Below are 57,671 nucleotides of genomic sequence, written 5' to 3'. Positions count from 1 at the left end.
CAGCTCAGTGAAGATTCCGATGGGGTCGTCCCAACCACTGTCCACCCAATCGCCGTTGACGTTGGCGGTGACCATGTGTACGCCGTCGCGGTCGCCGTAGGTATAGGACCAGGAACCGAAGAGCGCGCCCCCCATGCCCCAGACCGTTTCCTGGCAGGGGAGCGTCACTGAGGAGACGCCGAGGCCGTAGGCGGCGTTGGAAATCCAGCCGTGGGTCGGCACCGTGGTGAACATGTCGCGCTGCTGACTCGGTGGCAGTATCCGGCCACCCAGCAGAGCGCCGAAGAAGTGGTTGAGGTCGTCTGCGGTGGAAATCATGCCGCCGGCCGCCCAGAACATGGCGGAGTCGAACTCGGTGGCGTCATGGATCGGGGCGCCGGGGTCGGTCCGGAACAGCTTCGTATAGTGCCGGGAGTGCGGCCCGTGGATCGTCGGGTCGCTGCCGTGCGGCAGGTACGTCCCGGTCAGGCCGAGCGGGCGGGTGATCCGCTCGGCGATCTCGTCGGCAAGCGCCCGGCCGGTGACCCGTTCGACGATCATGCCTGCGACGACGTAGTTGGTGTTGGAGTAGGCCCAGCCCGAACCTGGCGCGAAGGTGGCCGGATGGGCCGTGGCGATCTGCACCAGCAACTCGGGGGCGTGGGTCGCGTGACGGTTCAGTGCTTCCTGGTCGTCGGTGTAGTTGAAGATGCCGCTGGTGTGGTTGAGCAGCATCCGGATGGACACGCTCGTGGCATCGTGGTCGTGGTCGTGGTCGTGGCCGTGGAGTACGCCGGGCAACCACTGTTCCACTGCGTTGTCCAGACCCAGCCGGCCTTCGGCCGCCAGTTGCAGCACCACAGTGGCCACGAATGTCTTGCTGATGCTGCCGATGCGGAACCGGTGATCAGGTGAGCGCTTGCGGCCGGTTGCTGTATCGGCCACCCCTGCCGTGCCGAAGCACCGCCGATCACCGTCGCAGATCCCGGCAAGGATGCCGGGAAGGCCACCTTGGGTGACGGCCTCGTCGAGTACGCGCTGCATCTCCGGGTGGCCGTCGGCCAGTGCGATCGGCGCTGATGCAGACATGGCACCCGCCGCCCTGGCCTGCGCGGCGCCCTGCCGGACGGCGTCTGTGTGAGCTGCGCGTGGGTGCATGTGGATCTCTCCTTGTCGGTGGGGAGCCGCACTCGGCCTCGCGACGCTGATCTTGTCGGCCATATCCGGTGGACAGTCGTCTCCGATGGTCAGTCGTCTGGTCCGTCGTCCTCGTCGCTGAGTGTCTGCCGCACGCGGTCCACCAGTTCGGCCCGATCCACGTCAGCCAGGGCCAGAGCGCGTGGCACGGCGCCGACCTGAGCCTGCAGAATGCCGAGCAGCACGTGCGCGGGCCGCAGCTCCTTCTTGCGGACGGAGGCGAAGCTCCGTTCCAGCGCGAGCTTGGCGGACGCGCCCATCTTGGGCTGCTCGGAAACATAGCTCGGCGGGGGGAGGTCATAGGTCGCCGGAGACACTCCGACCAGGCGCAGGTTGCGCTCGAACTCCCGGTCCAGCGCGGCACGGGCAGCGTTGCGATCGAGCCCGGCCGAGGTCAGGATCCGATACGGGACAGCCCCCCGCTCGGCGGCGACCGACAACAGGAGATGGTGGGCTTCGATCGTCGCCGATCCATCATCGCGGGCTTCGTGTGCCGCCCGCACGATGACCGCGTGCAGGTACTTGTCAAACGCGTTCATCGCCGCGCCTCCTCAGCTTGACTCCGGAGGCGATGAGCCTCTTGGCATGCTTCTTGTGGACGGCTTGGCGCGTGACACCGAGCGCCTCGGCTACCTGCGGCCAGCTCCAGCCCACCCGCATGGCCTGCTCGACTGCGGCGTCCTCCAGTTGATCAGCAAGGCGCCGCAACGCCACGACGGCCGCCAGGGCGTCGGCGGACTCTTGGGGAACCGAGCTCTCAGGAACAGGCATGCAAGCAACCATAGTTGACTAATGGAGATAGTCAACCATGGTTGCTAATCATTACGGCAGGGCTGACGTTGCCGGGTGTGCGTGATCGTGGGCCGGAGGAGCGGCCAGGGCAGTCGCTCACGAGAGGTGGGACGCAAGGTGTACAGCAGCGGGAGCGGAAGCCGGTCAGTCCTTGCCCGCCGACTGCCAGGTCAGCCCCCAGCCGTATTCGATATCCACAGCCTGCTGCTTGAAGACGCCCGGCGGCAGCAACAGGTACTTCGCCTCGCGCCTGACGATCAGTTCCCCACCCACGTTCTCGATCAGTGCGATCGCAGCGACCGGCGACGGAACAGTGCACTCGTCCAGGCGCATCTCGATCGGCGGTCCGGTGGGCGGATACAGCGTGGCGACCCCGTGCAGACCGGCGAAGCTGGACGCCCCGGCGTAGATGACCACGAACACCAGGATGCGCTTGATCTCGGCCGAGTGATCAAGATTGATCATGAGGTTCTCACCGGCCTCGCTCGCGCCGGTCCTGTCGTCCTGGTCCAGCTGGACGTACGGCGCCTGATCGAACGAGCCGAACTGGTTGTTGATGGGGTGAACGATCCCCGTCGCTCCGTTCTGCAACTCCCACAGACACGAGAGGTCGAGGTCGACATCCTCCAGCCGGACGGCTTCCTTCCCCTTCTTCATCCAACCGCGCGGCGGCTTGGGGGCGCTCCACGAGAGATTGACTCGCATGCCTCCTGAGGTGGCCCCCTGCTTGGTCAGCGACACCGCAGGCGCCGCCTTCGTCAGCGTGATCTTCGACAGCTGCACCGGTTGGACATGTGCGGGCCGCGGGGACTGCGGCGCAGGGGCAGGTGGCGGGGACTGCGGTGCAGGTGCTGCCTGTTGAACCGGTGAAGGCGCGGCGGGCTCGTCGACTGTGATGCCGAAATCCGTGGCGAGCCCGGCCAGGCCGGAGGCGTATCCCTGGCCGACCGCCCGAAACTTCCAAGCACCGTTGCGCCGATACAGCTCCCCGAGCACGAACGCCGTCTCCGAGGTGGCACCCGTGGCGTCGAATCGCGCCGTCTCGGCGCCGCTCTCCGCGTCCAGCACACGCACGAAGAGGCCGGGGACCTGGCCGAACGTACCGTCGGTGGAAGCCGCAACCACCACGGTCCCGATCTCCTGCTCCACCGCGGGCAGCGCCACCGTGATCGTCTCAAGGACGCCCGTACCGTCCTGGCGCCTGCCCTCGTGGCGCACAGCACCACTGCCGTGCACAGGCTGGTTGTAGAACACGAAGTCGTCGTCCGACCGCACCTTGCCCGCCGCCGTCAGCAGCAGTGCCGATACGTCGACATCAGGTGCTCCGGAACCTCCCTGCCAACCCAGCTCCACCCGCACCCTGGCACTGACCACCGGTACGTTGGCACCCTTTTGCAGCGACATGTGGATCCCCCTTCCGCAGCCATCCCTTCCCCCGCAGCGTACGAGGTTTTGGCATGTCCCCTCCCCGAAAGCAGGGAATAGGAGAGACGTCCCTGAGCACGGCCGGCTCGGCCAGAATTCGGCGCTCGAAGGCCCGTTGGCGGGGCCCACCGGAGCAGCGCGAGGCTGTCAGTGCTCATCCATAGGATCAGCGGCATGCCTGATGCCTTCACCGTCTTGTGGACCCATGACACGTGCCGCGCCCTGCGCAAGGCAGGTCGCGTGGGCGAACAACCGCCCGTTGCCTTCAGCGGGATCCATTCCTCCCTGCCCACCTGGTCGGGTGCCCGTGTTGGGGACGAGGTGTACGCCCTTCACGTCAACCAGCGCGCGGTGTTCGTCGTGAGCCGGATGCGGGTGACCGGCATGGAGCGGCGTGACTGCTGCGGCGCAGCCCCCGCAACGTGGCAGGAACCAGCGTTTCCGGGGCACGGCGACTGGTCGATGCTCGGTGCCGACGGCTGCGGGGCCACGGCCGTACACGTGGACGCGACGCCCGTACGCTTCGACATGCCGATACCCGGCGAGCTTCTGGAGCGGCTTACCTGGCGTAACCGCCGAGACCGGACCCGCGGCCTGAAGTACGTGGTGGATGGGCGTCTGGAGCGCTCGGTCAGCCTCCAGGGGTTCTACCGCCTGACCTCCGAGTCGGCAGCCGAGTTGGCGGAAGTCGCCTGCGGAACCGTCGGTTCAGTCGCTTCCGCGCCCCTTCCCACCCCGAGTTCCCAGCCTGCGCATCAGCAGGGAGCGGGATCGTGACGTCGATCAGGGCCGGTGAGCCCGGTGCAGCACGATTGACCCTATGGTTCATATCGCGTTGTTCCACTCCGTTCTCGGCCTGCGCCCCGTCGAACTCCTCGCCGCCGAGCGCCTGCGTGGCGCCGGGCATGAGGTCGTCACCCCTGACCTCTTCCGCGGCGAGACCGCCTCCACTCTCGACGAGGGGTTCCGGCTGGTCGACCGGATCGGCTGGGCGGCGGTGGTCGAGCACGCTCGCCAGGCCCTCCGGGGTATGCCGGACGAGACCGTGCTCGTCGGTGTGTCCATGGGGACGGGCGTCGTCGCCGATCTCTGGCCCGAACGTCCTGCTACACGGGGCGTACTTCTCCTGCACGCCGTTGCCGAGCTTCCCGCATCCGCTCGCCCCGGTCTCAGGGTGCAGTTGCACGCCGCGGAGCCGGATGCCTTCGCGCCGCCCGAGCGCGTTCTCGCCCTCTGCCGGGCTGCACGGGAGTCCGGTGTCGATCTGGAGGTCTTCCGCTACCCGGGCGCCGGGCACTTCTACATCGACCACGACCTGCCCGACCACGACCCTGCCGCGGCCGAACTGACCTGGCGCCGGGTGCTGGACTTCCTCCGCCAGGCCGAGCTCAGCTGCTGACGTCGCTGGTACGTCCGGACGGGCGGCCCTCCGCGTGGTCGATCAGTCCCAGTCGGACGGGGGCTGGTCGACTCTGCCTCCCCTGTGCGGCCATCGCACGTATTTCTCGGCGCCAGGGGGAAGCGCGGCCGTACAGCACGAAGCGCTTGACCGCCGTCAGCTTGGCAATGCTCGTCGGCAAGGTGATGACCTGCCGACGTTCCTGGGCGCTGAGTGCAACCAGTGGTCGGAACTCCTCCCGTCCGTCGTCCGCGGCCTCGTCGATCAGCTCCAGCAGACGCTGCCATCCGGCGGCCGAGGTGTCCTGACGTTCGCTGTGGAAGCCGACACGGGCTCGCGGATGCGACTTGGCCTGGTCAAAGCACGTGCACACCTCGCGGTGGGAGTCGCGTCCCCCGGGTGCCGTGTTCGATGCGTCGCCCCACCGGTTCACGAATAGTCTTGGTTCTCCCTCGTCCACCATGGCGCAAAGATACGAATCTTGATCTGTTCCGGCCCAGCGGTTAATTGGGTGGGGCGGGTCATCGGCGGATCAGCCGGGCGTGAGTGGCGGCTGCGGAGCTGATCCGCTCCGCGACCTGGTAGCCGTCGATCCCGTCGCCGAGGCTGTCCAGCAGGCGTTCCCCGCTGCCGGCGAGGACCGGGACGATGGCCAGGTGCAGCTCGCCGACCAGCCCGGCGCGCACGTACTGCTGGATGGTGGCCGGGCCACCGGCGAAACGCACGTCCTTCACGTCGTGGTGGTACGGCGGGTTGTCGCCCCACCAGCCGGATCACGAGCGTTCCCAACGCCCCGGAGTCATTCGGGCTTCCGCGCCAGAAGGGTGGCGACCGTCCTCGTCGCTCCTTCGGCAGGCTCCTCCACCAGTTGTGCAGTGGTGACGAGTCCGGCCCGGTCCAAAAGACGGGCCAGCCGATCAGTTGGTACCAGGTGGGACTCGTAGGACACCGCATGGCCGCCGTACGCCTGCGTCGGACGCAGATGCTCATCGTTTCCCACGTGGCCTGCCAGCATCAGATGGCCGCCCGGCGCCAGCGTGCGATGGAATTCGGCGAACACGACCGGCAGCAATTCCGGCGGTGTGTGGTGGGCGGAGTAGTAGGCCAGGATCCCGCCGAGCTCGTTGTCCCCTATCGCCAGCTCGGTCATCGACCCCACCGTGAAGTTGAGGCTCGGATACGCCTGCCGAGCCAACTCGATCATCTTCGGGGACAGGTCGATGCCGAATGCCGGCACCCCTAGCTCTGCCAGATGTGCCGTGATCTTGCCGGGGCCGCAGCCCAGATCCGCGACCGGACCTCGCCCCGTCGCCTGCACGACTTCGGCGAACGCGGCCAGCATCGCGCGTGACAACGGATCCAGCTCCGCCGGCTTCTTGACGAGTTGCGCATAATCGGCGGCGACCGTGTCGTACGACTCCCGGACCGCGGCCAGGTAGGAGGGCTCAGTCACACGGGCGACTCTAGATGAGGGCGCTGACAGCCAGTTGTCGGTCTTGGCACAGTGCGGGGTCAGTAGCGGCGTCGGCGAGCGCGGTCGAACGGAATCGTCCCAGTCGGGACAGCCGACCGTCGTCGGGCATCCGGCGTCCGGCATCCGCTCACTGCTCGTGAGGTGAGCCGAGGCAGGGGCGGTGAGCTGCCTTGTGACAGTTCCCGAGGCGAGGCGAATCCCCGGGTCACGCCAGGGTGACGTGCATCCCGCACGCGGCCCAGGAACATCGGGCCCGTCGGCGAACAGTCGTACGGTCCGCCGAGGTAGCCGCCCGGCCCCTTCACCGCTCCCGGACGCGGTCCGCTAGGCCCCGTGCTGTCTGGTGCCAAAGGCTGCCCAGTCGTTGGAAGTCCCCGGCGGTCCGGCTAGCCATCGCTCCCGTAGAGGCCGTGCGTAGTCGGGGCCGTCATGAAGGTCGAGTCGTCCAGCTCCAGGTCGATCAGATCCCCGCCGAGCGCGCACGGACGCCGACCGCTGACAGCGGCCCACAGCTGACACTCGGCCAGCGGACTACGCAATGGCGTCCCGTATCGCGCAGGACGGCGTTGCTCGGGATCCAGCGCCCGCCGGGGGACCCGTCGCCAGTCGCCTCCGCTGCGGAGTCCTCGTCCCGCGCAGATCGGATTCCCTTACGTGCCACGGCTTGCCGGCGACCACGCCCCGCGGTCCTCAACCAAGCTTGATGCCGGCGGCCACCGGAAGGTGGTCGCTGCCGGTGGCGGGCAAGGTCCGGATGTCGGTGACGATCGCCGAGCGGGTCATGATGTGGTCGATCCTGGAAACGGGGAAGGCCGTCGGCCAGCTGAACTCGAAGTCCTCTGCCTGCACGTTCATTTGCGAGGTGACCGGGGTCAGTCCGCGATCGTCCGCCGTGCTGTTGAAGTCGCCGAGCAGGATCACCTTGTCCAGCTTCTCGGCAGAGATGGCCGTGCCGAGCAGACCGGCGCTCTCGTCGCGCCAACCGGAGTCGAAGCCGCTCAGCCGGAGACGTACCGAGGGCAGGTGGGCGACGTAGACGGCGATCTCGCCCCACGGCGTATGCGCCCTGGATCGCAGCCCACGGCTCCAGCCCTCCTCGATCCCCTTGGGCTTGATGTCCAGCAACCGCACGTCCGTCAACGGGTACTGCGACCAGAGGCCGACGGTGCCTTCGACTGCGTGGTACGGATAGTCGGCTGCCAGGGCCTTCTCGTACAGCGGCAGGGCGGAAGGCGTCAGCTCCTCCAGGGCGATGAGTTCCGGCGCGGCCTTGATCAGCGCTTCCGCAGTACCGACGGGAGCGGTGTTCTCGTCACTGACGTTGTGCTGGATCGCTGTGATGTCGTGTGCATCGCGGTCTCCCGGGAGGAGCGACCCGCCGAAGAGGCTCGCCCAGACGACTGCGGGGAGCAGCAGGGCCACGAGCGCGGTGGCCGAGTGGCGCAGCAGGGCCAGGACGAGCAGCGCCGGGACGGCCAGGCCGAGCCAGGGCAGAAACGCCTCAAGCAAGCTGCCCAGGTGGCCTACGGTGTTGGGCACGGCGGAGTGGAAGGCCGTCAGGGCTGCGCTCGACACGGCCAGCGATGCGAGGACGCGGCCGCGCGCCCAGGACGACCGGCCCCTGGCATCGTCGCCCCACCGCGAGCGCCACCGCCGCAGGCCCTTGGCGCTCTTGTCCCACCCCGCGAGCCACCGCCACGGCCGTCGGCCTACGTGACTCAGCCACCGTCGCGGCGCGGCAGTCTTCGATGCCGACACCACCCTGCTGTTCGCCCGCTTCACCATGTGCCTCCCACCCGCCTGCCTCGGACGTGTCCTCGGCCTGCGGCCATGAGTACGACGTGCCTCGTACGACGCACCGCTCACTGATCAGGTTCCGGCCCGGGAGCCTGGTGTTACCGCAGGTGGAAATACGGAGAGCTGTCCGGGAGCAGTGGTCCCCCGCCAGTTGATCACACCGGGGGTTAGCCCTACCTGGAGTGGGCGGGCAGCACGATCGCCCCCGGCACCGCACCCAGACAGGCTGGTGGTGCCCAGCACAAACCGCTGGTTTCCCAACGATTCCCCAGGAGTTGGCTCGTGCGTGAGCAGGCATTGCAGAGGTTCCGTTCTCCTCGGCGACAAGGCAGCAGTCGAAGCAGAGCTGTGTCGGTCGCGGCCGCCTTGGCCGTCGGCGTGATGACGACGGGTGCCCTGGCGCCGCCCGCGGCCCTTGCCGCCGCCAAGCCGGATACCGTCCAGCAGGGCCTGAACACGCTGGTGCACGCCGATGGCCTGCCGGCCGCGCTGGCCGGCATCAAGGGCCGCGACGGCCGCGCCCGTACCTACACCGCAGGGGTCGGCGACCTGGCCACCGGCTCCATGGTGCCCAAGGACGGTCAGATTCGGATCGGCAGCAACACCAAGACATTCACCGCGGTGGTCGTGCTGCAACTGGTCGGGGAGGGGAAGGTCGAACTCGACGCCGCCGTCGACACCTATCTGCCGGGCCTCGTACATGGAGAGGGGATCGACGGACGCCGCATCACCGTCCGTCAGCTCCTGCAGCACACCAGCGGACTTCCCAACTACACCAACTACCTCGGCGACAATGTCCGTTACTTCGACCCCCGCGAACTTCTCGGCCTCGCGCTCCAGCACAAGGCCGACTTCGCTCCCGGGACGAACTGGGCGTACAGCAACACGAACTACGTGCTGGCCGGTCTGATCGTTCAGAAGGTCACCGGCCGTCCCCTCGCCGAGGAGATGGACCAGCGCATCATCAGACGCATCGGGCTGCGCCACACCTATTTCCCCGCGCCCGCGGACGTAACCATCCGAGAGCCCCATCCCAAGGGCTACTACCAGGATTCGGCAGGCGCGCCGCTACGCGACGTCACGGAGATGGATCCCTCCTGGGCGTGGGCGGCAGGTCAGATGGTCTCCACCAACTCCGACCTCAACCGCTTCTTCACCGCGCTCCTCGCGGGCCGCCTCCTCCCGGCGGCGCAGCTCGCCCAGATGCGCACCACCGTCTCCGCCGGATATCCCTTCGGCTCCGGCGCCCGCTACGGCCTGGGGCTCGTGAGCACACCACTGTCGTGCGGCGGTGTCTACTGGGGCCACGGCGGCAGCTTCCCTGGTTACGAGACCCGGGGCGGCGTCACCGGCGACGGCCGGGCCGCCAACGTCGCGGTGACCATCCAGCCGACCGATCCAGCAGCCATGAAACATGTCGAGAGTGTCGTGGACACGGCCCTGTGCCGCTGATCCGCACCTCGACTTCGTCGGGGTCCGCGATGAACGCGTCGCGACCGATGGGTCCGCCTGGCGCGACCGCGCCGATCTTGCGGGGCGGGATTCGTGACTCGGAGCGACGCGGCACCGCGTGCTGCCGCATGCGAAGAGGAAGAGGTTGTCCGTCAACAGCGGACGACTCGTGGAAAGAGGAGTACCCACTCCTTTCCACTCTCAACATATAGCGCATGGGGGGCCTTGCGGCAAGGCCCCCGTGATGCCGCAGAATCGTCGGCCCAGGCCGGAACCGACGGAAACGGGAGTGCGAAGAAGTGCGTGTGTTGTTGTCGACGTATGGGTCGCGCGGAGACGTCGAACCGCTGGTGGGGCTCGCGTTGCGGTTGCGGGAACTCGGCGTGGAGGTGCGGGTGTGCGCGCCGCCGGACGAGGACTTCGCGCAGCGGTTGGCCGGTGCCGGCGTGCCGATGGTGCCGGTCGGCCGGTCGGCGCGCGCGCTGACGACCGGGGTGCAGCGGCCGTCATCCCTGCCCCAGCGCGCGGCCGAGTTGATCGCCGACCAGTTCGGCACGGTCACCGCGGCGGCCGAGGGATGCGATGCGCTGGTGGCTACCGGCGTGATCCCGGCCGCGGCAGGCGCGCGGTCGGTGGCCGAGAAGCTGGGCATCCCCTCCGTGTCCGTGACCTTCCAGCAGCTCACTTTGCCGTCGCCGCACCATCCGCCGCTGGCGTATCCGGGCCGGCCGTTCCCTCCGGGGGTGACCGACAACCAGGTGCTGTGGGACCTGGACGCCGAGAGCATCGATGCGCTGTTCGGTGAGGCGCTCAATACGAACCGGGCGTCGGTGGGTCTGCCCCCGGTGGACCACGTTCGCGACTACGTCATCGGCGACCGGCCATGGCTGGCCACGGACCCGGTCCTGGACCCCTGGCAGCGGACGGCGGACCTCGACGTCGTACAGACCGGGGCGTGGATCCTGCCCGACGTCAACCCGCTCCCGGCCGACCTGATGGCGTTCCTGGACGCCGGTGCACCGCCGGTGTACGTGGGCTTCGGCAGCATGCCCATGCACGCGTCGACGGACGTGGCCCAGGTGCCGATCGAGGCGGTGCGCGCGCAGGGCCGCCGCACGGTCGTCGCCCGCGGCTGGGCGGAACTGGCTCCGATCGACGACCAGGACGACTGCTTCGTCGTCGGCGAGGTCAACCAGCAGGCACTGTTCGGCCGGGTGGCCGCCGTCGTGCACCACGGCGGCGCGGGCACCACGACGACGGCCACCCGGGCCGGTGCACCCCAGGTGGTCGTACCTCAGAGTGTGGACCAGCCGTACTGGGCCCGCCGGGTGGCCGATCTTGGCATCGGTGCGGCGCACGACGGCCCGACTCCGACCGTCGAGTCCCTCTCGTCCGCGCTCAGGACGGCCCTGGCCCCCGAGACCCGCGCACGAGCGACCGCCGTGGCGGGGACGGTCCGCGCCGACGGGGCGATGGTGGCCGCGAAGCTGCTGTTCGACATGATCAGCAGAACAACGGCCACCGTGTCCGCATCCGGGACCGGGACACGGACCGGGACCGCTTCGGACGAGCGTTGGCCTTCGTAGCAACGACGTTCGTGTCCCTCGTCGTCCAAACGCTTTGTGCACGTCACCAAATAATTTTGCAAGCGACCTCAAATCGGAGCTGATGAGTGACCCCCCTGACCACCGACGCGTTCGACCTTCCCGAGCGTCTCTCCCCCAAGGCCGCCCCGATGCTGATCGCCGGTGACGAGCAGCACTTCGCGGCCATCGCGGAGTGCCTCGAGCAGTCGATCGCCGAACTGTCCGACCGCCTCGATGCCGAGCTCAAGTCGCCCGGCGGCCTCGGCCAACAGGCGATGGACCGGGACATGGAGGTCCACCGGCTGACCGCTCGCCTGCGCGCGCTGCGTCGGTTCGGTCTGGATCTGTGCCTCGGGCACATGGTCGGCGAGGACACCCCCGAGCCCGTGTACGTCGGGCGGCTGGGCCTGACGGACAGCTCGGGTCGTCGGCTGCTGCTCGACTGGCGCTCCCCCGCGGCCGAGCCGTTCTTCGGGGCCACTCACGGCAACCCGATGGGTCTGGCAAGCCGCCGCAGGTACCGGTGGACCCGCGGCCGGATCAGCGACTACTGGGACGAGGTGTTCACCTCGGACGGGTTTGCCGGGCACGCCGCGCTCGATGACCAGTCCGCCTTCATCGCCAGCCTGGGCAGCAACCGGTCGCCACGGATGCGAGACGTGCTCGGCACCATCCAGGCCGACCAGGACGCCATCATCCGCGCGGGATCACGCGGCGCTCTCGTCGTCGACGGCGGTCCGGGCACGGGGAAGACCGTCGTCGCTCTGCACCGCTCCGCGTACCTCCTCTACTCCGACCCCCGCCTCGGTCAGCGCCGCGGCGGCGTGTTGTTCGTCGGTCCGCACCAGCCCTACCTGGGTTACGTCGCCGATGTCCTCCCCAGCCTCGGAGAGGACAGCGTGCAGACCTGCACGCTGCGGGACCTCGTACCCGAGGGAGCCGCAGCAGTGGTCGAGGCCGACCCTGCCGTGGCCCGCCTGAAGTCGTCGGCGAACCTGGTGCAGGCCGTCGAGACGGCCGTCACGTTCTACGAGGAGCCGCCCACCAAGGGGATGACGATCACGACCCAGTGGTCCGACATCTGGCTGAGCGCCGACGACTGGGCCGTGGCGTTCGAATCAGCGGGACCCGGTGCGCCGCACAACGAGGCGCGCGACCAGGTCTGGGAGGAACTGCTCACGATCCTCGTGGACAAGTACGACGGCGACGGCTCGGTCGACCTGCTCCGCAAGTCGCTGCTCCAGGACAGGGAGCTGCTCGCGGCCTTCGACCGCGCGTGGCCGCTGCTCGAAGCGGCCGACGTCGTCGGAGACCTGTGGTCGGTACCCGCCTACCTGCGGAAGTGCGCTCCGTGGCTCAGCCGCGACGAGGTCAAGCAGTTGCAGCGCGGGGACGCCCATGCCTGGACGGTGTCCGACCTGCCGGTCCTGGACGCGGCACGGCAGCGGGTCGGCGACCCGGAGGCGTCGCTGCGCAGGCGTCGGCACAACGCCTCCGTCGCCGCAGAACGCGAGCACATGGCGCACGTCATCGACTCCCTGCTCGAAGCCGATGCCGACGGTGAGGGTGCGGTGACGATGCTGCACGGAAAGGATCTGCGGGACACCCTGGCCGACGGGACGGCACCGCCCGGCGCCGAACCTGACGTGCTCGCCGGCCCGTTCGCGCACGTCGTCGTGGACGAGGCTCAGGAACTGACGGACGCGGAATGGCAGATGCTGCTGCTCCGATGCCCGTCCCGGAGCTTCACCATCGTCGGGGACCGCGCCCAGGCCCGGCACGGGTTCACGGAGTCGTGGCAGGAACGGCTCGAACGGGTCGGGCTCGACCGGATCAGCCTGGCCTCCCTGAGCATCAACTACCGGACGCCGGAAGAGATCATGACGGAAGCCGAGCCGGTCATCCGGGCCGTGCTCCCGGACGCCAACGTGCCGACGTCCATCCGCAGCAGCGGTGTCCCCGTCGTACACGGATCCGCTTCGGATCTGAACTCGGTCCTCGACACCTGGCTCGCCTCGCATGCCGACGGGATCGCCTGCGTCATCGGCGACCCCACGTTCCGGACGACGTCCCGCGTGCGGTCGCTGACCCCGGAGCTGTCGAAGGGGCTGGAATTCGACCTGGTCGTCCTCATCGACCCGGAGTCGTTCGGCAAGGGCATCGAAGGAGCGGTCGACCACTACGTCGCGATGACCCGAGCGACCCAGCAACTCGTCATCCTCACGAGCTCCTGACACCTGCCTGACGAGCCCGGGCCCTCGGCATTCCTGGACGCAGGCGCGCCGAGGGCCGAGGGCTGAGGAGCGCCTACTCGGGCAGCGGGCGGTCGTCGATGACGTTCTTCATCACGAGGGTGGAGGTCGGTGGTGGCGACGCGCAGGAGGTAGTCGGGTTCACCGAAGTGGCGCTGGGCCTGGATGACGTTCGGAATGGCGGTCACGGCCTCTTCGAAGGCCGTGAAGGTGTCGCGGTCCTCCCAGCGCAGGGTGGCGAAGACCAGGGCCTCGAAGTTCAGCCCGACGGCGGCCGGGTCGACGACGGCGCGATAGCCGCGGATCGCGCCCGCGCGTTCGAGATCGCGCAGGCGTCGGTGGCAGAGCGTGACGCTCAGCTTCACACGAGCCGCCAGGTCGGTGACGGTCAGACGGCCGTCCAACTGCAGCTCGCGCGCGGACTGGGCGTACGCGATCTCGGCAGGGCTGCGGGACCGGCCGGTCGTCCCGGCGGTCGCCGGGCTGATAGCCGGGTACGCGGGATACACACTGCTCGCCGTCGCCGACCTGGTGGTGATCGTCGCGAGCTCGCCGACCGTACTCACCGCTCTGACCGTCGCCGGCGCCGCCTACCTGATGTGGCTCGGCCTGGGTGTGCTGTCGCGGCCGGTGATCCTGGGCGCGTCGACGGAGGCGATGCCCTCCTCCCGGTCCGCCACTCGCGGGCAGATCATGCTCAAAGGCGCCGGAATCAGCTGCCGCAACCCCAAGGCACTGCTGCTGCACTTCTCGCTGTTCCCGCAGTTCATCGACTCTGCGGGCGGCCGGCCGGTCTCCGCGCAGACGGGGCTGCTCGGCATGCTTCACATGACGGCCTGCACCATGGTCTGCCTCTCCGTCGGCGTGCTCGCCCGCACCCTGCTCAGGACCCGGCCTTCGGCGGCCCTGGCGGTCACGCGTACCTCCGGTGCCATGATGATCGTCAACGGCGGCTTCCTGCTGGCGGAACGCCTGACCGGCTGACGAACCCGCCCCCACCCTGTCCACCGACCGCGATGTCCGTAGAGGGAGAGCACGTGGAAGACCAGACGCACCACGAACAGGCCACCCCCGAGGTGCGAAAGCGCATCCAGGACAGCTTCGACCGGCAAGGGCTGATGAGCCACCTCGGTGCACGGATCACCCACATCGGACCCGGACGTGTGCACATCGAGCTCCCGAGCCGCCCCGAAGTCACCCAGCAGCACGGCTACTTCCACGCCGGCGCGACAAGCGCCGTCGCGGACAGCGCCGGCGGGTACGCGGCGTACACGCTGTTCCCCGAGAACGCCGAGGTACTCACCGTCGAGTACAAGATCAACCTGCTGGCTCCTGCCGTCGGCGACCACATCGAGGCGGTCGGCACCGTCCTGAAGTCCGGACGCACCCTGACCGTGTGCCGGCTGGAGGTGTTCGGCGTCCAGGACGGCCGACGGGAGCTCGTCGCCAATGGCCAGCAGACGCTGATCCGCATGACTCGGCCGGAGCAGTAACCCCGCAGCCGACGTCTCGGTTGCTGTCGCACTCCTGGTTGACCGGGTGGCAATCTCCTTGACCTCGACTTCGGTTGAGGTCGTAGCGTCAGATCAGTTGATCGCTGCGGGATGACAGGAGACGACCTCATGATCCTCGTGACCGGGGCCACCGGAAATATAGGCAGTGCCCTTGTGAGAGAGCTCCAGGCGGTGGGGGCGGGACCGTTGAGGGGGCTGACTCGGGACACCGCGCAGGCCGTGTTCCCGGAGGGCGTCGAAGCCGTACAGGGCGACCTCACTCGGCCGGAATCGCTGAAGCCCGCGCTGGACGGGGTGCGTTCGCTGTTCCTCGTGTCACGCATGGGACCGGACGCCGACATCCTGGAGGCCGCCGGGCGGGCCGGGGTGGAACATGTGGTGCTGGTGTCGTCCATCACCGTCCAGACCCATCCGCACCTGAGTCCTGCGGGCGAGAACCTGGCCGTCGAGCGCCTGGTCAAGGACAGCGGCATGGCATGGACGATCCTGCGGCCGACGCAGTTCGCCTCGAACGCGTTGTGGTGGGCGGGCGCGATCCACGAGCACGAAGCGGTCCGGTTGCCGTACGCGGACATCGGCCTTCCTACGATCCACCCTGCGGACATCGCATCGGTTGCCCGGGCGGCGCTGACCGAGCCCGGACACCGCGGCCGGACGTACGCGTTGACCGGTCCGGAGAGGGTCACCGCCCGGCAGCAGGTCGAGGCCATCGGGGCAGCACTGGGACGGAGTCTGCCGGTCGCGGATATCAGCCGGCAGGAGGCCCACCGTCAGCTGATCGACGTCCTGGGCGCCGAAGCCGCCGACGCGGTGCTGGACCTCACGGGCGGCGACATCAACGACGAACTGCTCATGGTGCGGGACACCGTTTCGCAGATCACCGGCGCCTCGGGCAGGACGTTCCACCAGTGGGCCGAGGAGAACGCCGCCGCCTTCCGCTGAGACGTCACTTCGGCGTGGAGGTGGGCCGTGCATGCGCTTCAGCGACGGTGACAGGGGGCCTGCTCGCTGACCGCTGAACGACAAAATCGGTTCCGTTCTGTCGCGTCCGCGGCAATGATCCTCGGGGGTTTCTCGACAGCGAAGGCAGGCGAGCGTGGACGGTCTGTACCCGAGGTTGATTCTTCTGTGTGGTCTGCCAGGGGCGGGAAAGACCACATTGGCGAAGAGGCTCGCCAGGACACTGCCGGCCGTGCGCCTCTGCCCCGACGAATGGCTCTCCGACCTGGGATTCGATCTGTTCGATGGCCCGGCCCGCGACCGAGTCGAGCGCCGGCTCTGGGCGCATGCTCAGGATCTGCTGGTGGCGGGGGCGACAGTGATTCTGGAGAACGGATTCTGGGACCGTGCGGAACGGGATGAGAAGCGGCTGCGCGCCCGTGAGCTCGGTGCCGCTGTGGAGCTGCGCTATCTCGCCGTTCCCACCGCTGAACTCAATCGCCGCATCACCCTGCGTAACAAGAGGCCAGGGTCCGTGCCCCTCACTCCCGAGTTGCTCACGGAGTACGAAGCACAGTTCGAAGCTCCCACCGCGTCCGAGCTCGACCTGTTCGATCGGCCTGTCGCACCTCCGCGCTGACGGTTGAGACGGTCTCTCCTCAAGTCCTCCTCACCACAGCGAGCAGTGCGTACGGGGGTGGGGCTCCAGCGCCGGCCTGGCGGGCCGCTTGCATGCGTGCGCGAGTATGGCGTGCTTGCAATAGCCCGCGTAAGCAACTATTGTCGACGCTTGTAAAGAGCTCCCGCACTTATAAGGATCGACGTCATGCCCCTAGCACTCCTGGCCCTCGCCATCGGGGCCTTCGGGATCGGGACCACCGAGTTCGTGATCATGGGGTTGCTGCCCGAGGTCGCGGGTGACTTCGGCGTCTCCGTCCCCGTCGCCGGGTATCTCGTCACGGGCTATGCCCTCGGCGTCATGTTCGGTGCTCCTCTCATGACCGTCATCGGCACCAGGATCACGCGCAAGCGGATGCTGATGCTGCTGATGGGCCTGTTCGTCGTCGGCAACGTGCTGTCCGCCGTCGCTCCCTCGTTCACAGTGATGCTCGTCGGCCGGGTGGTCGCCTCCCTGGCGCACGGGGCCTTCTTCGGCATCGGGTCCGTCGTCGCGGCGGAACTGGTGGCCCCGGAGAAGAAGGCCGGCGCCATCGCGACGATGTTCACCGGCCTGACCGTCGCCAACGTCGTCGGGGTTCCGCTGGGCACCTTCGTGGGGCAGAGCGCCGGCTGGCGTGTCACGTTCCTCTTCGTGGCGGCGCTGGGACTGGTCGGTCTGGCCGGGATCGCCAAGCTGGTGCCCGACCTGCCCAAGCCCGAGGGCGTACGGCTGCGCCATGAGCTGAGCGCGTTCAAGAACGTGCAGGTCCTGCTCGCCATGGCGATGACCGTTCTCGGTTTCGGTGGCGTGTTCGCCGCCATCACCTACATCGCCCCGATGATGACGCACGTCACCGGTTACGCCGACTCCTCGGTGACCTGGCTGTTGGTGCTGTTCGGTCTGGGCATGGTCGCCGGGAACCTGATCGGCGGGAAGTTCGCCGACCGCAAGCTCATGCCGATGCTCTACGCGGCGCTCGGCGGCCTGGCCCTCGTGCTGGCCCTGTTCACTCTCGGCGCTCACGACAAGGCAGCCGCGGCCGTGGCCGTGTTCCTGATCGGCGCCCTGGGCTTCGCCACCGTACCGCCGCTGCAGAAGCGGGTCCTGGACCACGCACACGGCGCCCCCACCCTGGCTTCGGCCGTCAACATCGGCGCCTTCAACGCCGGCAACGCGCTGGCAGCCTGGCTCGGCGGCCTCGTCATCAGTGGCGGGCTCGGCTACACCTCCCCCAACTGGGTCGGCGCACTCCTGGCCGCCTCCGCCCTGGCCCTCGCCCTCCTGTCCAGCTCCCTGGAGAAGCGGGCGGCGCAACGCTCGCCGTCCACCGGTCGGGCCACCGCGGACAGGCAGCCTGTCGCCGCCCTCTGAGTTGCGACGCGAAGGGTTCCGCCGGACGGCAGGGAGGTCCGAGGGTCCGTCGGGAACTTCTTCTTCATCTGCATCGGCTTCATCGCCACCCCCACAAGGAGACACACCATGACCGCCATCCCCCACATCACTCTCAACAACGGCGTCGAGATGCCGCAGCTGGGCTTCGGTGTCTTCCAGGTCCCCGACGAGGAGACCACCGCCGCCGTGAGCACCGCGCTCGCGGCCGGCTACCGCAGCATCGACACCGCTGCGATCTACGGCAACGAGCGCGGTGTCGGCCGCGCCATCGCCGACTCCGGAATCAGCCGGGACGAGCTGTTCGTCACCACCAAGCTGTGGAACGCCGACCAGGGCTACGACAGTGCTCTTGCGGCATTCGACGCCTCGCTGGACAAGCTCGGTCTCGACCACGTCGATCTGTATCTGATCCACTGGCCCACCCCGGCACGCGACCTGTACACCGACAGCTGGCGCGCCCTCGAGAAGCTGCTGGCCGACGGGCGCGCCCGTGCGATCGGCGTCTCCAACTTCCAGCCGGCCCACCTCCAGCGCCTGCTGGACAGCACCGGCACCGTACCGGCCGTCAACCAGGTCGAGTTGCACCCGGGGCTGCAGCAGAAGGAACTGCGCGCCTTCCACGCCCAGCACGGCATTGTCACCGAGGCATGGAGCCCGCTCGCGCAGGGCGCGCTGCTCAAGGACGAGGCGATCACGTCCATCGCCGCCCGTCACGGCGTGACACCCGCGCAGGTGGTGCTGCGCTGGCACCTGCAGATCGGCAACGTGGTCATTCCCAAGTCCGTCACCCCGCAGCGCATCCGCCAGAACCTCGACGTCTTCGGCTTCGAACTCACGGATGCCGACATCGAGGCCATCACCTCGCTGGACAGCGGCATGCGCACCGGACCGGACCCCGACACCCTCAACTAGTCACCGCCGCCGGCTCCTATCGCTTCAGGACACACTCATGAGCATCAAGCACCTGCTTCCCTCCCCTCTCGGCTTCGGCACGGCCCCGCTGGGCAACATGTTCCGCGCCATCCCCGACGACGAGGCCACGACCACCGTCGAGGCCGCCTGGAACCATGGAATCCGCTTCTTCGACACGGCGCCGTTCTACGGCGCGGGTCTGTCCGAGATCCGGCTCGGTGATGTCCTGTCGGAGCACCACCGCGACGAGTACGTCCTGAGTACCAAGGTCGGCCGCGTCGTCCTGGACGAGGTGGAAGACCCGGCGGCCCGGCAACTGGGCGAGAAGGGCAGGCTCTTCGAGCACGGACGCCCGAACAGGATGGTGAACGACTACACGGCGGACGCCACCCTGCGTTCCATCGAGGACAGCCTCAAGCGGCTCAGGACGGACCGGCTGGACATCGTGTGGGTGCACGACGTGGCCCAGGACTTCTACGGCGACGAGTGGCTGGCCGTGTACGAGAGTGCACGGACCGGCGCCTTCCGCGTCCTTGACGGGCTGCGGGAGGAAGGCGTCATCAAGGCATGGGGGCTGGGCGTCAACCGGGTCGAGCCCCTGGAACTGACCCTGGACCTCGACGAGCCGAAGCCCGACGCGTTCCTGCTCGCCGGCCGCTACACCCTTCTCGACCACGGCCGCGCTCTGCAGCGCCTGCTGCCCGCTGCCGCCGCCCAGGACGTCGACATCGTCGTCGGCGGGCCGTACAGCTCGGGCATCCTGGCAGGCGGACAGCACTTCGAGTACCAGAAGGCTCCCGCGGAGATCGTCGCCAAGGTGGAGCGCGTCAAGGCGCTCGCCCAGAGGTACGGAGTCGGGATCAAGGCAGCCGCCTTGCAGTTCTCACTGGCTCATCCCGCCACTGTGGCGGCGATTCCCGGCGCCACCAGGCCGAGCCGTATCGCCGAGGATGTCGCAGCGCTCACCGAGTTGGTACCCGCCGGGTTCTGGGCGGCGCTGCGCGAGGAGCGGCTGATCGCTCCCGACGCCCCCGTCCCGACCGCTTGACCGTCGGCCTGCCTGCCTTCCACGTCCGCCTGCCTGCCTCTGCCTCCGCCTGCCTGCCTGCCCCGGTGAGCGTGCATGCGGTGGCGGGCGGGGCGTGCGGCGACGGAGTGAGCCTCACCTCCGCGCGCGCGTGGCCGCCCTGACGGCCGTCGCCCTGCGTTATGTTCGGCAGCCGGCTCGTCCGGGCGGTGGGACGACGCACCCAGACGTACAACGGAGAGGCCAGGCATGCGGATCGCGGTAGCAGGCGGGACCGGAATGGTCGGACGGTTCGTGGTCGAGGAACTGGCCGCGGCCGGTCATGAGCCGGTGGTGCTGGCCCGGTCGCGAGGTGTGGACCTCGTCTCCGGTACGGGACTCGACGCGGCCATGGAGGGCGTGGACGCGGTCGTCGACGTGAGCAACAGGACGACCACGAACGCCAAAAAGGCGTCCGCGTTCTTCCAGGACGTCAGCCGCAATCTCCTGGACTCCGGAGCGCGGGTCGGCGTACGGCACCATGTCGCGTTGTCGATCGTCGGCATCGACCGGGTCGGCTTCGGCTACTACCAGGGAAAGCTGCGCCAGGAGGATGTGGTGAGGAACGGTCCGGCACCGTGGACCGTGTTGCGTGCCACGCAGTTCCACGAGTTCGCCGAGCAGATGCTCGACCGGATGCCGAAGCCGCTCGCGGTGGTGCCCCGGATGCGGACTCAGCCGGTCGCGGCCCGCGAGGTGGCCCAGCATCTCGTACAGCTCGTCCTGGCCCCGGCGCAGGGCATGGCCCCCGATCTCGCCGGGCCGCGTGTCGAGCAGCTCGTCGACATGGTGCGCCGGCTGCTGCGTGCCCGCAGCCAGCGCCGCCTGCTGCTGCCGGTCAAGCTTCCCGGCGCCACGGGCGCGGGCATGGTGGGCGACGGCCTGTTGCCGGTGGGTCCGGGGCCGCGGGGCCTGCAGACGTACGACGAATGGCTTGCCCAGAACGCCACTCGGTAGGTGTGCGGCGGGCGTGAGGCAGGTGTGAAGTGGGCGCGCGGGAAGGTGCGTAATTCGCTCGCGCTCGTGCGACGCCTCTGTTGTTGTGATCGGCACATGGTGTGATCGCCTTCATGGATCTCCAGCCCGTCAACCCGGGCCACTTGTTGGTCGTTCCCAAGACGCACGCGGTGGGGCTGGAGGATCTCCAGGAGGACGTCGGTGTCCGCGTCTGGAAGGTGGCGCACCGTCTGGGGCGGGTCCTGCGCCGGTCAGGTCTGCGGTGCGAGGGAGTCAATCTGCTTCTCGCCGATGGCGCGGCGGCGTTCCAGGAGGTCTTCCATGTGCACCTGCATGTCATCCCCCGCTTCACAGGTGATCCATTTCGTATGAGCGCCGACTGGCGCGTACACGAGCGGGAGCGGCTCGACGAGACCTCCGCCGCTGTCCGCAGCGGTCTCGCCGCCCTGGACAGCCTTCGCCATTGACCAGACGACTCAGCCGCACTCATTGACAGTCATCCGATGTATCCCTAACTTCCAAGCACATCGCCTCCGGCTTTCGCTTGAAGTCCATGCTTACATCGGATTACTTCAGGAGTGCTCGTGAACATCACCATGGTGACCGCATGCGCGCTCAGCGCGGGCCTCGCCCTCGTTCCTGTCTCCCCTGCCGCACCCGCCGCATCTGCCGCGTCCGCCCCGCCGGGCAGTGTGACGATTCATGTCGATCCGTCAGGCAGGGACGCGGGCCCCGGCACCGAGGCACGCCCCTTCCGCACGCTGGAACACGCCCAGCAGGCCGCCCGCAAGCTCACGAACAGGAGCGGGGACCGTCCCGTCCAGGTCGTCGTGCACGGGGGCACCTACCACCTCGCGGCGCCACTGACGTTCACCGCCGCGGACTCCGGCACGGCTGACGCACCCGTCCGTTACGCCGCCGCTCCCGGCGAGCGCCCCGTCCTCAGCGGTGGCCGGTCACTCGCACCGCGGTGGATGCCGTACGCGAATGGGATACAGGTCGCCGACATCGGGAGCGGACTCGACTTCGACGGGCTGTTCCTCGACGGCGCCCGCCAGACACTCGCCCGATACCCGAACCTCGACCCGAAGACCGCCATCCTCGGCGGGTACGCGGCCGATGCCATATCCCCTCAGCGCGTGGCCGGTTGGAAGGACCCGACAATGGCCCTCGTGCGCGGTCTCCACAACGGCATGTGGGGCGGCAACTCCTTCAAGGTGACCGGCGTGGACGCCGGTGGCGCCCCCACTCTGCGGTGGGTGGGCGACAACAACCGGGGAAGCGGTCTGCACGCCACGTACCGCATGGTCGAGAACGTCTTCGAGGAACTCGACGCACCCGGCGAGTGGTTCTACGACAAGCCCGCGGGCAAGCTCTACTTCCTCCCGCCCGAGGGCACCGACCTCGCGGCGGCGAAGGTGGAGACGGCCGAGCAGGACGAACTGATCCGCGTCGAAGGCGCGGACGCGGGCACGCCCGTGCGCCACCTCACGTTCGACGGACTCGCCTACACCCGCACCCACCGCACTCTCTTCGACCAGCCCTACGAGAAGCTCCAACTCGGTGACTGGGCCATCGCGCGCGCCGGCGCCGTACACCTCAAGAACACCGAGGATGTGACCGTCAGCGGCTCCTCCTTCGATCAACTGGGCGGCAACGGCGTCTTCATCGACGGCTACAACAGCCGCACCACCGTGTCCGGCAACGAGTTCAGCCATTCAGGCGCCACCGACGTGGCAGTCATCGGCAGTAGGGACGCGGTACGCGAACCGTCCACGTGGGACTCGATGCGTACCAGCATCACGGACACCACGCCGGGGCCGCGGTCGGAGAACTACCCGCGCGACATCTCCGTCCGCGACAACTACATGCACGACAACGGGCAGTTCGAGAAGCAGACCTCGGGCGTCCAGATCTCGATGAGCAGTCGAGTCACCGTCGACGGCAACACGATCCACGACGGCCCGCGCGCCTGCGTCGACATCAACGACGGCACGTGGGGCGGCCACGTCATCGAGAACAACGACATCTTCAACTGCGTGAAGGAGACGTCCGACCACGGGCCGGTCAATGCCTGGGGGCGCGACCGCTTCTGGCCGCTGGCCGCGGACGACGCCACGAAGAAGTCGTACGCGAAGCTCGACGCGGACACCACCGTCATCCGGCACAACCGCATCCGGCACTCCGAGCACTGGGACATCGACCTCGACGACGGCTCGTCGAACTTCCTGGTCGAGAACAACCTGCTGCTCAACGGCGGCGTCAAGCTCCGGGAGGGCTTCCACCGCACGGTGCGCAACAACATCTTCGTCAATGGCGGCGGTCATTTCCACGTCTGGTACGCCGACAGCGGTGACGTGGTCGAGAAGAACCTCTTCATCACCGGCGACCCCTACGACCTGATCCAGGTCGACATGGCCCGCAGCAAGCCCCGTATCGACAACAACCTCTTCTGGAACAACGGCAAGGCCGTCCCCGACATCGACGCCGCCTGGCGAGCGAAGGGCCTGGACACGCACTCGTTGATCGCCGACCCGAAGTTCACCGGGAGCAGCCCGTTCACCGACCGGGCCAAGCTCGACTACACCGTCGCACCCGACTCCCCCGCTCTGGCACTGGGCTTCACGAACATTCCGATGACCGGCTTCGGCAAGGCGGGCTCCCCGACTCCGCCTCCGCTGGAGTGGCGGGTGCCTCCCACCCAGGACACCATGGACGCGCTGGCCGAGCCCCTGTTGGGGGCACAGGTCACCGGCATCCACTCGGACGAGATCAAGTCGTCCACCGGCCTCACCGACACCGACGGGCTCTACCTGCAGAGTGCGCCCGACACCTCCGACGCGTATCGGCAGGGACTGCGGGGCAACGACGTCGTACGGGAGATCGAAGGCCGCCCGGTCACCGACCGCAACAGCTTCTGGACCGCCTGGAACAGTACGGCGCCGGGTGCCCAGGTGACACTGAAGATCTGGCGCAACCAGGCCGCGACGCAGCTCACGCTGCGCCGTCCGGTCGACGGCGAGCAGCTCAACAACACGTCCGGTGTGGTCTACGCGGGGTCCGGCTGGGACTGGAAGAACGCGTCCCGGGGCGGTAGCGGCGGCTATCTCAATGACGTCCACGCCACCCAGACACCGGGCGACTCCTTCGAGTTGGCCTTCAACGGGACTGCGATCGACGTCATCACCCAGGTCAACACCGACGAGGGCGAGGTGGACCTCTACCTGGACGGCGTGTTCGTGACGACGATCGACAACCACAACGACACCCGCGTCCACCAGAAGACGGTGTTCAGCACGTCGGGCCTCGCACCCGGCGTACACACGCTCAAGGGGGTCATGAAGACGGGGTCGTACTTCATCGTGGACAGCTTCAAGACGCGCTGACGCAAGCATTGGCCCACTGAGATGGCGCCGGATTGGCACTTCTGTGAACCCGTCCGCCGGTCGTTCAATGATCCCGACGGGATGACAGCGATCGAGGAGTGCGTCTGTGACTGTCGCCGGGGCGCGTCCGGACCCGAGGAACAGCCTCAAGCGGCACGGCCTCGTGCGCCGGATGGCCCCGCCGGCCGGGCCAGGGCGGGTCCTCGCCCTGGCCCAGCTGGCCAACTCGCTCGGCGACGGCGCGTTCTACGCTTGCTCGGCCCTGTTCTTCACCCGCGTCGTCGGGCTCTCCGCGACTCAGGTCGGGCTCGCTCTGACGGTGGGGTGGGCGACCGGCATGCTGGCCGGGGTGCCGCTCGGGTACCTCGCCGACCGCTGGGGGCCACGCCGGACCGCGGTGCTGCTGGCCGTGGCCACCGCAGCGACGCTGAGCGCCTTTCTGGTGGTGCGGTCGTTCCCGCTCTTCCTCCTCGTCGTCTGCGCGTACGCCTGCTGCCAGTCGGGGCTGACCTCCGCCCGCCAGGCGCTGCTTGCCGGGCTGGTGGACGCGGGTCGGCGAACCACACTGCGGGCGCACCTTCAGTCGACCCTCAACGCGGGACTGGCGATCGGCGCAGGACTGGGCGCGCTCGCGCTGACCTTCGACACCCGGCAGGCATACCTGGCGGTCTTCGCCATGGACGCGGCGAGTTTCCTCGCCGCCGCGCTGGTGCTGCGCCGGCTGCCCGAGGTGCCGCCCGCGCCAGTGGCGCGCACCGGCGAGCCGCGGCTGGCCGTGCTGCGCGACCGGCCGTACGCGCTCGTCACGTTGCTGAACGCGATCATGTACCTGAACATGCCGCTGCTCAGCCTCGGCCTGCCGTTGTGGATCGTGCACCACACCGACGCGCCGAAGCCGATGGCCGCGGTGCTGCTGGTGGTCAACATGCTGAGCGTGGTGCTTTTCCAGGTACGAGTCGCCCGGCGGGTGACCGACCTGCGCACCGCAGCCAGGACGATCAGGCGCGCGGGCTGGCTGATGCTCGCCGCGTGCGCGGTCTACGCGGTGTCCGGCAGCCCCATGGGTGCCCCGGCCGCGGTGGCCGTCCTGCTCGCCGCCGCGGTGATCCAGGTGTTCGGCGAGATGATGCAGGGCGCGGGCGGCTGGGAGCTCGGTTTCGGGCTGGCGCCGTCCGATAAACAGGGCCAGTACCAGGGCTTCTTCGGCATGGGTCCGCAGTTCGCCAGGATGCTCGGCCCGGTCCTGCTGACCACGCTGCTGATCCGCTGGGGCACTCCGGGCTGGCTGGTGCTGGGCGGGCTGTTCCTGCTCCCTGCCCTGGCGATGGGTCCCGCCGTGCGCCACGCCGAACGAGTTCGCGTACGGGCCGGCGAGTGATCGACGTGATGGGCGGGTTCTTCGACAGACCTTCGCCGCGATCGATCGGTGGTCGGGCCCGCTTCCGACCGGTGTGCGACTCGCCTCGGCATCGCCGGCCGTGGCAGGGCTGAGAGTCGAGCCCCGCGCTCGGGGCGGGGTGGGAGGCGCGGGCCTCTCGTAGATACCGCCCTACATAACTTCTAGCATCGCTAGACATTCACGCAGCACTAGCCATAGCATCACTCTCACATCTAGCAACGCTAGAACATTGCAGGCCGCAGGCTCCGCATTCCTCTGGGGGATCCATGAAGAGGCGTCACATCACCACCGTCCTTGCCGTACTGACCGGCGTCGCGGTTCTGTTCTTCGGGCTGAACTTCCTGCTGAACCCCGGCGGCGCGCCCGCCGGTTTCGGAATCACCCCCTGGCCGGAGGGCAACGCCGACGGCTACTTCGTCGTGAAGGGCGTACGCGACATCGCCGTGTCGTCCACCGTGTTCCTGCTTCTCGCACTCGGGCAGCGGCGAACCCTCGGCTGGGTGGTCCTCATCAACGCCGTCACCCCGCTCGGTGACGCGCTCGCGGTCGTCACCCACGGCGGCACGGTGACCACGGCGCTGACCGTTCACGTGTCGGCCGCCGCCGTCGTCGTACTCACCGCCGTCATGCTCCTCACCGAGGGCAGCACGCGGACGATGTCCGTACGGGCGCTCACGCCCTCGCCCGGATCGGCCTCCTGAGCAGATAGACACCGGCGGCCGAAACCAGGGCCGCCATGCACGCGATGAACACCAGCCCAGCACCCTCCAGGCCGATCGGGCCCGACAGCACGCCCACGCCGATCACCGGCACGGAGATGCCCGCGTACGCAACGACGAACAGCGTCGATACGACTGAGGCGCGGTGATCCGGAGGAGACGCCTCGGCGACCGCGGACAGCGCTCCCCGAAATGCCAGCCCCTGCCCGCACCCGCCGACGAGCGCGCTCAGCACCACCAGTACGAGCAGGTCCCACCTCAGCGCGCCCGCGAGCAGTGCAAGACCGGCGAGGAGCCCGGCGCAGCCCAGCGGCAGCGAACGCGCCGTCCCGGCCCGGCCGACCGCCAGCTGTCCTGCGGTCGAGGCGAAGAAGGCGAGCGCGACGACCAGGCCGCTCACGGCGTGGTTGTCCACGTCCAGCGACTGCTTCAGGAACGCGGGGCTGACCGACGTGAACACCCCGAACAGAGCGAACCCCACGAAGGAGGCGATCGCCGCGGGCGCGAACACCGCCCGCACCTGGGCGGGCAGTCCGGGCTTCTGAGGCCGTACGGTGCTCAGCGGCCGGCGCTCGCGTACGGTCTCCGGCAGCCGCAGCAGAACCGCTGCCGAAAGGGCCACCAGCGCGAGGTGCACGACGAACGGCAGGTACAGCGGCCAGGCGGCGTACTGCGCGAGCACTCCGGCGAGCAGCGGCCCGCAACCCAGGCCGCCCATGTTGGCGGCGGTCGCCACGAACGTGGCCCGGGAGCTGCCGCCGTGCTGCGCCAGCTCCATGACGTACACCGTGGCCGCACCGGTGAACAGGCCGGCGGACAGCCCCGACAGCAGGCGCCCCGCATACAGCCACTCCAGCCCGGTGGCGCACAGGAAGCAGACGGCGCTCGCCGCGGCGAACCCCAGTCCCGCCAGCAGCACCGGCCGCCTGCCCAGGGCATCGGAGGCGTTGCCCGACAGGAGGAGCACGCCGATGACCCCGAAGGCGTACACCGCGTACACGACGGTGACCATCAGTTCGGAGAACCCGAACTTCTCCTGGTAGAGGCCGTAGAGGGGGGTCGGCAGCGTGGTGCCCGCCATACACACGGCGAACACGGCCCCGGCGAGCAAACACTGGCGCCACCGTCGGCGATCACCGTCCATGCCGCCGACCGTAACCCGCGAGCCGCCGCACACCGACGCGGCGTGCCCGACACGCCGGGTCGGTGCGGGAGGGCCGAACGAGCCGTCGGGGGCATCCCCCGCCTGCGCTTCACCGCACCGCGCCGACGCCCATCGTCACAGCGACGGCCAGCAGCAGGCCGCCGAAGGCGCGTTGGAGTGTGCTCGGGGAGAACTTCGCGGCGAGGCGCTTGCCGTCCCAGGCGCCCAGGACGGCCGTCGCGATGAAGGGCATGATCAGGGCCCAGTCAAGGGTGACGTCGGTCGCCGCCCGGGCGGCGAGGGCGACCAGCGCGTTGGCGATGATGACCAGCAGACTCGTTCCCACGGCCGCGCTCATCGGCACGGCGAGCACGGCCACGAGCGCCGGAACGGCGAGGAAGCCGCCGCCGACTCCGAGGAATCCGGTGACCGCGCCCAGCCCGGCGCCGGCTCCTGCCGCACGCCCCGCGGACACCGTTCCGGCACCTGCCGTGGTGGTCTTGTGGTGCAGCATGCGCACCGAAGCGAGCACGGCAAGGCCGGCGAAGGCGAGCGTGAGCGCCGTGGCGGGGATGTGCACGGACAGCAGTCCCGCAGCGGCTGCGGGGAGGATACCCGCGGCCGCGAACAGCAGTCCCGCGCGCCACCTCACCGCTCCCGCACGCGCGTGGGCCAAGAGTGCGGTCAGCGAGGTGACGACGACGATGATCAGGGCGGCCGTGGTCGCCTCTGCCGGGCTGAAGCCGAGCAGGTAGATCAGGGCGGGGACGGTGAGGATGCTTCCTCCGGCGCCCAGCGAGCCGAGCGCCAGGCCGACCAGGGCTCCGGCGGCCAGCGCCAGCAGGAACACGGTCATATGACGGCGCCCGCCGCGCCGTGCGCGTCCTGGACGGTGAGGCCCGCCGTGCTCCGGGCGGGCATGCGGCCGGCTACGTGCCGGGAGAGAGTCATCGTGCGTTCCTTACGTGCTCCCGCACGCCGGGGAGGGGAGGACTGGCCCGGCTGCGGGGTCGGTGCTGTCAGCGCTGGTCGGGGGTGAGAAGTGTCAGGCCCGCGCTTTCGGCGGCGGCGAAGCCGTCGTCCACGGCGACCACGTCACGTCCGGCGGCGTCCAGTACCGAGGCGGCGATGGCCGCGCGCATCCCGCCGGCGCAATGGACCCACACCGTGCCCGCGGGCACGTCGTCCAGGCGCTGGTGAATCAGGTGAATGGGAATGTGGACACTGCCCTCGATCCAGCCGCCCGCCCGTTCGCCGTCCCGGCGCACATCCAGGACCACCAGCCGCTCGCCCCGCGACCATGCCCGCGCTCGCGCGGCAGCAAGGTCGGCGAAGGTCGCACACGGGAACGACGCGAGCGTCTCCCCCTGCGCGCCCCAGTCCGACGGCCCGCCGACGGCTGCGGCGGCCGGGCGGTCGATGCCCACGAGGGCCAGCTCCCGCTGGGCCCGGGTGATGTCCTCGGCGCTCTGCGCCAGGAGCGTGACGGGCTTGCCCCACGGGATCATCCACGCCAGGTACGTCGCCAGTTGACCCTCGATCTCGAAGTTGAACGCCCCGGAGACATGCCCCTCGGCGAACGCGACACGGTTGCGCAGGTCGACGACCCATTCACCGGCGGCCAGCCGGCGCGCGATCTCGCCGGCGTCGGCCGGCCGCGGCGCGGTCAGGTCCAGCGGCGCGGGGCCCGCGGCGTTGGCCGGTCCCATGTGCGCGTAGTAGGCGGGCACGTCGTCCAGACCGGCGAGCAGGTCGGCCACGAACGTCTCCACGTCCTGGACCAGCGCGGGATTCGACGCCTTCTCCGCGCCGATGGTGCTGTGCTCACCGCCGGACTGCGAGGAGGAACAGAAGCTGCCGAAGCCATGCGTCGGCATGACCGCCACCGCGTCGTCCAGCTCGGCTGCGAGCCGGTGCGCGGAGGCGTGCTGCGCGCGTGCCAGTTGCGCGGTGAGCCGGGGCTCCACCAGGTCGGGGCGCCCCACGCTGCCGATCAGCAGCGAACCACCGGTGAACGCGGCGACCGCCTGCCCGCTCTCCCGAAGGATGTACGAGGTGTGATGCGGCGTATGCCCGGGCGTCGCGACCGCTTTGAGCTCGATGCCGTCCTCGATCGGCTCGATGTCGCCGTCGGCCACCGGCACTCGTTCGTACGCGACCGACGCACCGGCGGGGACCAGGTATCGCGCACCTGTCAGACGGGCCAGTTCAAGGCCGCCGGTCACGTAGTCGTTGTGCACGTGCGTCTCGGCGACCGCGACGATCCGCACACCTCGTGCCGCCGCGGCGGCGATCACACGGTCGATGTCCCTGGGCGGGTCCACGGCCACTGCCGCACGGGCTCCCCCGGTCAGGTAGCTGCGGTTGCCCAGACCTTCGGTCTCCAGGACATCGGCAAAGAACACGGCACTCTCCCTCGAAAGCTTTTACCCCCCGGGGTATCTGTCGTCCACGATAACAGGGATACCCCCGGGGGTATTAAATGAGGGGTTTGCGGCACGGCCACCGGCTGCGGGAGCTGTACGACCGGGTTCCGACCGCGCGGTCAGCGCCCGGCGTCCATCGGCGGCAGTGCCGCGATGACCCGGTCCAGCTCCGGGATCGGCGTCGAGCCGTCCGTCACTACCTCGTGGCCCTGGTAGATGACGGCGGTGGTGAGCCCGTCGGGAACGGGTTGCTCACGGAGGTTGATGCGGGGCAGTTTCGCGAAGTCCGCATCGGCCAGGGCGGTGCGCAGGGAGGTGAGCTCGGCGGGCTCCATCTGCCCCTTCCCTCGGTCCTTCCCGAGGGAAAGCGTCGTGTACGACCCGTCGCCGTTGATGAGCATGCTCTGGTGCCGGCCGTCGATTCCTCCGCTGACGGTCGCGGCGACGAGCAGTTCGTCCGCGGGAGCGGGGGCGGGTGCTGGAGATATGGAGGAGGGGGACGGGGAAGGAGACGCCTGTGGTGTGGAGGTGCTGTCACCCGGGGCGGTGCTGCTGCGCGAGGGGCCGGGCGGGCTCTTGGAGGCGTCCCCGCCGTCGCTTCCGCACCCTGCCAGCAGGAGCGCGACGGCCATGAGGATCGCTCCGGTCGCCGCCTGCCCCGTACTGCGCTTCATGCGTCCCCCCGGCTCCCCTTGCCTGCACGGCGTGTCAGGCCAAGCTTCCGGCCTGCGGAGCCCCGCGTCCACTGTCAGGCGCCACAAATGGGCGGCTCAGGTGGGCTGTTGCCAGAAGAGCGCTGCGCTGTGCCGCAGTCGCCAGAAGGGCCGTGCGCGAGGCGCGGGCCGTGTCCGGGTCGCGTTCGTGGGCATAGGCGACTGCCGGGTTGCCCCACTGGACGGCATGCACCAGCGCGTCCCCGGTGACGATCACATCGCGGCCCCCGGGCTGTTCGACCAGCACCGACTGGTGACCAGGCGTGTGCCCCGGTGTGGGCAGCAGGGTCAGCCCCTCCCCGAGCCGGTGCTGCCCTGCCACCTCGTGCAGTTGGCCACCGGCCCTCAAGGGCTCAACCACCCAGTCCCACACCGGATCCGTACGGTCCAGGGCCTCGGTCTCGCTGCGCTGGACGATGTAGCGGGCCTGGGGAAAGAACGGTTCACCGGCTGCTCGCAACGACCAGCCCACGTGGTCCTCGTGCAGGTGGGTCAGCACGACCGCTTCCACGTCCGCTGCTGCGATACCGGCCTCGGTGAGGACTTCGGGCAGACGTCCCGGCACCGGGCACCACGGTGCTGCCGGGCTTTCGGCCGGCCCGACCCCCGCGTCGACCAGTACCCAGCGTCCGCCCGGCCGCGCGATCGCGAAGCACCAGAAGGACAGCCGCCAGGCACCATCGGGCCCCACCGCGTCCGGATCGAGGGCGGCTGCCCGTACCCAGTCCGCCTCGCTCGCGCCCGGGAACGCTTGCCGAGCCGGCTTGAAGAACGTTCCGGCGGCGTCGAGCAGCGCCACCACCTGTCCCTGCTGGTCCCTCACACCCACTCCCCCATGTGTCGACGGCGGTCATTATGAGGCGTCAGCTCACGCGGCGGGAGCGCGTCAGGGTCATCCTGCCAAGGGCCAGGCCGATCAGCCCGAGCACCGCGGCCACGATCGCCCCGGCCCGTCCGTTGCCGGTGCCGAGACCGCCGGTGGAGGTGGCCAGATGCAGACCGGCGAGGATCACGCCCAGCAGCCCCAGCACCATGGCCACGACGGCCCCGTCCCGCCCCGAACCGGCGTAGGTGCCTGCGCCGATACGACCGGCGGTGCGGGCCAGAGCCAGCCCGCCGATCACCATGCCGGTCAACGCCACCACAGCGGCCACGACGGCCCCGACTCGCCCTGAACCGCTGCCTATTCCGCCGGCGGCGACGGAGGTGTGCGCGGCTGCCGGTGCGGCGAGCACGAACACTCCCAGCGAGGCGGCTCCGGCCGCGGCCAGTACACGCCGGACCGGCGCAATGGTTCGTGATGAGCTCATGTCTCTCTCCTCTTTTCCTGTCTGCCCTGTCGTGGGTTGGGCCATTGCCCGATCATGTCGTCGGACGCTCCGCCGGTCGTCCTGCGTACGGACTCACTTCGCGCTGCTGCGGACGCCGCAGGTGCCGCGGACCTACTGCGCGCGCGGTAGGCGACCGCTCGTCCCCCGGCCGGACTCCCCCGGCAGCGGCAACGGGCTAGGGTGCGCGCATGAGCACAGGACGGCCCCGTATCCCGGCAGGCGTCACGGACTGGGTGATCGCCGTCGGCGTGGCAGCTGCGCTGCTGGTCACCGGTCTGTCGGCGCAGCACTCCGCCACGAACCTCGACCTGATCGGCTACGCCCTGCTGGTGGCCGGCGGTCTGGCGCTGGCCGCGCGACGTCGGGCTCCGGTTCTCGTACTGGCCGTCACCGGGCTGTGCGCGGTGGGGTATCAGGGGGCCGGTTTCGACGTGGCGGTCGTCGCGTTCCTGTTCGCGGTGTACGCCGCTGTGCGGGCGGGACACCGCCGCGCCACGGTCGCGGCGAGCGTGACGATGCTGGCCGCTCTCCCGCTCGCGGCCCTGGTTTCCCTGCACGACACGAGCGAGGCGTTCGCGCAGGCGCGGGGCGCGCTGGAGCTGGCTTGGCTGGTCGCGGCCGGCGCGGCGGGCGAGGCGCTGCGGCAGGCCGAACGGCGGGCGGACGAAGCCGAACGTACCCGGGAGGAGACCGCGCGGCGCCGCGCCGACGAGGAACGGCTGCACATCGCGCGTGAGCTGCACGACTCCCTCGTCCACCAGATCTCGATCATCAAGGTGCAGTCCGAAGTCGCCGTCCATGTGGCCCGCAGACGTGGCGAACAGGTGCCGGAGTCCCTGCTGGCGATCCAGCAGGCCGGCCGTGAGGCGACCCGGGAGTTGCGAGCGACGCTGGAGGCGCTTCGTGACGACGACAAGACCCCGCCGCGTGGCCTCGACGACGTTCCGGAGTTGGTGGAGCGGGCCCGGATGACCGGCCTCGACGCGGCGCTGACGATCGAGGGGTCACGGCACGACATGCCGGCCGCGGTGGACCGTACCGTCTACCGGATCGTGCAGGAGTCGCTGACCAACATCGCCCGTCACGCCGCCGCGACGACCGCGTCGATACGGATCGATTACGGTCCGGACGCCCTCACCGTAAGGGTCGATGACGACGGCGGCGGCGCCACGCCTGCCACCCCTTCGGCACCCGGCGTCGGACTGCTCGGGATGCGCGAACGCGTCACCGCTCTCGGCGGCCGCCTGCGTGCGGAGCCTCGTGTCGAGGGCGGCTTCACCGTCCAGGCGGAACTCCCCGTGGACCGGTCGTCGTGATCCGTGTCCTGCTGGTCGACGACCAGCCCCTGCTGCGCAGCGGATTTCGCGCGCTCCTGGACCTGGAGGACGACATCGAGGTGGTGGCCGAGGCAGGTGACGGGGAGCAGGGACTGGCTCTGGCGAAGGAGCACCTGCCCGATGTCGCGCTGATCGACATCCAGATGCCGGTCCTGGACGGGATCGAGACGACCCGGCTCATCGCCGCAGATCCGGCCCTGGCCGCGGTGCACGTCGTCATCCTGACGAACTACGGCTTCGACGAGTACGTCTTCAACGCTCTGCGGGCCGGGGCCGCAGGATTCCTGGTCAAGGACATCGTGCCGGAAGACCTCCTGCACTCCGTTCGTGTCGCGGCGCGCGGCGACGCCCTGCTCGCTCCGTCGATCACTCGCAAGCTGATCAGCCGGTACGTCGCGCAGCCGCCCCGTCCGGCCTCCGCCACGGGGCTGGAGGAGCTGACCGGCCGCGAGCGCGAGGCAGTTGCCCTGGTCGCCCAGGGCCTGTCCAACGACGGGATCGCCGACCGCATGGTGATCAGCCCGCTGACCGCGAAGACCCACATCAACCGGGCCATGACCAAGCTCCATGCCCGCGACCGTGCCCAACTCGTCGTTCTCGCCTACGAATCCGGCCTTGTCGTCCCGCAGAGCCGCTGACCCCCGTTCGCTAGCCTGCCAGTTCGGTGGCAGCGGTAATGATCAGGTCGGTGACCGCGGTCGGCTGGGAGGCCAATGACGCATGGCTGGCGTCGAGTTCGATGATTCCCCGGGGGTTCATGCGCTGGGCCATGCGGCGTTCGTTGTCAGGGTTGATCATGCGGTCCTGGGTGGAAACCTGGTACCAGGTGGGCTTGTTGCGCCAGGCCGGGGCCGTGACGTTGTCTCCGAAGGTGGAGGCCAGGGGAGCCTTCTGGGTGACGGCCATGACGAGTCCCTCGTCGGGGGTCAGGTCCTGGGCGAAGCTCTCGTGGAACTTTTCGGGCTTGATCCACAGGTAGCCGTCGGAGTCGGGTGCCAGGTTCTCGATCGCCGCGGGCGCCAGTTCCTGGCTGATCTGTCCGGGGGACTCCCCCGCGTCGGGTGCGAACGCGGCGATGTAGACGAGGCCGATGACGTTCGGCAGGTCGCCGGCCTCGGTGATGACCGCGCCACCGTAGGAGTGGCCGACGAGCAGGACGGGGCCGTCGATCTGTTCGACCATCTTGCGTGTACGTTCCGCGTCGTCGGCCAGGGAGGTCAGCGGGTTCTCCACCGCGTGGAGCTTGTCGTAGCCGCGGTTGCGCAGCTCGACGATGACCTTGGCCCAGTGGGCGGCGCCACCCCAGAATCCGTGTACCAGGACGATTGAGGGCTTGTCTGCCATGATCTTGCACCGTTCTGCGTGAGGGGTATGGCCTGGCCTCAGCGTTGGTGAGCCCGGACCGCCCCGCGCGCTCTGCGCAGCAGGCGAGTGACGGCGCGGGCCATGCGGATGACGCGCCGCCGTCAGGGTCCGGGGCGGTGGCCGAGGCGTACCCCCTCCCAAGGTGTGTCCGCGGGGAACGATTCCGCGCGGCGTTGGCCGGCCGGGCGCGGGGCGGCCCGTTCTATCCGGGGCTTCGCGCTCTCGGCTCGCTCCAGCCACTCCAGCAGTTCCTGGCGCAGCTTGTCGGCGACCGCTCGGTGCGAGGTGAGCCCGGCGAGGTTGTCCAGCTCGTACGGATCGGCTGCCAGGTCGTACAGCTCGGTCTCGGTGTAGCGGTCGGCGTCCGGGTCGTTCCAGGCGTCCGCCTCCGGCGCCTCCACCGCGTACTTCCACCGGGAGGTGCGTACCGCGCGGCCCACCCGGTCCTCGCTGATCTGGACGAACACGGAGGCGGGCCGGCCTGGATCGCGGCCCCCGCCGGTCAGCGGCAGCAGGGAGCGTCCCTGTACGCCGTCGGGTACCGCGATGCCCGCGGCCGACAGGAGTGTCGGCATCAGGTCGACCGTTCCGACCGGCTGCCGGACGAGCCCTCCGCCGGTGAAGCCGGGCCCGGTGAGGGCGAGCGGTACGCGAACGGACGCGTCGTGCGCCGAGCGTTTGTACTCGCTGTTGCGGGTACGGAAGTGGGAGCCGTGATCCGCTGTCCACGCCAGCACCGTGTTCTCCTCGGTCCCCAGACTCCGCAACGCGTCGCGCAGCCTGCCCACCCCCTCGTCCACCCGCTTGATCTGGCCGAGGTATCCGGCAAGGTGGCGATGGGCACCACCTTGCGGAGCGCCCGGTGCGAGTGCGGCCAGGTCGGGTGGCAGCCAGGTTCCCTCGTACCGCTCGCGGTAGCCCGTCGGGGCCGGGTAGTCGTCGGTGGGGTTCTGGTGGTGCGGCTCCAGCAGGGACAGGAAGAGGAGATACGGACGGTCGTGGTGGTCGGCCACGAACCGGATGGCCGCGTCGAACAGTGCGTCGGAGCGGTAGCCGGGGAGCCGGACCGGTTCGCCGTCCTCGTCGTACACCACCGTGCGGTAGGCGTCCGAGGTGAATTCGAGCCGGTCCGATGCGAGCCACTTCTCGTAGCCGCCCCGGCGGGCGGGCGGCACCGGCCCGTCCGGTCCGTCGTCGCCCGCCAGGTGCCACTTGCCGATGTAGCCGGTCACGTATCCCGCCGCACCGAACTCACCCGCGAGCGTGGGGATGTCCTGCGGGAGCGGCAGCCCGTTGCGGAACACGCCTGTGGCGGTGGGGAAGCGGCCTGTCTGGAGAGCCGAACGGGCCGGAGCGCACACCGGGTTGGACGTGATCGTCTGCTCGAACAGGGTGCCTTCGCGGGCGATCCGGTCGAATTCGGGAGTCACGCCTGCGGGGTTGCCGTGCGCTCCGGTCGTGTCCCACCGTTGCTGGTCGGTGAGGACCACGATGACCTGTGGAGGTGCTGCCCCGGTGGGCGGGACGTGGGTGCCGCCCACCGGGTCGGAGTGCCTGCTCACGCGTCGGCCTTCTCGGCCGCCGGAGCCGCCGGAGCGTCCGGAGCCGCCGGGGCATCCGTAGCCACCGAGGCGCCGGAGGCGATGCCGAAGGCCGGGTCGGGCACCTCCTCGGGGCTGATGAGGGTGGAGGAGCGGCCGTCGACACCGACCGGGATGTCGCCGTCGATGGTGACACGGCGGAGCTTGCGCTCATGGGCGTCGGAGTCGTCCACGCCGTAGTGCTGGGTGGCGCGGTTGTCCCAGATGGCGACGTCGCCGGTCTGCCACTGCCAGCGCACGGTGTTCTCCGGGCGCTCGATGTGCGACTGGAACAGGTCGAGGAGGGCACGCGAGTCGCGGCCGGTCAGTTTGCTGATGCGCTGGACGAAGTTGCCGAGAAGCAGGGTGCGTTCGCCGGTCTCCGGGTGAACGCGCACCACCGGGTGCTCGGTGAGGAACTTCGTCGAGGTGAACACCTTCTGGTACTGGGCGAGCGCCTCCGGCCGCGCCTCGGGGCGCAGAGCCACGTAGTCGTAGTCGTTGGAGTGGACGGCGCGCAGGCTGTCGGCGAGGACGCGCAGCGGTTCAGGGAGCCCGGAGTAAGCCGTCGCGGTGTTGGCCCAGAGCGTGTTGCCGCCGTACGGCGGGATGACGACGGCGCGCAGGATCGAGAAGGCCGGGTAGGCCGGTACGAAGGTGACGTCGGTGTGCCACTGGTTGGCCCGGCCCCCGTGGTCGGAGTCGATGCCGAGGGAGTAACGGCCGTCCGCGGAGGGGACGGTGGGGTGGGCGACCGGCGTGCCGAGCAGGCGGCCGAACGCCTCGTGGCTGTCCTCGTCCAGGTGGTCCTGGCCGCGGAAGAAGACGACCTTGTTGGCCAGCAGTGCGGCCCGGACGGCCGCGACGGTCCCGGGGTCGAGGTCTCCGCCGAGGCGGACGCCGGAGATCACGGCGCCGATTCGGCCGCCGACCTTCTCGACGGTGACGGTGGAGGCGGGAGCGGTGGCTGTTGTCGACATGATGGGGATTCCCTTCGGAAGCCAGGGTCGCTGGCAATTAATCTCGGAGCGGAAGTAATTGGGCCGAGCGGGAGCCGGGAGTGAGTGCGTGACGGTGGCGTGTGTGTGGGGGGTGAGGCTGCCGGATGTCAGGGGCGGTAAGGCTCCCGGACCTGCGAGACGGTCAGGCGGTGAGGCCGGAACGGAGTGTCAGGCAGCAGGACAGCAGCGGCCCGGACACGCCGGAGACATTGCGGGACGGCCGGCGCGGGCGGGCCGCGCATCGGGAACGGCCGGCGCGAACATGTCCCGGAGACTTCCAGCGCTCCTCGGCGTACGTCAAGCACGCGTCCCCTCCCCGGGCGGTGCCCCGCAGTGGTTCAATCGGCGCTTGCGCCAGGCCCGTGCCCGTGCGCCACTGCACCGTAAGAACGGCTCTGAACAGCGGTTTTACATGTCCACCGGCACGGGGTGAACGCCCTGCCCCGGAGCCGGGCGCGAGGCCCGGTGCGATTTCACGCCGCCGTAACGTTGCGACCGCTCCGTGTCGCAGGACCGAAGGATCGCCTCCATGACAGTCGCCCCGCAGATCTCCCGGACGACCGGTGACGGCCGGCGTGAGGCCAACGCCGCCACGGTGCTCCGTACGGTGCTCGATCACGGGCCCGTAGCCCGCCGGTCGATCGCGGAACTGTCCGGTCTGAGCCCGGCCGCCGTCTCACGTCAGTGCACCGACCTCGTCCGCCTGGGCCTGGTACGGGAGTTGCCCGAGCTGGTGGAGAGCACCGGTGTGGGCAGACCTCAGATCCCGGTGGACCTGCACACCGGGGAGACCGGAGGCCCGGTGGCCGGCGGCGTCCACATCGGCGTGCCCGGATCGACGTTCGGCCTGCTGGACCTGCGCGGCCGGCTGCTGGCCCGCCGCGCGCTCCCGCACGACGGCATCGCCCCCGAGGATCTGTCGCGTCGGATCCTCGACGGGCTGCGCGCGTTTCTGGCCGATGCCGGCCGGGGCCGCCGCCTGCTGGGTGTTGGTGCCGCACTCGGCGGCTGGGTGGATCCGGGTCTTGGGACGGCCGTGCGCCACGACACGTTGGGCTGGCACCAGCGTCCGCTCGCCGCCGAACTGGGCCGTGGCCTCGGCGGACTTGAGGTGCGGATCGATAATCACGCCCGTGCCATCGCGCAGTCCGAGATCCTCTTCGGGAGGCCCGCCGCGCGCCGCAGTCTGGTGCATCTCTTCGTCGGCAACGTGGTCGATGCCGCGCTGGGCATCGCCGGGGTGGTCCACCAGGGGCCGGGGTCGGGTGCGGGGGACGTGGCACATCTGCCCGTACCGGACTCCACGGCTCCCTGCCCCTGCGGGCGGTCCGGCTGTCTGGAGGCGACGGCTTCCAACACGGCTGTCGCGCTGACGGCCGTGCGGCGCGGGATCGTGCCGGAGCCCGATGCGTTCCTCGTGGTGGACGCGGCGGCTGCCGGGGACCGGCGCGCGGACCGGCTGCTGCGTGAGCGGGCGCGCGCGGTCGGCCGGGCGGTGGCCCTGCTGCTCGATGTCCTCAACCCCGATCTGGTAGTGGTCACGGAGCACTCCAGCCTCGTCAACCCTGAGTACCTGGAAGAAATCCGGGGCGCCGCGGTCGATCTGTCGCACGTCTGCGGGGACCCCGAGCGGATCGTGAGTCCGCATGCCGGGACGGCGGTGCTGCCCGTCGCTGCGGGCACAATTCTGCTGAACCCGCTGTTCAGGAGCCCTTTGGCAACGTTCGACCAGTAGCCGTACGTAAGGTGCGCGGGGAAGATTCGTACCAGGATCCGGACAGACCGGGTTGACCGTCCGGCGAAGCCGCTGTCATATTGCTCCCGTGAACCCGGACTTGCGCCTCATCTCCCGCAGGCATGTCGACCTCTGTCGACAGGCCAGCGCGGTCTGTGCCGTCCACATCTGACCCGGACCGAATCCCCCACGGGCCCGGCCGGGTATCCGCAGCGCGTCGCTGACGCGGCATCCGTGAAGCGACGCCGCCCGCCGGACCGCTGCCCCGGTTCCCCGTACCGCGTGCCGGCCTGATCCGTCGGCCCGGCACCTCTCCTCTTCTCCACTCCTCGTGCTGATCCCGCACGCCCTCACGGATCCCTCACGGCCGCGCGTCCTGCATTTTCAATTGCTACCGCAGCGGAATCAATGCACGAATGCGCGCATTTCACCGTCCCTCACCGTCACAGGCAGGCTTTCGATGACCGAGCTGCACCCCTCCATGTCCACCGGACCGACCCGGCGCTCCACCCTGCGCGCCGCAGGCGGCGGCACCCTGCTTCTCGGACTGGGCCTGGCGGGCTGCCGCTCGGCGGTCTCGGAGCCCTCGTCCGAACCGAAGAGCGCCGGTGCCGCGCCCAAGCGCGGTGGAATTCTCAGCGTCGCCATCAACAGCGACTTCACGCCCGGCCTGCTGTTCGCGCAGAGCGGGCAGTCCTACCAGCACCGGCTGATCTACAACACGCTGACCAGGTACGACGAGCGGCTCAGGCCGAAGCCGGAGCTGGCCAGCTCCTGGACGTACGCGAAGGACGGGCGCAGCATCACGCTCCGGCTGCGCGACGACGTCACCTTCCACAACGGCCGGAAGTTCACATCAGACGACGTGATCTTCGCGGTGAAGAACCTTCAGAACCCTGTACGTGCAGCCCAGTTGCGCAGCACCGCCGCCACGATCACCGGATTCGAGAAGCGCGGTGAGCACGAGCTGGTGCTCAGGCTTTCACATCCGGTGAACAACCTCTTCGACCTCTTCGAATTCATGATCATCACCGATCCGGAGTCGGTCGAGGACGCCGTCACCGGCAAGAAGCTGATCGGCACCGGCCCGTTCAAGCTCAAGAAGTGGAGCCCCGGCTCCGGTCTGAGCCTGACGAGGCACGACAGCTACTGGCAGCCCGGCCGCCCTTACCTCGACGGAGTCGAACTGCGGGTGATACCCCAGGCCGACGCGCTGATCTCGTCCCTGCGCTCCGGCCAGTCCCAGCTCTCCTTCAACGTTCCGGGCAAGAGCCTCGTTACGGTCAAGGGCGAGCCCCGGCTCACCATCACGGATTACGACACGGGCTCCGGTGCCGTCTACATCGGCGTCAACACCACCATCAAGCCGCTGGACGACCGCACCGTCCGTCAGGCCATCGCCTGGGCCGTCGACCGTGACCGGATCCTCGCGCAGGCCCTCGGCGGCTACGGTCTGGCCTCCGCAGCCCCGTGGCCCAAGTCCTCGCCCGCCTTCTCCGAGGCCCACCGCACCCACTACACCCACGACGCGGGCAAGGCCCGGGAACTGCTGAAATCCGCAGGGCACAGCAAGCTTGAACTCCCTTTGCTGCACCTGGCGTTGCCCGGTGAGACCGCGATCGCCGAAGCGCTCCAGTACGACCTGGAACAGGTGGGAATCCACGTCACGCTCCAGCCCACCGACCCGGCCACCGCGCAGAAGAAGCTCATCTCCCAGGGCATGCCGGCTCTGTGGACCATGGGGCACGGCTTCTCCCAGGTGCAGCCCTCCACCCTCGCCGTGAGCGCCTATCCGTTCAACGAGGCGAAGAACACCTCCAAGTACCGCTCGGCCGAGTACACCCAGGTCGTACGGGAGGCATGGACGAAGCGCGAGTCGAGTCCTGCGGAGGCCAACGCCCTGCACGAGAAGATCTCCGGCATCCTGCTCGACGAGGCGTTCATCATCGACCTCGTCGTCCGCGGGCAGGTCCAGGTCGCCGCCGACCGGCTGCACGGCGTGACCCTGAACAAGTTCTCGTACCTGAACCTCGACAACGCCTACCTGGTGTGACATGCGCGGCTACCTGCTCCGACGGCTGCCGTCCGCCGTCCTCGTCCTGCTCGGGGCCTCGTTCCTGATCTTCGCCATCCTGCGGCTCGTCCCCGGTGACCCGGCCACCTCGCTCGCCGGCCCCGACGCCGACGCGGCGACTGTCGCCGCGATCCGCGAGCGCCTCGGCCTCGACGCACCCCTGCTCTCCCAGTACGCGCACTGGCTCGGCTCGCTGGTGACGGGCGACCTCGGACCCTCGTACGCGATCGGCGGCCAGACCGCCGACCTGATCGGGGACGGGCTCGGCGCCACGGCCGAACTCACCCTGGCCGCCCTGCTCTTCGTGATCGGGCTCGGTACGGCCTTCGGCGTGCTCGGGGCCACATCCCGCAGGCGCTGGGTCCGGACATCGATCCGGGTGATCACCACCGCCGCACTGGCCGTGCCGCCCTTCGTCAGCGGCGTACTCCTCGTGCTGCTGTTCGCCGTCCTCCTCGGCGTGCTGCCGCCGGGCGGCCGGGTCGCCTTCCTCACCGCACCCGACCTCGCGGCGCAGTACCTGCTGCTGCCCGCGCTCTGCCTCGCCCTGCCCAGCGCCGCCGTAGTCGGCCGCTATCTCAAGGACGGGATCGAGCGCGCGCTTGCCGAGGACTACATCCGTACCGCCACCGCGGCCGGTGTGACACCGCGACGGCTGCTGTGGCGGCACGCCCTGCCGAACGCCCTGCCGCCCGTCGTCACCCTGCTCGGCATGCAGACCGGGCATCTGCTCGGCGGCGCCGTACTCGTCGAGGCGATCTTCGCCTGGCCGGGACTCGGTCAGCTCGCCGAACAGGGCCTCACCCGCAGGGACTACCCGGTCGTCCAGGACCTCCTTCTGCTCCTGGTAGCCGTCTTCGTCCTCGTCCAGCTGCTCACGGACCTCGTGTACGCCTGGCTCGACCCCCGGATCAGGTGGGAGTAACCGCCATGACCTCGACCACCGACCTCACCACGGGCCCCGCCACCGGCCCGCCCCCAACCGCCTCCGCCTCCGCCCGCAAAGCGCTTCGCCCGCCACGCAAGCACCACCCCTACCGCAGCGCACTGTCCACCGCCCGGGGCCGCACCGGTCTCGTCCTCGTCGGCGCCGTGATCCTCGCCGGGCTGCTCGCACCGCTCCTCGCCGGACACGGGCCGACCGAGCAGAGCGGCCAGAGCCTCGCGGCCCTCGGCACCCCGGGGCATCCGCTCGGCACCGACGATCTCGGCCGGGACCTGCTCAGCCGGTTCCTGTACGGCATCCGCGCCGACCTCGGCATCATCTCGCTCGCCGTCCCCATCGGCGCCGTTCTCGGCTGCCTGTTCGCCCTGGTCGCCGCCGCGCACCCGGTCGCCGACACTGTCGTCCAGCGGATCTTCGACCTCCTTCTCGCCTTTCCCGGCCTGATCCTGGCGCTCGCCGTGACCGCGATCCTCGGCCCCGGCCGGCTCCCCGTCGTCCTCGTCATCGCGCTCGCCGAGATCCCGGTCTTCGGGCGGCTGCTGCGCGGCGGAATCCTCGTACAGCGGGAACGCGAGTACGTCACCGCCGCCCGGGTCGGGGGCAGTTCCGGCTCGCGGGTGCTGGTCCGGCACATCCTGCCCAACGCCGCCGACCCGCTCATCGTCCAGATCGCCGTATCGCTGACCGTCGCCGTCTTCATCGAGGGCGCGATGAGTTTCCTCGGCGTGGGGGTACGGCCGCCGGAGCCCACCCTCGGAGCCGTACTGAGCCAGTCCATGCCCTATCTCGCCCAGGCCCCCCATTTCGCGGCGGGCCCTCTGATCACCGTGACCGCGCTCGTCCTCGGCCTCTCGCTCATCGCCGAGGCGCTCAACCGGGAGATGCGCCGATGACCGCCCAGGACCTGCTGCAAGTCCGTGACCTAGGCGTCGAGTTCACCGCCGCCGACGGCTCGGTTCTGCGCGCCGTGCGCGGGGTCTCCTTCGACCTGCGTCGCGGCGAGACGCTGGCCGTCGTCGGCGAGTCGGGATCAGGCAAGTCCACCACCGCGCTCGCGCTGACACGGATGCTGCCCGGCACCGGCCACGTCACCACCGGCTCGGTCAGGCTGGACGGCCGGGACCTGGCCGCCGCCGGCGAGGAGGAGCTGCGCGCGGTGCGCGGCGCCCGCATCGGAATGATCTTCCAGGACCCGATGACGGCTCTCAACCCCGTACTCACGTCAGGCCGGCACCTCGACGAAGTGCTGCGCGCGCACGGGAACCACGACCGGGCGGCGCGCCGGGCCCGCGCGGTCGAACTCCTCGACCGGGTCGGTATCCCCGATCCGCACCGGCGCGTGGACGACCATCCGCACCAGTTCTCCGGCGGCCAGCGGCAGCGCATCCTCATCGCCATGGCCCTGGCGGGCGAACCCGACATCCTTCTCGCCGACGAACCGACGACCGCGCTCGACGCCACCGTCCAGGACCAGATCCTCACCCTGCTGGCCGACCTCAACCGGGAGACCGGCACCGCCCTCGTCCTCATCACGCACAACATGGGTGTCGTCGCCCGCGCCTGCGAACGCGTCCTGGTCATGTACGGCGGCACGGTCGTCGAGGACGGGCCCACCGCCGAGGTGCTCAACCGCCCCCGCCACCCGTACACCGCAGGGTTGCTCGCCGCGGTCCCGCGGCTGTCCAGCCCGTCCGGTACGCGGCTCACCGGCATCCCCGGCAGTCCGCCCGACCTCGCCCTGCTCGGTAGCGGCTGCGCGTTCGCCGACCGCTGCACGCTCGTCGAGGACCGCTGCCGTACCGGGACACCGCCGCTCGCGCGGGTCGCGGACGGCGTACGTGTGGCCTGCCTGCCCGCGGCCGGGCGCACCGAGCCCCTGCCCGTGCCCGCTGCGCCCTCCCGGATCGACCGGCCCACTCCCGGGGGCGTCGTCCTGGAGGCCGACGGGCTGCGCAAGACGTACAAGCGGCGCGGGGCGCGCGGGCGCGGCTTCACCGCGCTCGACGGGGTCTCCCTGACCCTCGCCGGCGGGGAGACCCTCGGGATCGTCGGCGAGTCCGGCTCCGGGAAGTCCACCCTGGCCCGTGTCCTGGCGCACGCCCACCCCGCCGACGGCGGCACGATGCGGTTGCGGGGCGAGGACGTCACGCGGCCCTCGCGCCGCGAGCTGCACGCGGTGCGCCGCCAGGTCCAGATGGTGTTCCAGGACCCGTACGCCTCCCTCAACCCGCGGATGACGGTGGGTGAGATCGTCGCCGAACCCCTGATCGCCTTCGGCCTGGGCGACCGGGACGAGCGGGCGGAGCGGGTGGCGGATCTGCTGCGCCTGGCGGGTCTCGACCCGGCCGTCGCCGACCGGCACCCGCGCTCCTTCTCCGGCGGGCAGCGCCAGCGGATCGGCATCGCCCGCGCGCTCGCCCCCGAGCCATCCGTCCTCATCTGCGACGAGCCCGTCTCCGCTCTCGACGTCTCCGTCCAGGCGCAGATCGTCGGACTCCTCACCGATCTCCAGCGCGACCTGGGCCTCGCCCTGGTCTTCATCGCGCACGATCTCGCGGTCGTGCGGCAGGTCAGCCACCGCATCGCGGTGATGCACGGGGGCCGGATCGTGGAGAGCGGCAGCGCCGACGAGGTCTGCGAGCGCCCCCGGGACCCGTACACCCGCGCCCTGCTGGCGGCGGCGCCCGAACCCGTGCCCCGGGCCGCCCGTCCTCCGCGCGCCCGGAAGACAGGGGTGCTCGCGTGAACGCGTGCTGCGCTCCCGGGCGGGCCTGTCCGGGTGAGGCGGGAGTGGCCCTGCTCGGCCTTCCGTCGGTACGCCGCACCGAGGCACCGCGGTCTGTCGCGCACCGGGCGATGGCCGAACTGCCCGGCGGGGTCTTCCGGATGGGCGACGCCTTCGGCGAGGGGTACCCCGCCGACCGGGAGGGGCCGGTGCGCGAGGTGACCGTGGCGCCGTTCGCCATCGACATCACCGCCGTCAGCAACGCCGACTGGGCGGCCTTCGCGGACGCCACCGGCTACCGCACGGACGCCGAGCGCTACGGCAGTTCGTACGTGTTCCACCAGCTCGTCCAACCGGCGGCCGGGCCTCACATCCTGGGGCGGGTCCCCGGTGCGCCCTGGTGGCTGGGGGTCGCCGGGGCGTCCTGGGAGGCGCCCGACGGGCCGGGCTCGGAGATCGCGGACCGGGCCGATCATCCGGTCGTCCATGTCTCGTACGACGACGCTCTGGCCTACTGCGACTGGGCCGGGGTCCGGCTGCCCACCGAGGCCGAATGGGAGTACGCGGCCCGGGGCGGCCTGGACGGCGCCCGCTATCCGTGGGGCGACGACTTCACCCCCGGCGGGCGCGAGATGTGCAACACCTGGCGAGGCCGCTTCCCGAACCGTTCGCACCGGCCCGGAGGCCGCACGGGCACAGTGCCCGTCACCTCGTACGAACCCAACGGCTTCGGCCTCTTCAACACCTCCGGCAACGTCTGGGAGTGGTGCGCCGACGCCTTCGGGCACGGCGAACGCGTCATCCGGGGCGGCTCCTACCTGTGCCACAGCTCGTACTGCAACCGGTACCGGGTCGCCGCCCGCTCCCACAACACCCCCGACTCCTCGACCGGGCACGGCGGTTTCCGCTGCGCACGCGACCTCAACGACGACGGAGGCTTCCGCCCATGACCACCAGCGACAGTCCGACCCCGAGCGGCAGGCAGACCACCGGCGCCCGACGCGATCCGTACGACGGCTTCCCCGGCCGGATCGGCCGCACCTTCGGCGAATCCGAGCCGGCCTGGCCGCCGCGCACCGCCCCGCCGCGGAAGGCACCCAACATCGTGGTCGTCCTCGTCGACGACATGGGCTACAGCGACATCGGCCCGTTCGGCTCCGAGATCGCCACTCCCACCCTCGCGGCGCTGGCCGACGAGGGTGTACGGCTCACCAACTACCACACGATGCCGCTGTGTTCACCGGCACGGGCCGCGCTGCTCACCGGACTCAATCCGCACCGCGTCGGCTACGCAATGGTCGCCAACTCCGATCCCGGCTTCCCCGGGTACGGCATGGAGATCGCCGACGACATCCCCACGCTCGCCGAACTGCTTCACGACTCCGGCTACGCCACCTACGCCGTCGGCAAGTGGCATCTGGTCCGCGACTCGGCATCCAATGCCGCGGACGACCGGGACAATTGGCCGCTGCGCAAGGGCTTCGACCAGTACTACGGAGTCCTGGAGGGCCTCACCAGCCTCTTCCACCCGCACCAACTGGTGCGCGACAACAGCCCACTGGACATCGACGAGTTCCCCGACGACTACTACTACACCGACGACATCACCGACCAGGCGATCTCCATGGTGAAGTCGCTGCGCGCCCACGACCCCGACAAGCCGTTCTTCCTCTACCTGGCGCACAACGCCGTCCACGGCCCGCTCCAGGCGAAGGAGACGGACATCGCCCGCCACCGGGGACGCTACGACGAGGGCTGGGACGTGCTGCGCGAGAAGCGATTCGCCGCCCAGCTCGCCGACGGGCTGTTCCCGCCCGGCACCGAACTCCCGGCGCGCAACAGCGAGGCCGGACTCGACGTACCGGCCTGGTCCGACCTCACCGAGGAGCAACAGAAGCTCTACGCCCGCTACATGGAGGTGTACGCGGCGCTCGTCGACAACATCGACCAGAACCTGGGCAGACTCACCGAGACCCTCGAAGCCCTGGGGGAACTCGACAACACCATCATCGTCTTCACCTCCGACAACGGCGGCACCGGCGAGGGCGGGGCCGAGGGAACCCGCTCGTACTTCAGCCGCTTCGTCCACCACCCCGCCCTGCCGGGCGACTGGACCCCGGATGTCGACCGGGACCCCGAACTGATCGGCGGCCCGCGCAGCCTGGTCCACTACCCGCGCGGCTGGGGCATGGCCTCGAACACTCCGTTCCGCCTCTACAAAGGACACACCTACGCCGGCGGCGTCCGCGTCCCGTTCGTGCTGTCCTGGCCGAAGGGCGCCCGTGAGGGGCAGCTCACGCCCGGACTACGGACGCAGTATCAGTACGTCACCGACATCGCCCCCACCCTGCTGCGACTGGCGGGGCTCGAACGGCCGGCGGAGCGGCGCGGCACCGTACTCCAGGAGCTGGACGGGATCAGCTTCACCCCGGTACTGGCCGACCCGGAACACCGCTCCACGCACCCCGAGCAGTACTGCGAGATGACCGGGAACCGCAGCTACTACCGGGACGGCCACAAGCTCGTCACGCTCCACCGGCCCGGCGCGCCCTACGACGACTCCGAGTGGGCGCTCTACGACATCAGGGCCGACCCGACCGAGATCCACGATCTCGCCGCCGAACGGCCGGGGCTGGTGAAGGAGTTGTCGGACGCGTGGGAGGAGGCGGCCTGGCGCAACGGTGTCTTCCCGCTGCCCGACACCAGTGGTGCGCTCGGCCGCCGCAACCCGGCGGAGCGGCGGCTCGCACGCCCGTTGACCCTGCTGCCCGGCACCCCGGAACTGGAGCGCTACCGCTCCTCGCGACTGATCGCGCTGCGGTCCTTCGAGATCTCCGTGGTCCTGGACGAGGCGGGCGAGGGGGTGCTGGTCTCCCACGGCGACCAGGGTGGTGGGTACGGCCTGTACGTGGAGGGCGGCAGGCTCCACTTCGCGTACAACGAGTACGGCGTGCTCCACGAGACCGACGCCGGGGCGCTGGCACCGGGCGAACACGTCGTCGTACTCGCTGCCGCGGCCGAGCAGGGGCTGCGCTGGAGGTTCACGGTGAGCGTCGACGGCGAGGTGAGGGCGTCCCCGCCGAGCGTCCACCAGCTCATCGGCATGGCCCCGTTCCAGGGCATCAGCATCGGGGTCGACCGCAAGTCTCCGGTCTCCTGGCCGCTGTACGAACGCCATCGTTCCTTCAGGTTCCGGGGCCGGCTGAGGTCGGTGACCTACCTTCCGGGGGCGTCCGGGCCCGACTCCCCGGACGCGGTGGCTGCCGCGCTCAAGGAGGCGGCAGCCGCCTTCGAGTGAGACCGTGACGGCCGTCCCGGGGGGAGGCGGTCAGCCCGGAAGGTCGACCGACACGTGCGGGGCCAGTGACCGCAGGAAGTCCGCGGCGTCGAACATCGCGCCTGCCGAGGCCACGCCCGTCGTCCGGGTCCGCCCGTCCAGGATGCGCTGGACGGCCTCCACCACCAGTGGTGCGGTGACCGCGTAGATGTCCTGGCCGCGGGCCGATGCGCGTCGCTCGACGTCGCCCGCCCGGACCAGGACGTCGACGACGAACATCTGGTCCGACCGCCCCAGCTCGTCGACCGCCTCCGGCGCCGGCGTGTCCTGCCCGGCCAGGTCCCGCGCGGCTTCGACGGCCATGTGGGTGTGGACTTCGGGCACCGCCAAGTGACTGGGCACGGTCACGACATCGGCCATGGTGAAGTCCGCGACCACCGCGTGCCGGCCCAGCGGCTCCGGGAAGATCCAGTCCCGCTCCACCGGCTTGTCGTCGTGGTACTCCAGCGCGCCGTCCACGAACCGTACCCGGCGGCCCGCGCGCCGCTCGTGGGACACCTGACCGGCCACCCGGGTGCCCGGCGTGGGATGCCAGCTGGTCAACCCGTACGCGACGTGCGCCACGTCCGCCGCCGTCCACTCCCCCATCGCCGCGGTGACCAGCAGGTCTCCCAGTCCGCCGTAGAACGCCATCGCCGGCACCACGGGCACGTCGGCCTTCCGGGCCGCTTCCGCGTGGTCGGCGAACATCGCGGCATTCGCTTCGATCTCCGCCGCGACGTCGGCGTAGGGGATTCCCGCCCGCAGGGCTGCCTCGACGACGGGGCCTGCCGTCACAGCGAACGGTCCGGCGCAGTTGATGACAGCCGCCGCGCCTGCGACGGCACGGTCCAGTGCGCTCGCGTCGTCCACGGCGGCGGGCCGTACGACCACGTCCGGCCATTCGGCCGCCAGCGCCTCCAACTGGGCTGCGTTGCGGCCGGAGATGACTGTGGCGATACCGCGCTTCCGAAGTTCGGCGACGACGAAGCGACCTGTGTGCCCTGTCGCCCCGTACACCACAACTGCGCCCGTCGTGCTCATCGTTGTTCCCCGTTCTCGTTGTTCCGATGAGTTCAGTCTCATGGGCGGACGGCCCGGACCGTGATGGTCCGGGAGGACAGCACCCGTACACTTTCGGACATGCCGACTGTCGCACTGCTGACCGCAGGTCACCTGCTGCACTTCGAGCTGGCGGTGGCCTACGAGATCTTCGGCAACCCCCCGCGCGAAGCCACGCAGGGCTGGTACGACGTGCAGCTGTGCGGGCCCGGGCCGGTGCGGGTGGGCCCGTTCATGGTCGAGCCCGACCATGGGCTGGAGCACGTGGTACGCGCCGACACCGTGATCGTTCCCGCGTGCGTGGACATCGACGATCCGCCGCCGGAGGAGCTCGTCGAGGCCGTGCGCGCGGCCCACGAGGCGGGCGCCAGGGTGGCTTCCCTCTGCACCGGGGCGTTCGTGCTCGGCGCCGCGGGGCTGCTGGACGGACGGCGGGCCACCACCCACTGGGCGCATGCGGCGGAGTTGAGCGCGCGCCATCCGCGGGCAATGGTCGATCCGGACGTGCTCTACACGGACAACGGCAGTGTGCTCACGGCCGCGGGAAAGGCCGCCGCCGTCGACCTCTGCCTCCATCTGATCCATCTCGACCACGGCGCCGCGATCGCCAACTCCGTGGCCCGCCGTCTCGTCATGCCGCCTCATCGCCCCGGCGGCCAGGCGCAGTTCGTGGCCACGCCGGTACAGGCCACGGGTGACCACATGCTCGCGCACGTGCTCGCGTGGGTCCAGCAGCGGCTGGACCAGCCGCTGACGGTGACCGACATGGCGCGGAAGGCGAGCACGAGCCCGCGCAATCTCGGACGGCAGTTCCGGTCGGTGATGGGGCAGACTCCGATCCAGTGGCTCCTGATCCAGCGCGTCCGTCGCGCCCAGGAGCTGCTGGAGGCCACCGACCTGAGCATCGAGGCGGTCGCCGTCGCCACCGGCATGGGCACCGCCACGACGCTCCGGCGCCAGTTCAAGAGGATCGTCGGGGTCCCGCCCGACAGCTACCGGCGCTCGTTCCGCACCGCAAGGGCTGTCTGACCCGGGAGCCCGCGCTGTCAGCCCGTGACGATTCCGGTGACGAGGTTGATGGTGGTGGCCAGGATGCTGGCGCCGAAGACGTAGGACAGCAGGCAGTGCCGGAGGGCGACCGCACGGATCACGGACGTGGAGACGTTCGTGTCGGAGACCTGGTAGGTCATGCCGAGGTTGTAACTGAAGTAGAGGAAGTCGCTGTACCGCGGCCGGTCGTCGGTGTTGAAGTCGATTCCGCCTTCCGGCGCCCGGTAGTAGATGTACGCGTAGCGAGTGGCGTACATCAGATGGAGCGCCGCCCAGGCCGTGAACACACCACAGAGCGCTGTCGCGGCGCCGGCGTGGCTCAGGTCCGTATCGCTGACCAGGAGCAGCACCACGATGCCGACGAGTCCGGTCAGGGCTGACCCCACGACGGCGAGCTCCTCCATGACGGGCCGGAACTCCTCGCGGCGGACGTTGTGATGCGTCGTGGCGGCGTTCATGGGCCACAGGACCATCCACCCCGCCACGACGAAGATCGTCTCCGCCACGGCGATACCGGCGAGAACGCCCAGCGGTGCGTGGGTCAGCAAGCCGACGACCACACCGGCAACCGCGCCGAGAACCGTCGCGCCCGCGAGTCGGGGAACAGCGGAAAGCGCCAGCCTGCGGATCATGGGGGCCTCGAAAGTGTTGCCTCGGCGGCACGGAAGTGAGCGTCGGTCTCCCCGCACTTTCAGGGTATCCGCGCATGAACCGGACGGCAGCCCGGCAGCTCCGGCCGCAGTTGCGGGCGTCGAGTGGCGTGCATGGGACGACGGACATAGCTTGCCCGAAAGTAGTGTTTTGCCGCCCTGTGCCCGAATGGTGGAAGGTCGAGAGTCGTGAGCGTCAACAGTGACGACCGGGAACGCCTGATCCCCTTCGGGCCCGCGCCCGAAGGGGATCCGGAGTTCCACCCCTACCACCACCCCGCCGCGGGCTGGGGTGCGGCCAAGAGCGTGAGCCGCTTCCTGGTACGTGAGGGGGCGCTGGTCGACGGCCCGCGGGCGATCATGCGGATGAACCACGAGAACAAGGGGTTCGACTGCCCCGGGTGCGCCTGGCCCGACGACACCAAGGGGCTGCATCTGGACATCTGCGAGAACGGGATCAAGCACGTCACCTGGGAGATGACCCGTAAGCGGGTCGGGCGCGAGTTCTTCGCCGCCCACTCGGTGACCGAGCTGTCCGGGTGGAGCGACTACGACCTCGAGAACGAGGGCCGGCTGACCGAGCCGATGGTCTACGACCCTGATTCGGACCACTACGTCCCGATCAGCTGGAAGGACGCGTTCGAGGTCGTCGGCCGGGCTCTGCGCGAGCTGGAAAGTCCCCATCAGGCGTCGTTCTACACCTCCGGCCGCCTCGGTAACGAGGCGACGTTCCTGTACCAGTTGATGGCCCGCGAACTGGGCACGAACAACCTGCCGGACTGCTCCAACATGTGTCACGAGGCCAGTGGCCGCGCGCTTCAGGCGTCCCTGGGCACCGGAAAGGGGACCGTCGACCTCAAGGACTGGGAGAGCGCCGACGCGCTGTTCATCCTGGGAGTGAACGCCGCCTCCAACGCGCCCCGGATGCTGACCGCCCTGGCCGAGGCGTACCACCGCGGCGCCCAGATCGTGCACGTCAATCCGCTGGTCGAGGCCGCCGCCACCCGCACGATCGTCCCCCACGACTTCATGGACATGGCCCTCTTCAAGACGACCCGGACCAGCACCCTGAACCTGCAGCCCCGCATCGGCGGCGACATGGCTCTGCTGCGTGGCATGGCCAAGGCGGTCCTGAAGCAGTCCACGACCGACCCCAAGGCTCTGGACCAGGAGTTCATCGACCGGCACACCGCCGGCTTCGACGAGTACCGCGCGCTGTGCGAGGCCACTCCTTGGGAGGAGATCGAGACCCAGTCGGGGCTGAGCCGCGACGACATCCTGAAGGCGGCGCGCGTGTACGGCGAAGCCGACCGCAGCATCGTCAGCTGGTGCCTGGGTCTCACCCAGCACGAACACGGCGTCGACACCGTCCGGGAGATCGTCAACCTGCTCCTGCTCCGCGGCAATCTGGGACGGGAGGGCGCAGGTCCCTCCCCCGTGCGGGGGCACAGCAACGTCCAGGGCAACCGCACCTGCGGCATCGATCACCGTCCCACCGACGCGTTCCTCGACCGCCTCGCCGAGGCCTGCGACATCGAGCCGCCCCGTGAGCACGGCCTGGACACCGTGCGCACCATCCCGGCGATGCACCGCGGCGATGTGAAGGTGTTCGTCGGCATGGGCGGAAACTTCGCCCTCGCGGCGCCCGACACCCCGTACACCTACGCGGCCCTGCGCTCCTGCGACCTCACCGTCCAGGTGAGCACCAAGCTGAACCGCAGCCATGTCGTCCACGGCAGCCGGGCGCTCATCCTCCCCTGCCTCGGCCGTACCGAGAAGGACCATCAGCGCAAGGGCATCCAGAGCACGTCCGTCGAGGACTCGATGAGCATGGTCCACATGTCGGTCGGCATGAAGCGCCCCGCCTCACCGCACCTGCTGTCGGAGCCTGCCATCGTCGCCGGGATGGCCCGCGCGGCTCTGCCCGACAGCGCGACGCCGTGGGAGTGGTACATCGAGGACTACGACCGGATCCGGGACACCATGGCCAAGGCTCTCGACGGGTTCGAGGACTTCAACCGGCGTGTGCGCCTGCCCCTCGGCTTCCGTATCAAGCAGCCCGCCCGTGAGCTCGTCTTCCTCACCCCGTCCGGCCGCGCCGAGTTCTCGGCGGCTCCCCTGCCCGACGTCATCCCCGCCCCCGGCACCCTGGCTCTGGGCACGATGCGGTCGCACGACCAGTGGAACACCACCATCTACTCCGACAACGACCGCTACCGGGGCATCAAGAACCTGCGCACGCTCGTCTTCATGAACCGGGCCGACATGCGCGAACGCGGTATCGACGACATGGGCCCCGTCGACATCACCAGTACGGCGCGGGACGGCAGTCAGCGGTTCCTCAACGGCTACCTCGCCGTCCCGTACGACATCCCCCGTGGCTGCGCTGCGGGCTACATGCCCGAGATGAACGTGCTGTGCGCGCTCAGCGACTACAGCACCCAGAGCGACCAGCCGATCATGAAGCACGTCAAGGTCACCATCGGCCCGGCCGCCTGAGCGGGGGCGCGGGTGGCCCTTCTCGGCCACCCGGCGCAGCTCGCGCTCGGCGGGCTGTCGCCCACCTTCATCAGCCGCCGATGGCCGACATGGGACGCTCCGGGCGGCGGAACCCGGGGCTGTTGATCGTGTGGCCGGGGCCCTTGCCTCCGACCGAGGTCCGCCAGGCCGCCTCCAGCGCCGTGTCGTCGGCGCCGCCGCGGAGCAGTGCGCGCAGGTCGGACTCCTCGGTGGCGAAGAGGCAGTTGCGCAGTTGCCCGTCGGCGGTGAGCCGCACCCGGTCGCAACTGCCGCAGAACGGGCGGGTGACACTGGCGATGACCCCCACCACGGCGTCCGTGCCGGCGATCCGCCACTCCTCGGCGGGCGCGTTGCCCTGCCGTCCCACCGGAACAAGCTCGAACCCTTCGCGGAGACGGTCGAGGATCTCCTCGGCGGTGACCATCCGGTCGCGGTCCCAGGCGCCTTGCGCATCCAGGGGCATCGACTCGATGAACCGCATCAGGTAGCCGTTCCCGACGGCGAACGCGGCCAGTTCGGCGATCTCGTCGTCGTTGACCCCACGTACCGGCACCGCGTTGACCTTGACCGGGGAGAGGCCCACGGCGTGGGCGGCGTGCAGTCCGTCGAGCACATCGGTGAGCCGGTCGCGCCGGGTGAGGGTGGCGAACCGCTCGGCGCGCAGGGTGTCCAGGCTGACGTTGACCCGGTTCAGCCCGGCCTCGCGCAGGGCGGCGGCGCTGCGTGCCAGCCCGATGCCGTTGGTGGTGAGCGAGAGGTCCGGGGCCTCGTCCAGGGCGGAGAGGCGGGCGACGAGTCCGGGCAGGCCGCGGCGCAGCAGCGGTTCACCGCCGGTCAGCCTCACCTCGGTGATCCCCAGGCGCTCGGTGGCGACGCGCACCAGACGCACGATCTCGTCATCGGTGAGGATCTCGGCACGGGGCAGCCAGTCCAGACCCTCGGCAGGCATGCAGTACGTGCACCGCAGGTTGCACCGGTCGGTGAGTGACACCCGCAAGTCCGTGTGGACCCGGCCGAAGCGGTCCACCAGAGGCACGGGGGCGCGGCTGGGGTCGGGCTGCGGGAGGGGCACAGGACTGCCTTCCGAATATGGGTATTTGTTGGCCACCGACCACCCTCGGCGAATTCCCGAGGGAAGTCAAAGAGGGATTACCGATGACGTGATAGGCGAGGCTTATCGCTGAAGCGATAAGCCTCGCCTATCGATACATCGAAGACCCCTCTTTGACTTCCAAAAGGGCCCGGACCGAAACTGAATTCGCAGTGGGAGCCCGATATTCACAGGCGATAAAAAGGGGAAGAGCGGATCATGCGCAGTATCGAGGACCCGACCGACGACCTGAGGGTCACGCCGCCCAAGACCTGGGCGACGGGTCTTCCCGCGGTGACGCACGCGCTGGAGTACTCGCTCGGCCAGACGTCGCCGCGGCGCACCGCGCTGACGCTGCTGAACATCAACCAGACCAAGGGCATCGACTGCCCGGGCTGTGCCTGGCCCGAGCCCGCGCCGGGCAAGCGGCACATGAACGAGTACTGCGAGAACGGCGCCAAGCACATCAACGACGAGGCCACCTCACGGCGCGTCACCCGGGAGTTCTTCCGCGAGCACTCGATCGCCGAGCTCGACGGCATGTCCGACTACTGGCTCAACCAGCAGGGCCGGCTGACCGAACCCATGGTCAAGCGGCCCGGCGCCACGCATTACGAGCCGATCGGCTGGGACGAGGCGTTCGGCCTGCTGGCCGGGGAACTCCGCCGGCTGGACTCCCCCGACGAGGCCCTTTTCTACGTCTCCGGCCGGCTCAACAACGAGGCCGCTTTCCTCCTCCAGCTCTTCGCCCGCGCGTACGGCACCAACAATCTGCCGGACTGCTCCAACATGTGCCACGAGTCCAGCGGGTCCGCGATGCAGGAGACGCTGGGCACGGGCAAGGGCAGCGTGTCGCTGGACGACATCCACCACTCCGACCTGGTCTTCGTCGTGGGGCAGAACCCGGGCACCAACCATCCGCGGATGCTGTCGGCACTGGAGGAGACCAAGCGCAACGGTGGGCAGGTCGTGGCGGTCAACACGCTGCCCGAGGCCGGACTGATGCGCTTCAAGAACCCGCAGAAGGCCCGGGGCATCATCGGCGGCGGCACACCGATCGCCGACCAGTTCCTGCACATCCGCGCAGGCGGCGATCTCGCCCTCTTCCAGGCCCTGAACAAGTTGCTGCTGGAGGCGGAGGACGAGGCGCCGGGCACCGTGCTCGACCACGACTTCATCCGGAACAGCACCACAGGCTTCGCCGACTTCGCCGAACACGCGCGGAAGGTCTCCTGGGACGACATCCTCACCGCGACCGCGCTGTCCCGCGAGGAGATCCAGCAGGTGTACGAACGGGTCCTGGCGAGCAAGAAGATCATCGTGTGCTGGGCGATGGGGCTCACCCAGCACAAGCACGGAGTGCCCACCATCCGGGAAGTCATCAACTTCCTGATGGTGCGCGGCAATATCGGAAGGCCCGGCGCGGGCGTGTGCCCGGTGCGCGGCCACAGCAATGTCCAGGGCGATCGCACCATGGGCGTGTGGGAGCGGATGCCGCAGGAGTTCCTCGACGCCCTGGAGCGTGAGTTCGGCTTCGCACCGCCCGCTCATCACGGCCTGGACGCGGTGAACGGCATCCGGGCGATGTACGAGGGCCGGGCCAGGTTCTTCCTCGGCGTCGCCGGGAACTTCGTACGGGCCACTCCCGACAGCGAGGTCACCGAGGAGGCGATGCGGAAGTGCCGGCTGACCGCGCACATCTCCACGAAGCTCAACCGCTCCCACACCGTCTGCGGAGACACGGCCCTCATCCTGCCGACCCTGGGCCGCAGCGACCGGGACTTCCAGGCCGCGGGCGAGCAGTTCATCACCGTCGAGGACTCGATGAGCGAAGTCCACGCCTCGCGGGGGAAGTTGTCGCCCGCCTCCCCCCACCTGCTCAGCGAGGTCGCGATCGTCAGCCGGCTGGCGCGCCGGACCCTGGGGGACGAACCATCCATTCCCTGGGAGCAGTTCGAGCGTGACTACAGCACCGTCCGCGACCGGATTTCCCGTGTCGTGCCGGGCTTCGAGGACTTCGACGCCCGGGTGGCCGAGCCGGGCGGGTTCAAGCTGCCCAACCCGGTGAACGCGGGCGTCTTCCCCACGCCGAGCGGCAAGGCCGTCTTCACCCGCAACGAGTTCACGATGCCGCACATACCCGAGGGGCATCTGCTGCTCCAGACCCTGCGCTCGCACGACCAGTGGAACACCATCTGGTACGCCCCGAACGACCGGTACCGAGGGATCCACGACGCCCGCCGAGTCGTGCTCGTCAACCCCGCCGATCTCGACGCCCTCGGTATCGCCGACGGTGACGCGGTGGACCTGGTGAGCGTCTGGCACGACGCGAGGGAACGCCGTGCGGAGAACTTCCGGGTCGTCTCCTACCCGGCCAGCCGCGGATCCGCGGCGGCCTACTACCCGGAGACCAATGTCCTCGTACCGCTGGACAGCGTCGCCGACATCAGCAACTGCCCCACGTCCAAGGGCGTCGTGGTGCGCCTGGAGCCGTGCCGCGGCACCGAATGAACCGACCCGAGGCCTCTCCCCCGGACTTCAGGAACAGCCACCGCGCCCAGAAAGGTACGTCCCGGCATGCCCGTTTCCCGCGTCGCGCGCGGTTGGTTCCCGGCAGCGGCCTCGGTGTTCGCGGCCGGGTGGGGCGCGAACCAGTTCACCCCGCTCGCCGTCGTGTACCGGACGCAGGAGAACTGGCCCGCCGTCCCGGTCGCCGCCATGTTCACCACGTACCTCCTGGGACTGCTCCCCGGCCTGCTGCTCGGCCTGCCGGCCGCGAACCGGTTCGGCAGGCGGCGTGTGGTGCGGCCCGCGCTGGCGTTGTCCGCAGCCGCGAGCGCCCTGCTGGCCGCGGCGGGCGTGGACCAGACCGCGGTGTACGTCAGCCGGCTGGCCACCGGCATCGCGGCCGGTGTCGTGCTGACCGCGGGCACCGTCTGGTTGCAGGAGCTGTCAGCCGGTGCGGTGCGCCGCGGCGCGGGTGCCCGCCGCGCGGCCTGGGCCACCGGTGGCGGCTTCGCGGCCGGGGCGCTGGTGGCGGGCGTCGTGGCCGAGTGGCTCCCGCAGCCGATGGCGCTGCCGTGTCTCGTGCACTGTCTGCTGGCCCTGCTGGTGCTCGGCGCGACCCGTCGCGTGCCGGAGACCGCGCCACCGTCCCCCGGCACCCGGGCGGAGCCGCTCGCCGCGATCCTGTGCCGCGGGGCGGTCAGGCATCCTCGCTTCGTGCGGGTGGTGCTCCCGGCGAGCCCTGCGGTCTTCACCGCCTCCACCGTGGCGTACGTGGTGCTGCCGCAGCTGGTGGCCGACCG

Annotated in this window: 51 protein-coding genes and 1 pseudogene (2 of these 52 cut by a window edge); 31 read left to right on the top strand and 21 right to left on the bottom strand. The window is 69.7% G+C overall.

What is annotated here, in order from left to right; translation table 11 throughout:
- The 4 genes from ACWGO0_RS08455 to ACWGO0_RS08440 all read right to left on the bottom strand — a co-directional run.
- Nucleotides 1-1,137 carry the 5' portion of a serine hydrolase domain-containing protein gene (locus tag ACWGO0_RS08455; RefSeq protein ID WP_453529995.1) on the bottom strand. Its footprint begins 36 nt before the window's first position, so only the first 1,137 of its 1,173 coding nucleotides appear in the window; its start codon is at nt 1,135-1,137; its stop codon lies off the left edge, out of view.
- Between the two features lie 89 nt (nt 1,138-1,226).
- Entirely contained in the window at nt 1,227-1,715 is a 489-nt protein-coding gene (locus ACWGO0_RS08450) for a Clp protease N-terminal domain-containing protein (RefSeq protein WP_453529992.1), read from the bottom strand.
- Nucleotides 1,702-1,947 (bottom strand): hypothetical protein, encoded by a 246-nt coding sequence (locus tag ACWGO0_RS08445; RefSeq protein ID WP_453529989.1) that lies wholly within the window; start codon nt 1,945-1,947, stop codon nt 1,702-1,704. Before ACWGO0_RS08445 ends, ACWGO0_RS08450 begins: the two co-directional genes overlap by 14 nt.
- Nucleotides 1,948-2,112: 165 nt before the next feature.
- Nucleotides 2,113-3,372 carry a TerD family protein gene (locus ACWGO0_RS08440; protein WP_453529986.1) on the bottom strand — a complete coding sequence of 420 codons (1,260 nt, stop codon included), beginning with the start codon at nt 3,370-3,372 and terminating at the stop codon, nt 2,113-2,115.
- Between the two features lie 195 nt (nt 3,373-3,567).
- On the opposite strand from ACWGO0_RS08440, the gene ACWGO0_RS08435 reads away from it, so the two are divergent.
- Both ACWGO0_RS08435 and ACWGO0_RS08430 read left to right on the top strand, forming a co-directional pair.
- Nucleotides 3,568-4,170: a hypothetical protein gene (locus ACWGO0_RS08435; RefSeq protein ID WP_453529983.1), complete on the top strand. Its 603-nt coding sequence runs from the start codon at nt 3,568-3,570 to the stop codon at nt 4,168-4,170.
- A gap of 43 nt (nt 4,171-4,213) precedes the next feature.
- Nucleotides 4,214-4,792: a dienelactone hydrolase family protein gene (locus tag ACWGO0_RS08430; RefSeq protein ID WP_453529980.1), complete on the top strand. Its 579-nt coding sequence runs from the start codon at nt 4,214-4,216 to the stop codon at nt 4,790-4,792.
- Here the strand turns inward: ACWGO0_RS08430 and ACWGO0_RS08425 are convergent.
- The 4 genes from ACWGO0_RS08425 to ACWGO0_RS08410 form a co-directional block, all read right to left on the bottom strand.
- Nucleotides 4,782-5,255, bottom strand: coding sequence for a hypothetical protein (locus ACWGO0_RS08425; protein ID WP_453529977.1), 474 nt, complete (start codon nt 5,253-5,255; stop codon nt 4,782-4,784). The genes ACWGO0_RS08430 and ACWGO0_RS08425 overlap by 11 nt on opposite strands.
- 58 nt (nt 5,256-5,313) lie before the next feature.
- Nucleotides 5,314-5,526 (bottom strand): dihydrofolate reductase family protein, encoded by a 213-nt coding sequence (locus tag ACWGO0_RS08420; RefSeq protein ID WP_453529974.1) that lies wholly within the window; start codon nt 5,524-5,526, stop codon nt 5,314-5,316.
- 65 nt (nt 5,527-5,591) lie between these two features.
- Entirely contained in the window at nt 5,592-6,245 is a 654-nt protein-coding gene (locus ACWGO0_RS08415) for a class I SAM-dependent methyltransferase (RefSeq protein WP_453529971.1), read from the bottom strand.
- 711 nt (nt 6,246-6,956) lie between these two features.
- On the bottom strand, nt 6,957-7,847 hold the full coding sequence (locus tag ACWGO0_RS08410; protein ID WP_453530237.1) for an endonuclease/exonuclease/phosphatase family protein: 891 nt from the start codon (nt 7,845-7,847) through the stop codon (nt 6,957-6,959).
- Nucleotides 7,848-8,411: 564 nt separating this feature from the next.
- Here ACWGO0_RS08410 and ACWGO0_RS08405 point away from each other — a divergent pair.
- The 3 genes from ACWGO0_RS08405 (at nt 8,412) to helR (ending at nt 13,335) form a co-directional block, all read left to right on the top strand.
- Nucleotides 8,412-9,515, top strand: a complete 1,104-nt coding sequence (locus ACWGO0_RS08405; RefSeq protein ID WP_453529969.1) for a serine hydrolase domain-containing protein — start codon at nt 8,412-8,414, stop codon at nt 9,513-9,515.
- Nucleotides 9,516-9,814: 299 nt separating this feature from the next.
- On the top strand, nt 9,815-11,101 hold the full coding sequence (locus ACWGO0_RS08400) for a glycosyltransferase (RefSeq protein ID WP_453529966.1): 1,287 nt from the start codon (nt 9,815-9,817) through the stop codon (nt 11,099-11,101).
- 86 nt (nt 11,102-11,187) lie between these two features.
- A complete protein-coding gene (gene helR / locus ACWGO0_RS08395) occupies nt 11,188-13,335 on the top strand; it encodes an RNA polymerase recycling motor ATPase HelR (RefSeq protein ID WP_453529963.1) in 2,148 nt (715 codons plus the stop codon).
- A 73-nt stretch (nt 13,336-13,408) separates the two neighbouring features.
- Here the strand turns inward: helR and ACWGO0_RS08390 are convergent.
- Nucleotides 13,409-13,790 (bottom strand): annotated as a pseudogene (locus tag ACWGO0_RS08390) (Lrp/AsnC family transcriptional regulator).
- On the opposite strand from ACWGO0_RS08390, the gene ACWGO0_RS08385 reads away from it, so the two are divergent.
- From ACWGO0_RS08385 to ACWGO0_RS08330, 12 genes are all read left to right on the top strand, one after another.
- Nucleotides 13,702-14,337 carry a LysE family translocator gene (locus ACWGO0_RS08385; protein WP_453529960.1) on the top strand — a complete coding sequence of 212 codons (636 nt, stop codon included), beginning with the start codon at nt 13,702-13,704 and terminating at the stop codon, nt 14,335-14,337. The pseudogene ACWGO0_RS08390 and the gene ACWGO0_RS08385 sit on opposite strands and share 89 nt — an antisense overlap.
- A 53-nt stretch (nt 14,338-14,390) precedes the next feature.
- Nucleotides 14,391-14,846 (top strand): PaaI family thioesterase, encoded by a 456-nt coding sequence (locus ACWGO0_RS08380; RefSeq protein WP_453529957.1) that lies wholly within the window; start codon nt 14,391-14,393, stop codon nt 14,844-14,846.
- A gap of 129 nt (nt 14,847-14,975) precedes the next feature.
- Nucleotides 14,976-15,809 carry an SDR family oxidoreductase gene (locus tag ACWGO0_RS08375; RefSeq protein WP_453529954.1) on the top strand — a complete coding sequence of 278 codons (834 nt, stop codon included), beginning with the start codon at nt 14,976-14,978 and terminating at the stop codon, nt 15,807-15,809.
- 154 nt (nt 15,810-15,963) lie between these two features.
- Nucleotides 15,964-16,446 (top strand): AAA family ATPase, encoded by a 483-nt coding sequence (locus tag ACWGO0_RS08370; RefSeq protein WP_453529951.1) that lies wholly within the window; start codon nt 15,964-15,966, stop codon nt 16,444-16,446.
- A gap of 186 nt (nt 16,447-16,632) precedes the next feature.
- On the top strand, nt 16,633-17,838 hold the full coding sequence (locus tag ACWGO0_RS08365; protein ID WP_453529948.1) for an MFS transporter: 1,206 nt from the start codon (nt 16,633-16,635) through the stop codon (nt 17,836-17,838).
- A 108-nt stretch (nt 17,839-17,946) separates the two neighbouring features.
- The gene (locus tag ACWGO0_RS08360) at nt 17,947-18,771 is read left to right on the top strand and encodes an aldo/keto reductase (RefSeq protein ID WP_453529945.1); all 825 of its coding nucleotides are present in this window, start codon (nt 17,947-17,949) and stop codon (nt 18,769-18,771) included.
- 37 nt (nt 18,772-18,808) lie between these two features.
- Nucleotides 18,809-19,819: an aldo/keto reductase gene (locus ACWGO0_RS08355; protein WP_453529942.1), complete on the top strand. Its 1,011-nt coding sequence runs from the start codon at nt 18,809-18,811 to the stop codon at nt 19,817-19,819.
- A gap of 228 nt (nt 19,820-20,047) precedes the next feature.
- Nucleotides 20,048-20,794, top strand: coding sequence for an SDR family oxidoreductase (locus ACWGO0_RS08350; protein ID WP_453529939.1), 747 nt, complete (start codon nt 20,048-20,050; stop codon nt 20,792-20,794).
- Between the two features lie 101 nt (nt 20,795-20,895).
- Nucleotides 20,896-21,261: an HIT family protein gene (locus ACWGO0_RS08345; protein ID WP_453529936.1), complete on the top strand. Its 366-nt coding sequence runs from the start codon at nt 20,896-20,898 to the stop codon at nt 21,259-21,261.
- A 117-nt stretch (nt 21,262-21,378) separates the two neighbouring features.
- Complete coding sequence (locus ACWGO0_RS08340) at nt 21,379-24,180, top strand: right-handed parallel beta-helix repeat-containing protein (protein ID WP_453529933.1); 2,802 nt, start codon at nt 21,379-21,381, stop codon at nt 24,178-24,180.
- Between the two features lie 172 nt (nt 24,181-24,352).
- A complete protein-coding gene (locus ACWGO0_RS08335) occupies nt 24,353-25,558 on the top strand; it encodes an MFS transporter (protein WP_453530234.1) in 1,206 nt (401 codons plus the stop codon).
- Between the two features lie 287 nt (nt 25,559-25,845).
- Nucleotides 25,846-26,280: a DUF4267 domain-containing protein gene (locus ACWGO0_RS08330; RefSeq protein ID WP_453529930.1), complete on the top strand. Its 435-nt coding sequence runs from the start codon at nt 25,846-25,848 to the stop codon at nt 26,278-26,280.
- Here the strand turns inward: ACWGO0_RS08330 and ACWGO0_RS08325 are convergent.
- The 6 genes from ACWGO0_RS08325 to ACWGO0_RS08300 form a co-directional block, all read right to left on the bottom strand.
- Nucleotides 26,252-27,442 carry an MFS transporter gene (locus ACWGO0_RS08325; protein WP_453529927.1) on the bottom strand — a complete coding sequence of 397 codons (1,191 nt, stop codon included), beginning with the start codon at nt 27,440-27,442 and terminating at the stop codon, nt 26,252-26,254. The two genes, ACWGO0_RS08330 and ACWGO0_RS08325, sit on opposite strands and share 29 nt — an antisense overlap.
- Nucleotides 27,443-27,551: 109 nt before the next feature.
- Nucleotides 27,552-28,298, bottom strand: coding sequence for a sulfite exporter TauE/SafE family protein (locus ACWGO0_RS08320; RefSeq protein ID WP_453529924.1), 747 nt, complete (start codon nt 28,296-28,298; stop codon nt 27,552-27,554).
- Between the two features lie 163 nt (nt 28,299-28,461).
- Entirely contained in the window at nt 28,462-29,847 is a 1,386-nt protein-coding gene (locus ACWGO0_RS08315) for a rhodanese-like domain-containing protein (protein ID WP_453529921.1), read from the bottom strand.
- Nucleotides 29,848-29,987: 140 nt separating this feature from the next.
- Nucleotides 29,988-30,542: a hypothetical protein gene (locus tag ACWGO0_RS08310; RefSeq protein WP_453529918.1), complete on the bottom strand. Its 555-nt coding sequence runs from the start codon at nt 30,540-30,542 to the stop codon at nt 29,988-29,990.
- Nucleotides 30,543-30,576: 34 nt separating this feature from the next.
- The gene (locus tag ACWGO0_RS08305; RefSeq protein WP_453529915.1) at nt 30,577-31,404 is read right to left on the bottom strand and encodes an MBL fold metallo-hydrolase; all 828 of its coding nucleotides are present in this window, start codon (nt 31,402-31,404) and stop codon (nt 30,577-30,579) included.
- A 40-nt stretch (nt 31,405-31,444) separates the two neighbouring features.
- A complete protein-coding gene (locus ACWGO0_RS08300; protein ID WP_453529912.1) occupies nt 31,445-31,891 on the bottom strand; it encodes a DUF6223 family protein in 447 nt (148 codons plus the stop codon).
- Nucleotides 31,892-32,100: 209 nt separating this feature from the next.
- Between ACWGO0_RS08300 and ACWGO0_RS08295 the strand changes: the two genes are divergently transcribed.
- Both ACWGO0_RS08295 and ACWGO0_RS08290 read left to right on the top strand, forming a co-directional pair.
- Nucleotides 32,101-33,228, top strand: coding sequence for a sensor histidine kinase (locus ACWGO0_RS08295; RefSeq protein WP_453529909.1), 1,128 nt, complete (start codon nt 32,101-32,103; stop codon nt 33,226-33,228).
- Nucleotides 33,225-33,887 carry a response regulator gene (locus ACWGO0_RS08290; RefSeq protein ID WP_453529906.1) on the top strand — a complete coding sequence of 221 codons (663 nt, stop codon included), beginning with the start codon at nt 33,225-33,227 and terminating at the stop codon, nt 33,885-33,887. The genes ACWGO0_RS08295 and ACWGO0_RS08290 overlap by 4 nt, the downstream gene beginning before the upstream one ends.
- Nucleotides 33,888-33,897: 10 nt before the next feature.
- On the opposite strand, the gene ACWGO0_RS08285 is transcribed toward ACWGO0_RS08290, so the two are convergent.
- The 3 genes from ACWGO0_RS08285 to ACWGO0_RS08275 all read right to left on the bottom strand — a co-directional run bounded on the left by ACWGO0_RS08285 (nt 33,898) and on the right by ACWGO0_RS08275 (nt 37,174).
- Nucleotides 33,898-34,593: an alpha/beta hydrolase gene (locus tag ACWGO0_RS08285; protein ID WP_453529903.1), complete on the bottom strand. Its 696-nt coding sequence runs from the start codon at nt 34,591-34,593 to the stop codon at nt 33,898-33,900.
- A gap of 122 nt (nt 34,594-34,715) precedes the next feature.
- A complete protein-coding gene (locus tag ACWGO0_RS08280) occupies nt 34,716-36,176 on the bottom strand; it encodes a sulfatase-like hydrolase/transferase (protein ID WP_453529900.1) in 1,461 nt (486 codons plus the stop codon).
- Nucleotides 36,173-37,174 (bottom strand): TauD/TfdA dioxygenase family protein, encoded by a 1,002-nt coding sequence (locus ACWGO0_RS08275; protein WP_453529897.1) that lies wholly within the window; start codon nt 37,172-37,174, stop codon nt 36,173-36,175. Before ACWGO0_RS08275 ends, ACWGO0_RS08280 begins: the two co-directional genes overlap by 4 nt.
- Before the next feature lie 550 nt (nt 37,175-37,724).
- Here ACWGO0_RS08275 and ACWGO0_RS08270 point away from each other — a divergent pair.
- From ACWGO0_RS08270 to ACWGO0_RS08235, 8 genes are all read left to right on the top strand, one after another.
- The gene (locus ACWGO0_RS08270; protein ID WP_453529894.1) at nt 37,725-38,930 is read left to right on the top strand and encodes an ROK family protein; all 1,206 of its coding nucleotides are present in this window, start codon (nt 37,725-37,727) and stop codon (nt 38,928-38,930) included.
- Nucleotides 38,931-39,018: 88 nt separating this feature from the next.
- Nucleotides 39,019-39,102 (top strand): putative leader peptide, encoded by an 84-nt coding sequence (locus tag ACWGO0_RS08265; protein ID WP_453530231.1) that lies wholly within the window; start codon nt 39,019-39,021, stop codon nt 39,100-39,102.
- 288 nt (nt 39,103-39,390) lie between these two features.
- A complete protein-coding gene (locus ACWGO0_RS08260; RefSeq protein ID WP_453529891.1) occupies nt 39,391-40,983 on the top strand; it encodes an ABC transporter substrate-binding protein in 1,593 nt (530 codons plus the stop codon).
- Nucleotide 40,984: 1 nt separating this feature from the next.
- The gene (locus ACWGO0_RS08255; RefSeq protein WP_453529888.1) at nt 40,985-41,929 is read left to right on the top strand and encodes an ABC transporter permease; all 945 of its coding nucleotides are present in this window, start codon (nt 40,985-40,987) and stop codon (nt 41,927-41,929) included.
- A 5-nt stretch (nt 41,930-41,934) separates the two neighbouring features.
- A complete protein-coding gene (locus tag ACWGO0_RS08250) occupies nt 41,935-42,843 on the top strand; it encodes an ABC transporter permease (protein WP_453529885.1) in 909 nt (302 codons plus the stop codon).
- Entirely contained in the window at nt 42,840-44,696 is a 1,857-nt protein-coding gene (locus tag ACWGO0_RS08245) for an ABC transporter ATP-binding protein (RefSeq protein WP_453529882.1), read from the top strand. Before ACWGO0_RS08250 ends, ACWGO0_RS08245 begins: the two co-directional genes overlap by 4 nt.
- On the top strand, nt 44,693-45,625 hold the full coding sequence (locus ACWGO0_RS08240) for a formylglycine-generating enzyme family protein (RefSeq protein ID WP_453529879.1): 933 nt from the start codon (nt 44,693-44,695) through the stop codon (nt 45,623-45,625). Before ACWGO0_RS08245 ends, ACWGO0_RS08240 begins: the two co-directional genes overlap by 4 nt.
- A complete protein-coding gene (locus ACWGO0_RS08235; RefSeq protein WP_453529876.1) occupies nt 45,622-47,973 on the top strand; it encodes an arylsulfatase in 2,352 nt (783 codons plus the stop codon). Before ACWGO0_RS08240 ends, ACWGO0_RS08235 begins: the two co-directional genes overlap by 4 nt.
- 30 nt (nt 47,974-48,003) lie before the next feature.
- On the opposite strand, the gene ACWGO0_RS08230 is transcribed toward ACWGO0_RS08235, so the two are convergent.
- Nucleotides 48,004-49,035, bottom strand: a complete 1,032-nt coding sequence (locus ACWGO0_RS08230; protein WP_453529873.1) for a saccharopine dehydrogenase NADP-binding domain-containing protein — start codon at nt 49,033-49,035, stop codon at nt 48,004-48,006.
- A gap of 99 nt (nt 49,036-49,134) precedes the next feature.
- Between ACWGO0_RS08230 and ACWGO0_RS08225 the strand changes: the two genes are divergently transcribed.
- Complete coding sequence (locus ACWGO0_RS08225; protein ID WP_453529870.1) at nt 49,135-50,082, top strand: helix-turn-helix domain-containing protein; 948 nt, start codon at nt 49,135-49,137, stop codon at nt 50,080-50,082.
- A gap of 17 nt (nt 50,083-50,099) precedes the next feature.
- Here ACWGO0_RS08225 and ACWGO0_RS08220 read toward each other — a convergent pair whose 3' ends face one another.
- On the bottom strand, nt 50,100-50,735 hold the full coding sequence (locus tag ACWGO0_RS08220; RefSeq protein ID WP_453529867.1) for a DUF1345 domain-containing protein: 636 nt from the start codon (nt 50,733-50,735) through the stop codon (nt 50,100-50,102).
- A 207-nt stretch (nt 50,736-50,942) separates the two neighbouring features.
- Here ACWGO0_RS08220 and ACWGO0_RS08215 point away from each other — a divergent pair, with 207 nt between their 5' ends.
- A complete protein-coding gene (locus tag ACWGO0_RS08215; RefSeq protein WP_453529864.1) occupies nt 50,943-53,252 on the top strand; it encodes an FdhF/YdeP family oxidoreductase in 2,310 nt (769 codons plus the stop codon).
- A 70-nt stretch (nt 53,253-53,322) separates the two neighbouring features.
- Here ACWGO0_RS08215 and moaA read toward each other — a convergent pair whose 3' ends face one another.
- Complete coding sequence (gene moaA / locus ACWGO0_RS08210; RefSeq protein ID WP_453529861.1) at nt 53,323-54,345, bottom strand: GTP 3',8-cyclase MoaA; 1,023 nt, start codon at nt 54,343-54,345, stop codon at nt 53,323-53,325.
- A 237-nt stretch (nt 54,346-54,582) separates the two neighbouring features.
- Between moaA and ACWGO0_RS08205 the strand changes: the two genes are divergently transcribed.
- Complete coding sequence (locus tag ACWGO0_RS08205; RefSeq protein WP_453529858.1) at nt 54,583-56,874, top strand: FdhF/YdeP family oxidoreductase; 2,292 nt, start codon at nt 54,583-54,585, stop codon at nt 56,872-56,874.
- Between the two features lie 66 nt (nt 56,875-56,940).
- On the top strand, nt 56,941-57,671 hold the 5' portion of the coding sequence (locus ACWGO0_RS08200; protein WP_453529855.1) for an MFS transporter. 463 nt of this gene lie beyond the right edge of the window; the window shows 731 of its 1,194 coding nt (coding positions 1-731); it begins with the start codon at nt 56,941-56,943; the stop codon falls past the right edge of the window.

It is taken from the genome of Streptomyces sp. NPDC055749, assembly GCF_053617235.1.
The sequence above is the reverse complement of the archived record's forward strand: the minus strand, read 5'-3'. Positions and strand labels throughout refer to the sequence as shown.

Coding starts and splice junctions, on each gene's coding strand:
- ACWGO0_RS08275 (WP_453529897.1), bottom strand. CDS start 37,174: ATGTCGACAACAGCCACCGCTCCCGCCTCCACCGTCACCGTCGAGAAG.
- ACWGO0_RS08330 (WP_453529930.1), top strand. CDS start 25,846: ATGAAGAGGCGTCACATCACCACCGTCCTTGCCGTACTGACCGGCGTC.
- ACWGO0_RS08450 (WP_453529992.1), bottom strand. CDS start 1,715: ATGAACGCGTTTGACAAGTACCTGCACGCGGTCATCGTGCGGGCGGCA.
- ACWGO0_RS08365 (WP_453529948.1), top strand. CDS start 16,633: ATGCCCCTAGCACTCCTGGCCCTCGCCATCGGGGCCTTCGGGATCGGG.
- ACWGO0_RS08325 (WP_453529927.1), bottom strand. CDS start 27,442: ATGGACGGTGATCGCCGACGGTGGCGCCAGTGTTTGCTCGCCGGGGCC.
- ACWGO0_RS08255 (WP_453529888.1), top strand. CDS start 40,985: ATGCGCGGCTACCTGCTCCGACGGCTGCCGTCCGCCGTCCTCGTCCTG.
- ACWGO0_RS08310 (WP_453529918.1), bottom strand. CDS start 30,542: ATGAAGCGCAGTACGGGGCAGGCGGCGACCGGAGCGATCCTCATGGCC.
- ACWGO0_RS08430 (WP_453529980.1), top strand. CDS start 4,214: ATGGTTCATATCGCGTTGTTCCACTCCGTTCTCGGCCTGCGCCCCGTC.
- ACWGO0_RS08225 (WP_453529870.1), top strand. CDS start 49,135: ATGCCGACTGTCGCACTGCTGACCGCAGGTCACCTGCTGCACTTCGAG.
- ACWGO0_RS08445 (WP_453529989.1), bottom strand. CDS start 1,947: ATGCCTGTTCCTGAGAGCTCGGTTCCCCAAGAGTCCGCCGACGCCCTG.
- ACWGO0_RS08235 (WP_453529876.1), top strand. CDS start 45,622: ATGACCACCAGCGACAGTCCGACCCCGAGCGGCAGGCAGACCACCGGC.
- ACWGO0_RS08300 (WP_453529912.1), bottom strand. CDS start 31,891: ATGAGCTCATCACGAACCATTGCGCCGGTCCGGCGTGTACTGGCCGCG.
- ACWGO0_RS08295 (WP_453529909.1), top strand. CDS start 32,101: ATGAGCACAGGACGGCCCCGTATCCCGGCAGGCGTCACGGACTGGGTG.
- ACWGO0_RS08425 (WP_453529977.1), bottom strand. CDS start 5,255: ATGGTGGACGAGGGAGAACCAAGACTATTCGTGAACCGGTGGGGCGAC.
- ACWGO0_RS08355 (WP_453529942.1), top strand. CDS start 18,809: ATGAGCATCAAGCACCTGCTTCCCTCCCCTCTCGGCTTCGGCACGGCC.
- ACWGO0_RS08220 (WP_453529867.1), bottom strand. CDS start 50,735: ATGATCCGCAGGCTGGCGCTTTCCGCTGTTCCCCGACTCGCGGGCGCG.
- ACWGO0_RS08375 (WP_453529954.1), top strand. CDS start 14,976: ATGATCCTCGTGACCGGGGCCACCGGAAATATAGGCAGTGCCCTTGTG.
- ACWGO0_RS08230 (WP_453529873.1), bottom strand. CDS start 49,035: ATGAGCACGACGGGCGCAGTTGTGGTGTACGGGGCGACAGGGCACACA.
- ACWGO0_RS08250 (WP_453529885.1), top strand. CDS start 41,935: ATGACCTCGACCACCGACCTCACCACGGGCCCCGCCACCGGCCCGCCC.
- ACWGO0_RS08320 (WP_453529924.1), bottom strand. CDS start 28,298: ATGACCGTGTTCCTGCTGGCGCTGGCCGCCGGAGCCCTGGTCGGCCTG.
- ACWGO0_RS08350 (WP_453529939.1), top strand. CDS start 20,048: ATGCGGATCGCGGTAGCAGGCGGGACCGGAATGGTCGGACGGTTCGTG.
- ACWGO0_RS08245 (WP_453529882.1), top strand. CDS start 42,840: ATGACCGCCCAGGACCTGCTGCAAGTCCGTGACCTAGGCGTCGAGTTC.
- ACWGO0_RS08360 (WP_453529945.1), top strand. CDS start 17,947: ATGACCGCCATCCCCCACATCACTCTCAACAACGGCGTCGAGATGCCG.
- ACWGO0_RS08260 (WP_453529891.1), top strand. CDS start 39,391: ATGACCGAGCTGCACCCCTCCATGTCCACCGGACCGACCCGGCGCTCC.
- ACWGO0_RS08205 (WP_453529858.1), top strand. CDS start 54,583: ATGCGCAGTATCGAGGACCCGACCGACGACCTGAGGGTCACGCCGCCC.
- ACWGO0_RS08335 (WP_453530234.1), top strand. CDS start 24,353: ATGGCCCCGCCGGCCGGGCCAGGGCGGGTCCTCGCCCTGGCCCAGCTG.
- ACWGO0_RS08270 (WP_453529894.1), top strand. CDS start 37,725: ATGACAGTCGCCCCGCAGATCTCCCGGACGACCGGTGACGGCCGGCGT.
- ACWGO0_RS08285 (WP_453529903.1), bottom strand. CDS start 34,593: ATGGCAGACAAGCCCTCAATCGTCCTGGTACACGGATTCTGGGGTGGC.
- ACWGO0_RS08435 (WP_453529983.1), top strand. CDS start 3,568: ATGCCTGATGCCTTCACCGTCTTGTGGACCCATGACACGTGCCGCGCC.
- ACWGO0_RS08440 (WP_453529986.1), bottom strand. CDS start 3,372: ATGTCGCTGCAAAAGGGTGCCAACGTACCGGTGGTCAGTGCCAGGGTG.